The 56527-nt window shown below is 62.6% G+C and carries 55 protein-coding genes (2 of these 55 running past the window's edge); 28 read left to right on the forward strand and 27 right to left on the reverse strand.

The features are described from left to right. Positions 1 to 851 carry the 3' portion of an acyl-CoA dehydrogenase family protein gene (locus ACVZUB_RS00830; RefSeq protein WP_482628072.1) on the forward strand. The gene continues 1348 nt to the left of window position 1, outside the view, so the window shows 851 of its 2199 coding nt (coding positions 1349–2199); the start codon falls outside the window, past its left edge; it ends in the stop codon at positions 849 to 851. A 19-nt stretch (positions 852 to 870) separates the two neighbouring features. Here ACVZUB_RS00830 and ACVZUB_RS00835 read toward each other — a convergent pair whose 3' ends face one another. The 4 genes from ACVZUB_RS00835 to ACVZUB_RS00850 form a co-directional block, all read right to left on the reverse strand. Further along, positions 871 to 2283 carry an amidase gene (locus tag ACVZUB_RS00835; RefSeq protein WP_042453230.1) on the reverse strand — a complete coding sequence of 471 codons (1413 nt, stop codon included), beginning with the start codon at positions 2281 to 2283 and terminating at the stop codon, positions 871 to 873. A 90-nt stretch (positions 2284 to 2373) separates the two neighbouring features. Then, complete coding sequence (locus ACVZUB_RS00840; protein WP_003944172.1) at positions 2374 to 2532, reverse strand: hypothetical protein; 159 nt, start codon at positions 2530 to 2532, stop codon at positions 2374 to 2376. 144 nt (positions 2533 to 2676) lie between these two features. Further along, the gene (locus ACVZUB_RS00845) at positions 2677 to 3327 is read right to left on the reverse strand and encodes a sterol desaturase family protein (RefSeq protein ID WP_482628073.1); all 651 of its coding nucleotides are present in this window, start codon (positions 3325 to 3327) and stop codon (positions 2677 to 2679) included. After that, positions 3324 to 4046: a FadR/GntR family transcriptional regulator gene (locus ACVZUB_RS00850; protein ID WP_482628074.1), complete on the reverse strand. Its 723-nt coding sequence runs from the start codon at positions 4044 to 4046 to the stop codon at positions 3324 to 3326. The genes ACVZUB_RS00845 and ACVZUB_RS00850 overlap by 4 nt, the downstream gene beginning before the upstream one ends. A gap of 156 nt (positions 4047 to 4202) precedes the next feature. On the opposite strand from ACVZUB_RS00850, the gene ACVZUB_RS00855 reads away from it, so the two are divergent. Continuing rightward, on the forward strand, positions 4203 to 5225 hold the full coding sequence (locus ACVZUB_RS00855; protein WP_081557184.1) for an ABC transporter substrate-binding protein: 1023 nt from the start codon (positions 4203 to 4205) through the stop codon (positions 5223 to 5225). Next, positions 5222 to 6235: an ABC transporter substrate-binding protein gene (locus ACVZUB_RS00860; protein WP_075831772.1), complete on the forward strand. Its 1014-nt coding sequence runs from the start codon at positions 5222 to 5224 to the stop codon at positions 6233 to 6235. Before ACVZUB_RS00855 ends, ACVZUB_RS00860 begins: the two co-directional genes overlap by 4 nt. Positions 6236 to 6247: 12 nt before the next feature. On the opposite strand, the gene ACVZUB_RS00865 is transcribed toward ACVZUB_RS00860, so the two are convergent. From ACVZUB_RS00865 to ACVZUB_RS00875, 3 genes are read right to left on the reverse strand one after another with little or no spacing between them, the layout of a single operon-like run. Then, positions 6248 to 7699 carry an amidase gene (locus tag ACVZUB_RS00865; protein WP_075831774.1) on the reverse strand — a complete coding sequence of 484 codons (1452 nt, stop codon included), beginning with the start codon at positions 7697 to 7699 and terminating at the stop codon, positions 6248 to 6250. Between the two features lie 33 nt (positions 7700 to 7732). Continuing rightward, on the reverse strand, positions 7733 to 8995 hold the full coding sequence (locus tag ACVZUB_RS00870; RefSeq protein ID WP_042920611.1) for an amidohydrolase: 1263 nt from the start codon (positions 8993 to 8995) through the stop codon (positions 7733 to 7735). Positions 8996 to 9008: 13 nt separating this feature from the next. Further along, on the reverse strand, positions 9009 to 10217 hold the full coding sequence (locus ACVZUB_RS00875; protein ID WP_073513198.1) for an MFS transporter: 1209 nt from the start codon (positions 10215 to 10217) through the stop codon (positions 9009 to 9011). Between the two features lie 99 nt (positions 10218 to 10316). On the opposite strand from ACVZUB_RS00875, the gene ACVZUB_RS00880 reads away from it, so the two are divergent. Continuing rightward, positions 10317 to 11351, forward strand: a complete 1035-nt coding sequence (locus tag ACVZUB_RS00880; RefSeq protein WP_064442948.1) for an Lrp/AsnC family transcriptional regulator — start codon at positions 10317 to 10319, stop codon at positions 11349 to 11351. A gap of 3 nt (positions 11352 to 11354) precedes the next feature. Here the strand turns inward: ACVZUB_RS00880 and ACVZUB_RS00885 are convergent, their stop codons facing one another. Both ACVZUB_RS00885 and ACVZUB_RS00890 read right to left on the reverse strand, forming a co-directional pair. Then, positions 11355 to 12068 (reverse strand): TMEM165/GDT1 family protein, encoded by a 714-nt coding sequence (locus tag ACVZUB_RS00885; RefSeq protein WP_007735982.1) that lies wholly within the window; start codon positions 12066 to 12068, stop codon positions 11355 to 11357. Between the two features lie 294 nt (positions 12069 to 12362). Beyond that, positions 12363 to 12890, reverse strand: coding sequence for a hypothetical protein (locus ACVZUB_RS00890; protein WP_003944138.1), 528 nt, complete (start codon positions 12888 to 12890; stop codon positions 12363 to 12365). A gap of 165 nt (positions 12891 to 13055) precedes the next feature. Here ACVZUB_RS00890 and ACVZUB_RS00895 point away from each other — a divergent pair, with 165 nt between their 5' ends. The 4 genes from ACVZUB_RS00895 (at position 13056) to ACVZUB_RS00910 (ending at position 17680) form a co-directional block, all read left to right on the forward strand. Next, a complete protein-coding gene (locus ACVZUB_RS00895; protein ID WP_003944160.1) occupies positions 13056 to 14405 on the forward strand; it encodes a DUF1254 domain-containing protein in 1350 nt (449 codons plus the stop codon). A gap of 156 nt (positions 14406 to 14561) precedes the next feature. Then, positions 14562 to 15134, forward strand: coding sequence for an HdeD family acid-resistance protein (locus ACVZUB_RS00900; RefSeq protein ID WP_003944155.1), 573 nt, complete (start codon positions 14562 to 14564; stop codon positions 15132 to 15134). A 4-nt stretch (positions 15135 to 15138) separates the two neighbouring features. After that, positions 15139 to 16287 (forward strand): AI-2E family transporter, encoded by a 1149-nt coding sequence (locus ACVZUB_RS00905; protein WP_042920602.1) that lies wholly within the window; start codon positions 15139 to 15141, stop codon positions 16285 to 16287. A 43-nt stretch (positions 16288 to 16330) separates the two neighbouring features. After that, positions 16331 to 17680: a YhgE/Pip domain-containing protein gene (locus tag ACVZUB_RS00910; protein WP_063315273.1), complete on the forward strand. Its 1350-nt coding sequence runs from the start codon at positions 16331 to 16333 to the stop codon at positions 17678 to 17680. Here the strand turns inward: ACVZUB_RS00910 and ACVZUB_RS00915 are convergent. Next, the gene (locus ACVZUB_RS00915; RefSeq protein WP_003944189.1) at positions 17677 to 18300 is read right to left on the reverse strand and encodes a superoxide dismutase; all 624 of its coding nucleotides are present in this window, start codon (positions 18298 to 18300) and stop codon (positions 17677 to 17679) included. The two genes, ACVZUB_RS00910 and ACVZUB_RS00915, sit on opposite strands and share 4 nt — an antisense overlap. A 260-nt stretch (positions 18301 to 18560) precedes the next feature. Here ACVZUB_RS00915 and ACVZUB_RS00920 point away from each other — a divergent pair, with 260 nt between their 5' ends. The 3 genes from ACVZUB_RS00920 to ACVZUB_RS00930 all read left to right on the forward strand — a co-directional run bounded on the left by ACVZUB_RS00920 (position 18561) and on the right by ACVZUB_RS00930 (position 21099). Continuing rightward, on the forward strand, positions 18561 to 19739 hold the full coding sequence (locus ACVZUB_RS00920) for an acyltransferase family protein (protein WP_047272742.1): 1179 nt from the start codon (positions 18561 to 18563) through the stop codon (positions 19737 to 19739). Beyond that, the gene (msrA, locus tag ACVZUB_RS00925) at positions 19678 to 20391 is read left to right on the forward strand and encodes a peptide-methionine (S)-S-oxide reductase MsrA (RefSeq protein ID WP_020905733.1); all 714 of its coding nucleotides are present in this window, start codon (positions 19678 to 19680) and stop codon (positions 20389 to 20391) included. Before ACVZUB_RS00920 ends, msrA begins: the two co-directional genes overlap by 62 nt. Before the next feature lie 111 nt (positions 20392 to 20502). After that, positions 20503 to 21099: an Rv1733c family protein gene (locus ACVZUB_RS00930; protein ID WP_482628075.1), complete on the forward strand. Its 597-nt coding sequence runs from the start codon at positions 20503 to 20505 to the stop codon at positions 21097 to 21099. Between the two features lie 15 nt (positions 21100 to 21114). Here the strand turns inward: ACVZUB_RS00930 and ACVZUB_RS00935 are convergent, their stop codons facing one another. Then, positions 21115 to 22044 (reverse strand): LLM class F420-dependent oxidoreductase, encoded by a 930-nt coding sequence (locus tag ACVZUB_RS00935; protein ID WP_482628076.1) that lies wholly within the window; start codon positions 22042 to 22044, stop codon positions 21115 to 21117. A 16-nt stretch (positions 22045 to 22060) separates the two neighbouring features. Then, positions 22061 to 23842, reverse strand: a complete 1782-nt coding sequence (locus tag ACVZUB_RS00940; RefSeq protein WP_083057973.1) for a hypothetical protein — start codon at positions 23840 to 23842, stop codon at positions 22061 to 22063. A 415-nt stretch (positions 23843 to 24257) separates the two neighbouring features. Between ACVZUB_RS00940 and ACVZUB_RS00945 the strand changes: the two genes are divergently transcribed. Genes ACVZUB_RS00945 through ACVZUB_RS00960 form a run of 4 tightly spaced genes read left to right on the forward strand, consistent with a single transcriptional unit; the run spans position 24258 to position 27794 of the window. Then, positions 24258 to 25235: a DUF4328 domain-containing protein gene (locus tag ACVZUB_RS00945; RefSeq protein WP_064688001.1), complete on the forward strand. Its 978-nt coding sequence runs from the start codon at positions 24258 to 24260 to the stop codon at positions 25233 to 25235. Next, positions 25232 to 25996 carry a glycerophosphodiester phosphodiesterase gene (locus tag ACVZUB_RS00950; protein WP_003944175.1) on the forward strand — a complete coding sequence of 255 codons (765 nt, stop codon included), beginning with the start codon at positions 25232 to 25234 and terminating at the stop codon, positions 25994 to 25996. Before ACVZUB_RS00945 ends, ACVZUB_RS00950 begins: the two co-directional genes overlap by 4 nt. Before the next feature lie 11 nt (positions 25997 to 26007). Then, positions 26008 to 26922 carry a DUF5926 family protein gene (locus ACVZUB_RS00955; protein ID WP_003944127.1) on the forward strand — a complete coding sequence of 305 codons (915 nt, stop codon included), beginning with the start codon at positions 26008 to 26010 and terminating at the stop codon, positions 26920 to 26922. A gap of 53 nt (positions 26923 to 26975) precedes the next feature. Further along, a complete protein-coding gene (locus ACVZUB_RS00960) occupies positions 26976 to 27794 on the forward strand; it encodes an alpha/beta fold hydrolase (RefSeq protein WP_003944129.1) in 819 nt (272 codons plus the stop codon). Here the strand turns inward: ACVZUB_RS00960 and ACVZUB_RS00965 are convergent. After that, positions 27791 to 28336, reverse strand: a complete 546-nt coding sequence (locus tag ACVZUB_RS00965; protein ID WP_030535839.1) for a ferritin — start codon at positions 28334 to 28336, stop codon at positions 27791 to 27793. The two genes, ACVZUB_RS00960 and ACVZUB_RS00965, sit on opposite strands and share 4 nt — an antisense overlap. Before the next feature lie 154 nt (positions 28337 to 28490). Next, positions 28491 to 29417 carry a cation diffusion facilitator family transporter gene (locus ACVZUB_RS00970; RefSeq protein WP_007735998.1) on the reverse strand — a complete coding sequence of 309 codons (927 nt, stop codon included), beginning with the start codon at positions 29415 to 29417 and terminating at the stop codon, positions 28491 to 28493. Between the two features lie 179 nt (positions 29418 to 29596). On the opposite strand from ACVZUB_RS00970, the gene ACVZUB_RS00975 reads away from it, so the two are divergent. The 3 genes from ACVZUB_RS00975 to ACVZUB_RS00985 are packed head-to-tail and all read left to right on the forward strand — an operon-like array spanning position 29597 to position 31558. Beyond that, complete coding sequence (locus tag ACVZUB_RS00975) at positions 29597 to 30226, forward strand: M23 family metallopeptidase (RefSeq protein WP_064113814.1); 630 nt, start codon at positions 29597 to 29599, stop codon at positions 30224 to 30226. Positions 30227 to 30254: 28 nt separating this feature from the next. After that, on the forward strand, positions 30255 to 30614 hold the full coding sequence (locus ACVZUB_RS00980; RefSeq protein ID WP_063315268.1) for a BlaI/MecI/CopY family transcriptional regulator: 360 nt from the start codon (positions 30255 to 30257) through the stop codon (positions 30612 to 30614). Continuing rightward, entirely contained in the window at positions 30611 to 31558 is a 948-nt protein-coding gene (locus tag ACVZUB_RS00985; protein WP_007736002.1) for a M56 family metallopeptidase, read from the forward strand. The genes ACVZUB_RS00980 and ACVZUB_RS00985 overlap by 4 nt, the downstream gene beginning before the upstream one ends. Here the strand turns inward: ACVZUB_RS00985 and ACVZUB_RS00990 are convergent, their stop codons facing one another. After that, positions 31559 to 32203 (reverse strand): DsbA family protein, encoded by a 645-nt coding sequence (locus ACVZUB_RS00990; RefSeq protein WP_482628077.1) that lies wholly within the window; start codon positions 32201 to 32203, stop codon positions 31559 to 31561. A gap of 126 nt (positions 32204 to 32329) precedes the next feature. Between ACVZUB_RS00990 and ACVZUB_RS00995 the strand changes: the two genes are divergently transcribed. After that, complete coding sequence (locus ACVZUB_RS00995; RefSeq protein WP_064113812.1) at positions 32330 to 33271, forward strand: cytochrome c oxidase assembly protein; 942 nt, start codon at positions 32330 to 32332, stop codon at positions 33269 to 33271. 11 nt (positions 33272 to 33282) lie between these two features. On the opposite strand, the gene ACVZUB_RS01000 is transcribed toward ACVZUB_RS00995, so the two are convergent. The 5 genes from ACVZUB_RS01000 to ACVZUB_RS01020 all read right to left on the reverse strand — a co-directional run bounded on the left by ACVZUB_RS01000 (position 33283) and on the right by ACVZUB_RS01020 (position 37443). Continuing rightward, positions 33283 to 33828, reverse strand: coding sequence for a ferritin (locus ACVZUB_RS01000; protein ID WP_003944176.1), 546 nt, complete (start codon positions 33826 to 33828; stop codon positions 33283 to 33285). Between the two features lie 37 nt (positions 33829 to 33865). Beyond that, positions 33866 to 34336, reverse strand: coding sequence for a hypothetical protein (locus ACVZUB_RS01005; protein ID WP_075831784.1), 471 nt, complete (start codon positions 34334 to 34336; stop codon positions 33866 to 33868). Between the two features lie 99 nt (positions 34337 to 34435). After that, positions 34436 to 35671, reverse strand: coding sequence for an LCP family protein (locus ACVZUB_RS01010; RefSeq protein WP_007736010.1), 1236 nt, complete (start codon positions 35669 to 35671; stop codon positions 34436 to 34438). Between the two features lie 160 nt (positions 35672 to 35831). Further along, complete coding sequence (locus ACVZUB_RS01015; RefSeq protein ID WP_003945405.1) at positions 35832 to 36653, reverse strand: CPBP family intramembrane glutamic endopeptidase; 822 nt, start codon at positions 36651 to 36653, stop codon at positions 35832 to 35834. Positions 36654 to 36663: 10 nt separating this feature from the next. Beyond that, positions 36664 to 37443 (reverse strand): DUF2470 domain-containing protein, encoded by a 780-nt coding sequence (locus ACVZUB_RS01020; protein ID WP_003945406.1) that lies wholly within the window; start codon positions 37441 to 37443, stop codon positions 36664 to 36666. Positions 37444 to 37582: 139 nt separating this feature from the next. On the opposite strand from ACVZUB_RS01020, the gene ACVZUB_RS01025 reads away from it, so the two are divergent. Genes ACVZUB_RS01025 through ACVZUB_RS01035 form a run of 3 tightly spaced genes read left to right on the forward strand, consistent with a single transcriptional unit; the run spans position 37583 to position 39832 of the window. Next, positions 37583 to 38221, forward strand: a complete 639-nt coding sequence (locus ACVZUB_RS01025) for a hypothetical protein (RefSeq protein WP_007736015.1) — start codon at positions 37583 to 37585, stop codon at positions 38219 to 38221. A 31-nt stretch (positions 38222 to 38252) separates the two neighbouring features. Next, the gene (gene pheA / locus ACVZUB_RS01030; RefSeq protein ID WP_482628078.1) at positions 38253 to 39167 is read left to right on the forward strand and encodes a prephenate dehydratase; all 915 of its coding nucleotides are present in this window, start codon (positions 38253 to 38255) and stop codon (positions 39165 to 39167) included. Next, complete coding sequence (locus ACVZUB_RS01035) at positions 39164 to 39832, forward strand: histidine phosphatase family protein (RefSeq protein WP_083057958.1); 669 nt, start codon at positions 39164 to 39166, stop codon at positions 39830 to 39832. The genes pheA and ACVZUB_RS01035 overlap by 4 nt, the downstream gene beginning before the upstream one ends. 9 nt (positions 39833 to 39841) lie before the next feature. Here ACVZUB_RS01035 and ACVZUB_RS01040 read toward each other — a convergent pair whose 3' ends face one another. The 6 genes from ACVZUB_RS01040 to ACVZUB_RS01065 all read right to left on the reverse strand — a co-directional run bounded on the left by ACVZUB_RS01040 (position 39842) and on the right by ACVZUB_RS01065 (position 46011). Beyond that, complete coding sequence (locus ACVZUB_RS01040) at positions 39842 to 41944, reverse strand: acyltransferase family protein (RefSeq protein ID WP_482628079.1); 2103 nt, start codon at positions 41942 to 41944, stop codon at positions 39842 to 39844. Between the two features lie 40 nt (positions 41945 to 41984). Next, on the reverse strand, positions 41985 to 42803 hold the full coding sequence (locus tag ACVZUB_RS01045; RefSeq protein ID WP_275231996.1) for an ESX secretion-associated protein EspG: 819 nt from the start codon (positions 42801 to 42803) through the stop codon (positions 41985 to 41987). Beyond that, positions 42803 to 44056: a PPE domain-containing protein gene (locus tag ACVZUB_RS01050; protein WP_482628080.1), complete on the reverse strand. Its 1254-nt coding sequence runs from the start codon at positions 44054 to 44056 to the stop codon at positions 42803 to 42805. The genes ACVZUB_RS01045 and ACVZUB_RS01050 overlap by 1 nt, the downstream gene beginning before the upstream one ends. Positions 44057 to 44116: 60 nt before the next feature. Then, the gene (locus ACVZUB_RS01055) at positions 44117 to 44416 is read right to left on the reverse strand and encodes a PE family protein (RefSeq protein WP_333836661.1); all 300 of its coding nucleotides are present in this window, start codon (positions 44414 to 44416) and stop codon (positions 44117 to 44119) included. A 134-nt stretch (positions 44417 to 44550) separates the two neighbouring features. Continuing rightward, positions 44551 to 44901 (reverse strand): metallopeptidase family protein, encoded by a 351-nt coding sequence (locus tag ACVZUB_RS01060; RefSeq protein WP_007736028.1) that lies wholly within the window; start codon positions 44899 to 44901, stop codon positions 44551 to 44553. Positions 44902 to 44904: 3 nt separating this feature from the next. After that, complete coding sequence (locus tag ACVZUB_RS01065) at positions 44905 to 46011, reverse strand: septum formation family protein (protein ID WP_003945397.1); 1107 nt, start codon at positions 46009 to 46011, stop codon at positions 44905 to 44907. Between the two features lie 70 nt (positions 46012 to 46081). Here ACVZUB_RS01065 and ACVZUB_RS01070 point away from each other — a divergent pair, with 70 nt between their 5' ends. The 4 genes from ACVZUB_RS01070 to ACVZUB_RS01085 all read left to right on the forward strand — a co-directional run bounded on the left by ACVZUB_RS01070 (position 46082) and on the right by ACVZUB_RS01085 (position 54819). Next, positions 46082 to 46477: an ankyrin repeat domain-containing protein gene (locus ACVZUB_RS01070; protein WP_217018231.1), complete on the forward strand. Its 396-nt coding sequence runs from the start codon at positions 46082 to 46084 to the stop codon at positions 46475 to 46477. A 65-nt stretch (positions 46478 to 46542) separates the two neighbouring features. Further along, the gene (serS, locus tag ACVZUB_RS01075) at positions 46543 to 47796 is read left to right on the forward strand and encodes a serine--tRNA ligase (protein ID WP_007736032.1); all 1254 of its coding nucleotides are present in this window, start codon (positions 46543 to 46545) and stop codon (positions 47794 to 47796) included. Between the two features lie 363 nt (positions 47797 to 48159). After that, positions 48160 to 51375, forward strand: a complete 3216-nt coding sequence (locus ACVZUB_RS01080; protein WP_217018232.1) for a beta strand repeat-containing protein — start codon at positions 48160 to 48162, stop codon at positions 51373 to 51375. 252 nt (positions 51376 to 51627) lie between these two features. Beyond that, complete coding sequence (locus ACVZUB_RS01085; RefSeq protein ID WP_482628081.1) at positions 51628 to 54819, forward strand: beta strand repeat-containing protein; 3192 nt, start codon at positions 51628 to 51630, stop codon at positions 54817 to 54819. Positions 54820 to 54829: 10 nt separating this feature from the next. On the opposite strand, the gene ACVZUB_RS01090 is transcribed toward ACVZUB_RS01085, so the two are convergent. Further along, positions 54830 to 55669, reverse strand: a complete 840-nt coding sequence (locus tag ACVZUB_RS01090) for a hypothetical protein (RefSeq protein ID WP_042921235.1) — start codon at positions 55667 to 55669, stop codon at positions 54830 to 54832. 93 nt (positions 55670 to 55762) lie between these two features. Between ACVZUB_RS01090 and ACVZUB_RS01095 the strand changes: the two genes are divergently transcribed. Next, the gene (locus tag ACVZUB_RS01095; RefSeq protein ID WP_042921233.1) at positions 55763 to 56518 is read left to right on the forward strand and encodes a lysophospholipid acyltransferase family protein; all 756 of its coding nucleotides are present in this window, start codon (positions 55763 to 55765) and stop codon (positions 56516 to 56518) included. 3 nt (positions 56519 to 56521) lie between these two features. Continuing rightward, positions 56522 to 56527, forward strand: partial view of a lysophospholipid acyltransferase family protein gene (locus ACVZUB_RS01100; protein ID WP_054188660.1) — the 5' end (the start) only. Its footprint extends 729 nt past the window's final position; the window shows 6 of its 735 coding nt (coding positions 1–6); the start codon lies at positions 56522 to 56524; its stop codon lies beyond the right edge, outside the window.

Raw genomic sequence — 56527 nt, forward strand, 5'->3', positions numbered from 1 at the left:
AGGCCGTCGTAGCGCATGGTTCGGACAAGCAGAAGCAGGAATTGGCAGTACCGACCCTGCAGGGTGAGCTGGTGTGGTGCCAGCTCTTCAGTGAGCCCGGTGCTGGTTCCGACCTCGCATCACTGTCGACGAAGGCCGAAAAGGTCGACGGCGGTTGGAAGATCACCGGTCAGAAGATCTGGACCACGGTTGCTCAGTTCTCCGACTGGGCGATGCTGATCGCCCGTACGGACGCCGGCAAGCCGAAGCATCAGGGCATCACCTACTTCGTGCTCGATATGTCGACACCGGGCATCACCGTCCGCCCGCTGCGTGAGATGACGGGCTCGGCGCTGTTCAACGAGGTGTTCCTCGACGACGTGTTCATCCCCGACGAGAACGTGGTCGGTGAGGTCAACGACGGGTGGAACGTCGCCCGGACGACGCTGGCCGGCGAGCGCGTCGCACTGAGCCAGAAGATGGAGGCGTACGCCTCGGACTCCGATCTGCTGAAGTTCGCGAAGTCGGCAGACCTGAGCCCGATCGGACGCTACCGTGTCGGCGAGCTGGTTGCCGAGAGCCAGGCCATCGACCTCATCGGCTCCCGCGTTGTGCTCAAGCAACTTTCGGGGATCGACGTGAGTACGACGTCGAGCGTCGGCAAGCTGTTGGCGATGAAGATCAGCCAGTCGATCGCCGAGTTCGTCGTCGCCGAACTGGGTGCTGCCGGAGCGGTCAGCATCCCAGGTCAGCCAAGCGACAAGGCGATGGAGCAGCTCATTTCGGGCCGCGCCACCACCATTTACGGCGGCACAACCGAGGTGCAGCTCAACGTGATCGGTGAGCGCATGCTCGGATTGCCGCGAGACTGAGGGTATTTACCGGCGAGGCTCAGTCCTGGATTCTTCTCCAGGGCTGAGCCTCTTCCAGTTCGAAGGCCAATTCGAGGAGCGTGCGCTCGTCGCCGAGATCGGCGGAGAAATGCGCAGCCAACGGCAAACCATTGCTGGTCTGATGCATCGGTAGCGAAATCGCGGGACCTCCGGAGATGTTGTTCAGTGGCGTGAACGATGTGTACGCGATCAGCTTGTCGAAGAGTTCCTCGAAAGGCTGAGCGGGAGAGAGGTATCCCAGCTCGGGGGTGGTGTGCCCCAGGGCCGGCGAGAGCACGACGTCGTACTTCAAGAACATGGCGCTGTACTGCTGCTGGAGCCGTCGCAGACGATAGAGCACGCGCGGCGTCTTCACCAGGTTCTTCCGGTACAGCGTGTAGAGGCCCTTGGTGAGATTGTCGGTACCGGACTTGTCGAAGTCGGGTCCGAGCATTTGTTTGCCACCGGTGGAGATGGCAAACGACAGAAAGCCCCAGTAAATGCTGAAGTCGTCGATGAATTCGGGGCCGACGGGCAGTGCTGCGTCCTCGACATGATGGCCAAGGCTTGCAAGGAGTTCGGCCGTAGCTTCGACGGACTTGCGCGTCTCGTCGTCCGTCTTGGTGACGGTGACGGAATCGGCGATCACGCCGACGCGCAGGCGGGTTGAGCTGGGTCCTTCGATCAAGCGAACCGGTGCGAGTCGCGGATTGCGGTAGTAGTTCTCAGCCGCAGACATCCATCGTGCAGTGTCGCGAACAGTCCGAGTAACGGCGCCCTGGGCGATCAACCGGATCGGCATCGACTTGTCGGCCGGATCGGCGATGGTGCGTCCGCGAGTGGGTTTGAGTCCGACGAGTCCGCAGGCAGCGGCGGGAATGCGAATCGATCCACCGCCGTCGTTGGCGTGCGCGATCGGGAGTACGCCGGCAGCAACAAGCGCGGCTGCGCCTCCCGAGGAAGCGCCCGACGAGTACGCCGGATTCCACGGGTTGTGCACGGGTTCTTCCGTCATGTATTCGGTGGACGCACTGAACCCGAACTCGGGCAGTCGGGTCTTGCCGATCGAAATGGCCCCGGTGGAGAGGAACTGCTTCGCGAAATCGCTGTCGGCTTTGGCGGGGATCGCGGTGAAGGCGGTACTGCCCTGCTGGGTGGGAAGGCCGGCGCTGTCGGTGTTGTCCTTGATCGCGGTGGGGACACCGGCAAAGACGCCCTTGGCGGGCCGGTTGCTCCTGGCGAGGGCACGATCGAAATCAGTGCAGGCCAGACCGTTCAATTGCCCCTGCACTGCCTCGGCGCGGGCGATTGATGCCTCCATGACTTCCCGTGCGGTCACCTCGCCTGATTCGATCCGGGCGGCGACGCCGGTGGCGTCGAGGTCGCCCAGGGCGTCGTCGGTGAAAGCGTGGATGGGGGTGTTCGCGGTCATGGGGATCCTTGTCAGGCGGAGGCACTCAGGTCGTCCGTCCAGCATATTGGACGGACGACCCCTGAGTGGCGCTATCTGTGGATTGCGGTATCAGCTACCGAAGATCGTCACTGCCTGCTCTGCTGCCTGCGGCGCCTGCTGGAACACTCCCTGTGGGATGAACTGCTGCGGAATGAACTGCTGGGGGCCCAACTGCTGGAAGTTCGTGACCATCGGGTGGATGACGTTGTTGAATACATCGTTGAACATGTGTTGTGTCCTTCGGTTACAGCGTTTTTCGAACTTCTGACTCCATCGACACTAAGCACGGTTCTGACGAGTTTCAACGAAAATTGCTGATACACAGGCAAGTTCAAGTTCATTGCCAGCTGGGGGCCAGGAATCGGTCTTCCTTCACAGCTTGGACGCTGCGCCGTGCAGGTTCTTGGCTGTCGGGGAGGTCTCGACGGATTTGGGGTCGGGATACGTGCCCAGTACGCGATCGGCCGTTCCCGCGGTGGTGACGGTGAACCAGTAGTGTTCGTTCTTGAAGTGATGGTTGCGATGGTTGCGCCAAACCGACCGGTAGAGAGCAGTTTTCGGCTTGTAGTCACTGTGGATGAGGAAATGGGTCCACTCGTAGCCGAGGCCGAGGACGGAAATGCAGGTCAGGAACGTCAGGCCGAGTTCGACGCGGGGAAATGCCAGGAGGGCGACGGCCGTCAGGACAGGAATCACGATCAGGAGTGTCTGCCACGGAATGAAGATGAGTGAGACGGTTCGCGGGGCGAAATGGTGCTCCCGATGGCTGCGCGCCAGGCGTGAATCGAGGGTGATGCCGGCAACGGTCCGCGGCTTCCAATGGAGAACGAACACGTGAATAACCCACTCCACGAAGGGGAATGCGGCAAGCATCACGAGTGGAACCAGTGCGTCGGTGATCTGCCAGTCGCCCAACGAGATGCGCGCCGCTGCGGCGGCCAGCAGCATGGTGCCGATCATCCACGGCGTCGGTGACTTGCGGAACGTCCGTGCGGCATCGGCGAGAGTAAGAGGCTTGCTCATGGTTTCAGTCCTTCCAGGAAGGTGAGAGCGTCGCCGATTGCCGTCGTGCCGGTGTGAAGGAGCTGTGCGGCTGACGCCTCGGCAGTTGGCTCGTCGTGTGAAGTGATGGCGGAGGCCAGTTTTCGATACAGGTCGGTCTGGCCGACTTCGGTGACCATGACGGATGCAAGTGCAGTCATGGCCGGCTCGTATGCAGCCCGAAGGCTGTTGAAGATCAAACGGAAGGCAATGGAATCTGCGCTGTCGACGACGACGTCCCAGAACGCCAGAGCCCGGTCTTGCAACTCCACTGGATCTTCGGTGGCGCCTAGTTGATCAACGGCCGTGTCGAGTTCTCGGGCGGATTCCGCGGAGATGCGACGGGCGGCCAGCACAGCGATCTGCGGTCCCATCAACTCGCGAGTTTCCAGCACGCTGCGCACCACGCTCAGGTCGGGGACGCCGTCGCGCACCAGCAGCTGGGGGAGAAGTTCGGGTCCGGCCTGGCGTCGAAAATCGCGCACCGACGTGGACTCGCCCTGGCGGACCTCGACGAGTCCGGCCTGGGCGAGCTTCTGAATTGCCTCGCGGACTGCGGGCCGCGAGACACCGAATGCCTCGGCGAGTTTGCGCTCGCTGGGTAGTGCCTCACCCGCAGCCAGCTCTCCGGCCAGCACTTTCACCGAAATCTGGTCGAAGACTGCGCCGGAGGCCGAGGTACGTGCAACGGGTTGGAACATGTACCGACCTTAAGCGCTTGCTGGTGAGAGGTCAAGTGGTATTACCAGTTGCGCACTGGCGTGAAAGAGATACCCCTTGGCCAACAAGCTTCACCGTAACGGCGCAGGTGAGAGTAATTTTAGGCGACCCTAATTCGGAATACCGTCAGGAAGCCCATGACACCTCTCCTGTTACCGACGCTAGACACCGACGCAGAGTTCGCTCGCATCACCGCGGCCTTGACCCGACGCGGCTTTCTGGGCGGAAGTGCCGCCGCACTGTCCATGCTCGCCCTTGCCGGATGCAGCAGTGAGGACGGCGGTGGCGGTGCGGAAGGCGAAACTCGGACGGTGCAGACGCATTACGGACCCGTGGATGTTCCCGTTGATCCGCAGCGCATCGTCGCCGTCTCCTACAACACCCCGTGGCAGTTGCAAGCCGTCGGCGCCCGACCCGTCGCGACGCTCGACTACAGCGCGTACATCGACCAGTTCACCCCGACACAGCAGAAGTTCATCGACGGCTTGTCCACGGTGGGGGTTTTCCTCGAGGTCAACCGCGAAGCCGTCGTGGCTGCCGCGCCTGATCTCATTGTCGGCGATGCGTACGAGATCGACGAGGACATGTTCCGCGAGCTCTCGAAAATTGCTCCGACAGCGGTGTATTCGGGCACGAACCGATCGGATTGGCGCGCTGTCGCCGAGGGTGTCGCAGACGCGGTCAACAAGGGTTCGGCACTGACGTCGAATCGTGAGAAGTATCAGGCGATGCAAGAGCGAATCCGCACCGAATACGCCGCGCAGCTTGGCGAGAATCGGTGGGCCCAGGTTGCTATCGGTGGTTCGGAAGGGCACTTCTCCATCTTGTATCCAACCGGAGTGACCGGCGCGATGCTCGCCGACCTGAACGTGACCCGCGGCGAATTCATCCCGGACCTGCGCCCAGCCACCGGCTTCGAAGCCTTCCCGCTCGAACAACTCGAAATGCTGCGGGACGTCACCGTCGTCATCTACCCGAAGCAGCCGAACGGAACTGATTCTGCAGGAATGAAATCCGTCTTCGCCAGCCCGCTGTGGAGCCGCATTCCGGCAGCAGCTTCGGGCCGGGTATTCGGAATCAGCACTCAGGTCACCGACTACGGCACTGCAATCAACTGGCTCAACGAACTCGAAACCGGCGCCTTGGAGGCACTTTCATGACATCACTTCTATTGCCCACCGCTGACACCGATGCCGAATTCGCTCGCATCACCGCAGCACTTACCCGACGCGGTTTCCTCGGAGCCGGTGCCTTGGCGGGGATCGGATTGCTCACGGCCTGCGGAACCAGCTCCGGTGAATCGGCCGAGGGTTCGATGCGCACCATCAACACGGCTCTGGGGCAGGTGGAAGTGCCCACCAACCCGCAACGGGTGGTCAGCGCCGATTACTACACAGGCCCCGCGATGTTCGACGCCGGGTTCACACCGGTCGGATTGCCGGTCGACTACGAGAACGCCGACGGCGTCCCGGAACCCTATGCGACCGCTCTGCGGTCTCTCCCGAAGGTGGGACGCTGGTACGAGCCCAACGCCGAGGCGATAGCGGCTTTGTCTCCCGACCTGATCGTGATGACCAACCTGCTGTCGGAGAACAACCCGGATCTTTACGAGCAGATCCGGTCGATCGCACCGACCGCGGTTTTTGCCGAAGACGGGCAGTACGCATGGAAGGAGCGCGCCTTCGGAGTCGCGGACGCGCTGAACCAGAGCGCGAAGGTTCAAGAGTTGGCAGATCGGTACGAGGCGCGGATCGCCAAGTTCCGCAGCGACAACGCTGATGTGCTGAGCAAGGTTAAGGTCGTCTACACCACGTACTTCGAGGAGAGTGGTTTCTCGCTGTACTCGCCGACCAAGTATCAGACGACGGTCATCAGCGAGGCCGGGTTCCAGTTCAACGACCGCTCACTCGCAATTCCCGCCGGCAGCAACGAGTGGTTCCCGAAGGAGCAGTTAGAGCTACTCGACGAGGCCGACGTCATCATCACCAACAGTGGCAAGGGTCCCATCAACGAGAAGTTGGCGAACGACACCATCTTCCAGCGTCTGCGCGCCGTCAAGAACGATCAGGTGTACTCGTTCGACTACGAGGGCGTCGCGTCCTTCGGTTGGGCCCTGACATTCCTCGAGCAGTTCCAGCCGATCGCTGAGGAGATCAGAGCCAAGCTCTGATCTCCTCAGCAATCAAGAGGACGCCGGCGTCACCACATTCAGCTTCGGTTGATGCTGGTCGGTGTATGCCCACGGGCGGATCTTCTCCAGTGCTTTGCCGATCCGGAACACGGTCGGTTCGTCGTACGTATGGCCGACGATCTGGACGCCCGTGGGAACGCCGTTGTGTGCGTGTCCACTCGGCACCGCCAATACGGGGCACCGATTGGCGACGTTGAACGGCAATGTGAGAAGTGCTTCGGCGGTGTTATTCACGTGCTGACCCGCCACAGTGAGGCCGTCGAGCAAAGACTCGCCTGCCGGGAAGGCGATGGTGCCCGAAGTCGGGCAGATCAGCGCATCGAAGGGAGCCATCGCCTCGGCGAGCTCTCGTTGCATTTGGGTTTCCTTGCGAAGGCCGTCCAGAAATGACATTTCCGCAGCGCCCTTCGACGTGATCGCGACGTTGTCGAGCGTGTAGTCGGCAAGAAGATCACCGTGGACGCGAGCAACTTCCGCGACGGATGCACCCATGATCGTTCCGAAATGGACTTTCACCGCTGCTGCCATCGAATCACGAGTCCACGGCAACTCGATCTCCTCGACGATCGCGCCGGCATCGACCAACGACTGTGCGAGAGCCCGGGTGTTCACCTCGATGTCAGGCTCGATGGGGAAGTCACCGAGCCGCAGGCACAGGGCAATTCGCATTCCCTCGACCGACGGGTACTCGTGTGGCAGCGTGATCGCCGGCCTCAGGGAAGAATGGTCACGCGGATCCGGCCCGATCAGAACGTTGGCCAAAAGAATTGCGTCGTCGACAGTTCGGGCCATCGGACCGTCGCCACGGTAGGAATCCATGGACAGCGGGGCGACCCCGGCGATACGCCCGTACGAGGCCTTGAGACCGACGGTGCCGGTAAAGCCTGCCGGGCCTCGCGTCGACCCGCCGATGTCGGATGCTGTTGCCAGAGTAGTAGTTCCGGCGGCCAGTGCGGCGCCGGCTCCTCCGGATGAACCTCCGGGGCTGTAATCGAGGTTCCAGGGATTGCGGGTCACGCCCCACAAAGGAGAGTGTGTGAATGCCGCGACGCAGAATTCCGGTGTCGTCGTGCGTGCGTGAATCAGACCGCCTGCTGCCAGAACTCGGTCGATCACCGGTGCGTTCTCGCGGGCGATGTTGCCGCGCCCCGCCAGAGAGCCTTCGGTCAGCGACTTTCCGGCAATGGCATGTTTTTCCTTGGCAGCTACCGGAATTCCCTCCAGTGGCCGCGGGTCGGGTCCTTGGCCGCGATACCGGCTCTCGGCATCCCGGGCGCCTGCGAGTGCCTCGTCGAACATCTCTTCGGTGAAGGCATTGATGTGAGGTTCGAACTTCTGAGTTCGGTCGATGATTGCCTGTAGCAGTTCGACCGGAGACAATTCCCGCGCGCGAAAGTGAGCAATGGCTTCGGTGGCGCTGAGGTAGTGCAGTTCGTCTGACATGACGTTATCTCCCTGGGACAGTATGCGTGGGAATCACGCGCTCCGCGCAAGGGCTCCCAGCGCGGCCGCGGTCATGGCTGTGACACCTTCGGGTAGGGCCGCGGCGGGATCTGGGGCGAAGCGCGGTGAATGATTCGACGGCGTGCCGGGTGGTATCCGTCCCTCAGCGAGCGCGGCAAGGGCGGTTCCGTCGAAACTTTGAAGTGCCGTTCCGCCGAAATGCCAGAATACGGAGGGGCATTGGGCGGCAGTGCCGAAGATGCCGAAGTCCTCGCTACCCGAAAGTGGTTGTGACAGAGTATGCATTCCCAAGCCGGCCTGTCGCAGGTCGGACATCACCGTGGACGTGGCGTCCGGAGTGTTGACCGTGGCTGGAAAGCCGTTGTACGCATGAACGTCCGGCGCGTCGGTGGCGCCTGCCCCGTCAGCTTCTGCGCGAGCGATCCTGCCCACCGATTCGAGCATGTGATCTCGCGACGATGCACTGAAAGTTCGCAGGCTGAGTAGCAGTTCGGCGTCGTCGGCAATGATGTTCGCAGCTGTGCCGGCGTGCAAGGCTCCCACCGTGAGCACAGGTGCTGTCGGGGTTGCCGCTTCATGAGCCACCAGACTTTGAATGCGCAGCGCGAAAGACGCTGCCATCAACAAAGGGTCGATGCATGCGTACGGTGAGGACGCGTGTCCACCACGGCCGTGAAAGACCACTCGTATCGTGTCGGATGCTGCCATCAAGATGTCGGGTTTGCTGACCAACATCCCCGCCGGAGTCGGGCCCACGTGCTGTCCCAGACAGAGGTCCGGTCGCGGGAAGCGGTCGAAGATTCCGTCGTCGACCATCGCACGAGCGCCGGAGCCGGTCTCCTCGGCAGGCTGGAAGACCGCGACAACAGTCCCGGTGATCGATGTCGGATCCGCGGAAAGTGCGGCGCACGTGGCAAGTAGCGCGGTTACGTGGACATCGTGGCCACACGCATGCATGACTCCATCAGTTCTGGAGGCGTAGGACAGCCCGGTGTCTTCTGCCACCGGCAACGCGTCCATGTCGGCGCGTAGCAGGATCACCGGACCGCTGCTCCCTTCGAGAACACCGACGACACCCGTACCGCCGACCCCGACCGTGACGTCCCAGCCTCCGATTCGCCGAAGTTCCTCGGCAACAATTGCGGCGGTGCGAGTTTCGTCGCCGGACAACTCGGGGTGTGCGTGTAGGTCCCGGTAGAGCTCGAACCAGTGCGGCTCGACGGTTCGCAACCGCGACGGGTCTCCGAACTCGAGATTCGAAAGCAGTTGATTCATGGTTGATCTTCTTTCAGTTGGCGGTTTTCAGTTGCACCAGGTTCAGCATCTTTTCTCGGGTTTGTGGTGCTGCCATGACCGCGACGATCGCCACGACGGGCCCGAGTGCGAGCGATACGAACGCCGCTGACCAGGAGAGGTGGTCCACGATGAATCCGAATACAAGCGGTGCGACTATTCCGGCGACCATGCCGCCGAAAATGATCATCGACGACGCGGCCCCGACCACCGAAGAAGGCAGAGCCCGCAGGGGCAGTGCAAAACACGGCATGAAAGCGAAAGAGGCAGCGGCAGATCCAAGGGTGACGAGAACGACGAACAAGGCCGTGTTGGAGGCGAAAGGAACTGAAACGAGCATCACGATGCACGCGAGCATGGACGGCACTACGACGATGCGGCTGTTGCCTGCCAGTCGATCCGAGATTCGGCCGCCGATGACGGTGGTCACGGCGGCCACCACGGTTGCCGGGATGAGAAGGAGGCTTGCACTCGAGAGGGCGATTCCACGTTCGTCATGGAGGTACGACGGCACCCAGGACGACATCCCCCAGATCACGAAGTCGTAGCCGAAGAACATCAAGGCGAAGAGCCACATCGCGCGGGAGCGAAGTACGGTGCGCATGTTGTCCCAGGAAGAATCCGGACCGTGGTCGATCTCCGCCGGAAGTGCGGGAGGGAGCCACAACTTGATGCTGACGAGCGAGAGTACGCCGAGCGCCGCGACGGCCAGAAACATCCCACGCCAGCCGATCAACGGGAGGAGCGCTGCCGCGACAACGATGGCGAGCAGCGTGCCGACGGCATTGGAGCTGTTCATCCAGCCGGTGGCAGTGGCACGTTGCTCCGGGATGCTCCGCTCGGCAACGAGCTTTACTGCAGCTGCCGGAAACACGCCCTGCGCGAGACCGAAGAGAAAGCGAACAACCAGAAGCGTCCCGAACGACCAGGCAAGGGCAGTGAGGCCGGTGAAGACACTCCACGCCACCAACCCGATCAGAGCCATCCGGACTGCGCCGTATCGATCGGCGAGCAGTCCACCAGGCAGTTGGGCCAGCGTGTATGCAATGAAGAACGTGGAGATGATCAATCCACGCTGGGAGTAGTCGAGATCGAACTCCTCACCGAGCAAGGGGAGAGCGAGGTTGATCGCCAGCCGATCTATGTAGTCGATCGCGTACGCGACGAACAGCAACGCGACCGTGACTTTGGTGGAGCGAAGCACTGGGCCTCCAAGTGGTGAACCTGTGAAGTGATTCACACATCTTTGGCAAACAGGCAGGGATCACCGACCAGAATGCAGTAATCCGGCAATACTGGCCTGATGAAGCCGGAATCCGACACATTCGTGATCGCGGAATCTGATCTGGAGATCATCAATGCACTTCAGCTCAACCCCCGCGCGTCGTGGACGCAGTTGTCGTCAGTGCTCGACATGGATTCGACGACGATCGCCCGCCGGTGGCGTCGCCTCGTCTCGAACGGTCATTCGTGGGTCAACGCGGTCGCAATCGGTCGAACCCACATATTCGGCTATCTCCTGATCAGGACCACACAGGATTCCGTTGCCGACGTGGGGGAGCTGTTACGTCAACTCTCCTGTGCCTATCTGTTGGCCAGGACGGAAGGCGAGTACGAATATTTCGTCGGAGTCGTGGCCGCCGACCACAAGAGTCTGGACGCCTTGGTGTGTGAGCACCTTGCCGCCGATCCTGGAATTCTGTCGATCAGAAGCCGGGTCGGGGTGAAGGTGTACCGGGACGGGTTCAGCTGGGAGCCGGGCGCTCTGGGGCAAGCGGGTCGGGCTCAGCTGGCAACGGCATCGACAAAGGGCGCTGCGGTGCCGGCAGATCCGACAGAGTTCCGCGAGTCCGACGGTGCCCTGTTGGAGGCGCTCGGCCGTGACGGACGTGCCAGCTATGCGCGTCTCGCCGCGATTTGTGGAACGAACGAGACTGCGATTCGACGGCGCTTGGCCCAGCTGACTGCATCGCGACAGTTGATTTTCCGCTGCGATGTCTCGCAACAGGCTGTCGGTTCACCGTTCGAAGTGATCTTCGATGTCGCTGTGGACGGTTCCACCGACGAACTCGGCAATCTTGTGTCGAGTTGGCCGGAGATCAGATTGTTGGTGGCGACTACCGGAACAGCGAACATGTTGATCAGCGTGTGGCTGAGCAGCCTCGCGCAGAGTCTTGTCGTGGAGGATCGCCTCCGTCGAATCGGTAGTGTGCGGATCCTCGATCGACGTGTCTCGTTGTACCCGATGAAGCGATTCGGACAGCTGCTCGGACCAAGCGGAGTGGCAGAAGGTCATGTGCCGGTCGCGATTTGGGGTGCCGGCGACCTTCTTCGCTGAGCGTCAGTCGATCGGCGTCCGATTGTCGTCGACGAGATGCGTAGCGGAGTCGGTCGCACGGGAGCGCTTCCAGATCATCCGAGCCAGTGCGCCCAGCACGGACACGGCCAGGACAACGCCACCGCCGATGATGCCGGCCGACGAGTCCGGGAAGATGCCCTCGAGCAGCAGCCAGATACCGAAGACGAAGAACAGCACCGCGGCGCCGATCTTGATGAATCCGTCCGGAAGGTGCTTGCCCAGCACCGAGCCGACGATGATGGCGAGAGCGTCGGCCGCCACCATGCCTACCGTCGACCCGATCCAGACGCCGATCCAGTCGTTGTCGGTGGCAAGGGTGATGGTGGCGAGCATGGTCTTGTCGCCGAGTTCTGCCAGGAAGAAGGCCGAGGCGACGGCGATGAAGGCGGATCGCGTGACGCGACCGGCCTTGTTCTGCTCGTCGTCGGTGAGATCGTCACCGCGCAAGGTCCAGAGGCCGAAGATCAGGAAAGCGATACCGCCGACGATGGAAATCGCCGCGGTGGGGAGGGCGACGCCCAGGTAGTGGCCGACGGCGACCGAGACGAGGTGAACAAGGGTGGTGGCGACGGTGATTCCGCCGAGGACGACCCACCAGCGATAGCGCAAGGCAAACGTCATTGCCATCAGTTGCGACTTGTCACCGAGTTCTGCGACGAAAATGACGCCGAAACTCAAAAGTATTGCGGCAAGCAAGATTTACTCCTCCGGTCGGTGTAGGTCGGAGGAAAAATGCGAGCCTCCGGCCTGGGCAGGCGCAGTGGGTGCGCTTGTCCGGCCGAAGGTCTCGCCCACCGAGGCCACAGGACCTTCGGTTCGCCAGGCCGGGTGCTTCGCGATCCGCACCAGGCGGAGCGCGTCGAACCAGTATGTCGACACGGGCGATTGGGGGCTACTCCCCTTCGTTGCTGCCCACGTTAGCGCGCCTGAAACGAATTGGCAAAGCGCACAGCAAGTTTGGGAGTCCGAACTTATCGCTTACCGGGGCCGTCACGAGGCGAGGAGCATGGCCAAAACAGCGGTGTCGGGATCGCTGATCGGATCGATGCCGACACGACTGATCATGGAGACGACTGTGCCGTCCGGCTCAGCCTCGACCCACGCCGCACGATGCTCCAAACCCAGATAGGGAAGGCCTGGCAGCAGTACGCACCCCGACGCGCTGCCCTCGCATTCCGGCAGGCTGGGCGTGGTTTCCGACGGTGGGTGCAGCATGATCAGCGCCGGTGGCTGATGGTCGGAGAAACGGCCGGGTGTCAAGGCGAAATCGCCGAGTACCGGACCTTCGGCGACCACCAGACCGACGGTGCCCGGCTGCGGATCTTCGGGAACGTCTTCACGGACCCCGAAGACCGTCGTGGTCGGCAACAAACCTGGCATCGAGGCCACGCGGACAGCCAATGCGAGAAGCTGCGCCCACTCCTGGGTGGTGTCCGGCCAACGACCGGAAATGACGAACCCCTGCAAAGACCCAGCGGCTTGGAACGGAGAAATGCCTATTGCTTCGTTTCTGTTCATTTCTGTTCCTCCCTCGGTGCTGGGGCAAATCTCGGGCAGACGCGCATGCGTCGGTCCGGCACACCTCGTTGGGTAATCGAAATATGCACCCATTCGGTACTGGCACACAAGAGAGGGAGAGTGCCAGCCAGGTTTGCGCTGGTGAGGGCGGTGGTATGCGCAGACATGACTCTGTCGAAGAACCGTTCTCGGCTGGAAGACCTGGCAACGCAGGCGTGGATCTTCGGATATCCCCTGTTGATTGCTGCGGTATCGCGGGATGTCATGACGGCGGTGCCTTCGCCGGTGGCGATGAAAGCCCCGCTCAACCAGTTCGCATACGCGCGTACGACGCCGGATGCGACCTTCACCGATGTCGTCTCACCCAACGCGGACACTCTCTACTCGTCGGGGTGGCTGGACGTCTCGACGGAACCGCAGGTGCTCTCACTGCCGGACTTCGGCACCCGGTACTGGCTGGTCCCCATCCTCGACGCGTGGAGCGACGTGTTCACGGTTCCGGGATCTCGGACAGTCGGGCGGACCGGGGGACCGTACCTGGTGGCCGGGCCGAATTGGAAAGGCAACGTGCCCAAGGGTTTGACGCTGCTGCGGTCTCCGACGGCGATGAACTGGATAGTCGCCCGCTACGCGACGTCGGGGGGAACGGACCTGGCAGAAGTGCACAGCCTGCAGGACCGGACGCGACTCACTCCTCTGTCGGAGTGGACGGGTGACCCGCAGGACTACACGCCTGGTGAAATGCCGGTGAACCCTGCCGTCGACACGCGGACGCCGCCGGTGGACCAGGTGGCCGCCATGGACGGCGAGGCATTCTTCACCAGACTCGACGCACTTCTCGACGACAATCCTCCGCGTCCGGAGGACACCGAGATGATGAAACAACTGTCCGACATAGGAATCGGCTCCTCCTTGCCCTGGAGGTCGCGTCCGCAGGAGGTACGTGATGCCCTCGATAGAGCTGCGCGAACCGGTATGGACGTGCTGAGCGAGATCGCCGAAGAGGCCGAGGGCAGTCCGAAGAACGGCTGGACGATGCACCGCGGCTTGGGGCACTACGGAACCCATTACGCTCAGCGGGCTCTGATCGTCTGGCTCGGTTTCGGGGCCAATCTCGACGCTGATGCCGTGTACCCGCATGCCACGACGGACGTCGACGGGAAGCCGCTGACCGGGGCGAAGAAGTACGTCCTGCACTTCGAGAAGGACGAGCTGCCACCGGTCGAGGGCTTCTGGTCGCTCACGATGATGAACGAGCGGCAGTTCTTCGTGGACAACCCGATCGACCGATACGCGATTGGCGATCGAAGCGATCTGGTGTTTGCCGACGACGGTTCCCTCGACATCTATCTTCAGCACGAATCCCCTGGTGGTGAGAAGGAGCGGAACTGGCTGCCGGCTCCGTCCGGCGACTTCAACGTCTTTCTGCGCCTGTACTGGCCGAAGGCTGCAGTGCTGTCGGGATCGTGGACTGCGCCCGGTATTCGAGAAGCAAGTATTCGAGAAGCAGGCTGAAAGTCCCCTCGCTTCGTACCCGAAGAGCACAACTCGGTATCAGCCGCGCGTTTCGATGGGCGGAAAGGTCACAAGAGTCATACGATCTGTCGGTATTGCCCTGTTTGAAGAGCTGTTGAATCGGTCAGAGACACCCGCTTGTTTCGGAGGCTACTGATGGTCACGCAGAATCCGTTCGTGCAGTACGGCAAAGAGATCTGGTGGATGATCCTGATCCGCGGAATCTTCGGCGTGATCTTCGGAATCATCGCGCTCGTGTGGCCGGGAATTACCGTGGTGGCCTTGGTTTTCCTGTTCGGTATCTACTCCATCGCCGACGGTTTGATCACGATAGTTCGCGCCATCCGGGACCGCGAGCATCTGAGCTCGTGGGGTTGGTGGGTGTTCACGGGCGTCGTCTCGGTCGGAGCCGGCATCGTCGCGCTGGTCTGGCCGGGCATCACTGCGCTGGTGCTGCTGTACATAATTGCCTTCTACGCCATCATGTTCGGAATCTTCGGAATTGTCGGCGCCTTCAAGATGAAGGCGCTGCCCGGATCCAGTTGGGGATGGTTGCTCGCCGCATCGGTGCTTGCTGTCATCTTCGGCATCATTCTTCTCATCGCGCCCGGCGAAGGCATCATCAGCCTCATCTGGTTGTTGGGTTGGTACGCAATCCTGTTCGGCCTCTTCATGATCGTGGGAGCATTCCAGATCAGGAGCCGGGCAAAGGAAGCCGGTGTTCTCTAAGCCGGTGTTCTCTAAGAAGGGAAAGCCGGCCGTCGAGGCTCCCACTCCGATCCCCACGCTGTCCGGTAGCGAGAACTGGTCGATCCCGCGCGGTTTGATCGTCCTGCTCGGTATTGCCGCCACCGTGGTCGCCGTCGGCGGAATGAAGGTGTTCGGCGGCATCCTCGGACCGGTATTCCTGGCCCTGGTGCTGACGATTGCCGTTCAGCCCATTCAGGATTGGTCACAGCGCCGAGGGTGGCCCAAGTGGGTCGGGATGCTCGGCTCACTGGTCACCGTGTACTTGATCCTGCTCGGGTTGGCGGCGTCGTTGATCGTGTCGACGGCTCAGTTGGCGACGATCCTGCCGCAGTACTCCGAGGAGATGACCAACCTCCTCAACGAGGGCCGCGACAAGTTGGCCGACTTCGGAGTGAGCACCGAACAGATCCAAAGCACGCTCAGCAGTGTCGATCTCACGAAGGTTGTGGGCGTACTCGAAAGCGGGCTGGAGGGCCTGCTCGGCATCCTGTCGGATCTGGTGTTCATTCTCGCGTTGTTGTTGTTCATGGCCTTCGACGGCATGAGCATCCGCTCGCGGTTGCATGTGTTGTCCGAGCAACGTCCCGAAATCTCCTACGCGCTCTCCACCTTTGCCGCCGGAACTCGCAAATACCTGGTGGTCTCGACGGTCTTCGGTCTCATCGTGGCGGTACTCGACGGTGGCGCGCTGTGGCTCATGGGCATTCAGCTGCCCGTCCTGTGGGCGTTGCTGTCCTTCATCACCAACTACATCCCCAACATCGGGTTCGTCATCGGCGTGATTCCACCGGCGCTCCTGGGACTGTTGCAGGGCGGGCCGTGGCTGATGCTGTGGGTGATCGTCGTCTACTCCGTCATCAACTTCGTGATCCAGTCCATCATCCAACCCAAGTTCGTCGGCGACGCCGTCGGACTGTCGGTGACGATGACGTTCCTCTCACTTGTCTTCTGGTCGTGGGTTCTCGGGGCGCTCGGAGCGCTGCTGGCGATCCCGCTCTCGTTGTTGGTGAAGGCCGTCCTGCTCGACATCGACCCAGCCACGCGCTGGGCCGACATCCTGATCAGTGGGCCTCGGGACATGCCGAAGGAGGAACCCGAGGAGTCTGAGAAGCCGGCCACGCCCGCAGACTAGGGCTCTCAGTGTTTCTACAAGTTGTTGCTTTATCGTCTCGCCCATGAGCGCCGAGAACACCACAGAAAACTCCCATCGCCGGCCGTCACGACTCGGTCGACGGCTGGCAGTCGGTGGTGTGGCCGCGATCGTCGCGGCTGCGGTGGCGGGGATCGGGTTCGTGATCTTCGCGGGCGGTGCCGACACCTCGAACACCGTCGCGATCGTGAACGCCGACGCGGGAACCACGCTCGACGGCAAGGAACTTCGGGCCGGCGACACGCTGGTGGACACGTTGGGCAAGAACGAAGACTTCGACTTCCAGGTGGTCGACAACCCCGGCGGGAACTACTTCGCGACGTTGACCGTGCCGGAGGACTTCAGCGAAACCGTCGCGTCGATGTTCGGCATGGATCCACGGCAGGCGAGCGTCGACCTCGAGGTGAAGGGCTCGGATTCGGAGAAGTCGGCCGAGTTGACTCGGGCCGTGTCGGCGCAGGTCGGCGCGGACGGCATCAAGGGTCTGCTGGCTCAGACGTCGGCCGCCAGACGCTCGATCGATCAAAACCTCACCACCGCACAGATTCTGGTCGCCGGAACCAACGAGGCCGGAAAGTCGATCGATCAGGTGAAAGCAGGCGCAGGCACTCTGCTGCCGTACCTCGAGACCGCACGGTCCGGGGCGTTGGAGCTGATGAGCGTCGCGGATCAGGTGTCCGGTGTTGTCGATCAGGCGTCGGGGTCGGCGGAAGAGCTGGCCACGCGCGCGGACTCACTGGGCCTGACGCTGGGGGAGGCGTCTTCCTCGACCGCGGAACTGAAGACACGAATCGACGCGCTGCAGACTGCGCTGAACGGCCTTCCGATCCCGCCTGACGTGACAGCGCAACTGGCCGGTGTGAGTTCGGATCTCGGTGCGCTGAATGCGCAATTGGGCACCGTTCCGGCGCTGTTGGGTGGCTCGGTCGGGCCCGATACGGAGCTCGGGGATCTAGTCCGCACCGCTGTCGGGCAGCTGCAAGGCGCGAGCGATCAACTGAGCAGTGCTGCCGGACAATTGAACGACGGCCTCATTCCCATCGCTGATCAGGCGCCGCAGATGCTCGGTGACGTGACCGATCAGATCACCCAGGGATTCACGACGCTGCAAGGAATCGCCAAGTCACTGGTCACGGGCCTCGACGGCGCAAAATCCGGTATTCCCGCGATGACCACCCCGCAGCAGGTTCAGCTGACCTCGGTGCTGTCGGATCCGGTGGCCGTGAATCAGACCACCGCGAGCAGCGGTGACTCCGGAACTCGCACACTGGCATTGGTCTTCGGAGCCACGACGGTCCTGCTCGGTGGTGCTCTGCTGACACGAACGGCGGCGCCCCTGGTAAGGCGCCGCCGTTCGCAAGAAGCGCGTGACTAGACGATCAGACCTGCGGTCTGGGTACGTGCACGGTCGAAGCGAGCCGAAACGTCGTTCCAGTTGACGATGTTCCAGAATGCCTTGACGTAGTCGCCCTTGACGTTCTGGTAGTCGAGGTAGAAAGCGTGCTCCCACATGTCGAGGAGCAGCAGCGGCGTGAGGCCGATGGAGATGTTGCCCTGCTGATCGTAGAGCTGGACGATGATCAGACGCTGTCCGATCGAGTCCCACGCGAGGATGGACCAGCCGGAGCCCTGGATGGCGTTGGCGTTCGCGGAGAAGTGAGCGCGGAAGAGATCGAACGAACCGAAGTTGTCGTCGATCGCTGCGGCGAGTTCACCTTCGGGCTTGTCGCCACCGTCAGCGCTGAGGTTGTTCCAGAAAACGGTGTGGTTGGTGTGGCCACCGAGGTGGAACGCCAGGTTCTTCTCGAGCAGGTTGGCCTGCGCTGCGATGGTGTCGTTCTCACGAGCCTCGGCCAGCTTCTCGAGTGCAGCGTTGGCACCGGCAACGTAAGCCGCGTGGTGCTTGTCGTGATGCAGCTCCATGATCTTGCCCGAGATGTGCGGCTCGAGGGCTGCGTAGTCGTAGGGGAGTTCCGGCAGCGTGTAAACAGACACGAGGGTCCCTTCTTTGCGGGCTGGTGAGCCCTGGTGCTTTAGAGTGCGTCGATCACCGGTCACGGCGTGACGTCACTCGCGTATGTGCAAATCATTCTTCGGGTTTCCACCCAATAACATTCGTACACCGTCCGCAACAGTCCGGCTCAGGTAGTAATCACCAAAGAATAAAGTTTGGGAAACCGAACTTGCCCCGATCTAAGGGTAAGCTAATATGCGCAAATTCGTCGTAAAGGTGAACGGAACCTTAAACTTGCGCGATGCCCGCACCAGTTTTCCTCCCGGAATCACCAGAGGCGGCCGCGCCTCGGGTGAATCTTCCGGGCGCTGACCTGCTGCGAGCCCTGGCGGTTGCCGCCGTGATCTACTCCCACATCTCTTTCTACGTCATCGACGATCTCGGCTCGGGTTGGTGGGTGATCGACGTCGTCTACGGCGTTTTGATCGAGCCTGCCGAACTCAACCAGCACCTCTCTTTTGTCGGCGTCGCAGTATTCATGATGCTTACCGGTGCTCTGGTGACGCGATCCGCGATTCGCGACGGCCCCGGAAAGTTCTTGACCAACCGATTCAGTCGACTGCTGCCCGCATTCTGGGTGGCGACCGCGATTGCCATTCTTCTGGTCCGCCTCGGAATCAACGGAATGTTCAGCGGTCAGGAAGGTATTTCCGATACCGAAGCGTTGATGAGCTTTTTTCTCGGCGGATTCTTTCTCAAGCCCGAGGTAGCAGTTCTGGGAGTGACCTGGACACTCACCGTTCAATTCCTCTTTTATCTCGCATGTGTAGCGGCTCGCCCGATACTGCGGCTGCGACCGATCGTCATGCCGCTCGCCGGTGGTGCGCTGTGCTCGCTGGTGCTGCTCTACAACGTCTACGCGCCGCTGCCGTACACCGTGCCGATGCTGTCCAAGATCGCCGCGACGCTGCCGGCCGTCTTCCTCGGCCAGATCATGTACCTCGCGTGGGCGAAGCTCGCTCCCGGCCGCTGGCTGATCGCGGCCGTCCTCGTCCAGATGCACGTCATCATCGTGGCGACCCAGTTCCGCGTCTACTGGGCCGGTGAGCACTATCTGTGGACCATTTCGGTAGTCGCCGCAGCGGTAGTTCTCATCGGCCGCTACGACGGCGTCCCGACGCGCTGGCCGGTCGTGAAGTGGCTCTCGACGCGTAGTTACGTCATCTATCTCGTGCACACCCTGATCCTGTACCGCGTCGTCGAGAACACTGTTTTGTACGTCGGACCGACGCTGGCGTTTGCGCTCTTCCTTCTGGCCACGGCCGCGGTAGCAGAAATCGGCTACCGGTGGGTGGAGCTGCCCGGCGCCCGCGCGATCACGGCGTGGCGAAACAGTCGCTCGCGCGTAGCATCGAAGCATGAGCTGGTACGACGACATTCTGGGACGAGCGTCCGCAAAATCCACGCTGATCGCGCCTGAGGACGCACTCCCGGGCCGAGAGCAGAAAATGCCGGTTCCGACCGCGCACTACGTCAACGGGCATCCGTTGACGCCGCCGTTTCCGGCCGAACTGCAGACCGTCGTCGTAGGGATGGGTTGTTTCTGGGGCGCCGAGAAGGAGTTCTGGCAGCTTCCCGGCGTGTACACGACCGCTGCGGGTTATGCGGGCGGCTTCACGCCCAACCCGACGTACGAAGAGACGTGCTCCGGACGTACGGGTCACACCGAAGTCGTGCTGGTGGTCTTCGATCCCGCAGTGATCTCCTACGAGCAGATCCTGGCGCACTTCTGGGAGAACCACGATCCGACGCAGGGGATGCGTCAGGGTAACGACCAGGGCTCGCAGTACCGTTCGGCGATCTTCACGACGTCCGCGGAGCAGGAAGAAATCGCTCATGCGTCGGCCGTCGCTTTCGGTGAACGGCTTGCCGAAGCCGGATATGGAGCGATCACCACCGAAATCGGCCCGCTGCGCGACTTCTTCTACGCGGAGGATTACCACCAGCAGTATCTGGCGAAGAATCCCGGCGGTTACTGCCCGGTGCATGCCACGGGCGTCAGTTGCCCGGTCGGATTGCTCCGTCAGGATCAGGTTCCGGCGCAGACGGACATCCTTCCGCCGAGCGAATAACTGGACAGGTGTTGGAGGACACATGTGATTCAGCTCGTTAACACTTGCAACTAGATCGAAACAAAGGGAATCTCGATGTAAGAGTGTGTCGTCGAGAGAACTGAGCTCACAATGTCAGGTAGTACGCGAGGAACTGCGTCGCTGCTCCGACGCACCATTCATGTAGGCCACGATCCGATGGTTCGCCGCAGTGATCGGATCGAAGGGTTCATGTCCTTCGGTCTGATCATTTTCGCGATTCTTCTGCTGCCTCTCGCGGTATGGGCAGGGGCTGCGACTGCTTCGAGCCAGAACGCACTGATCGCCAAACAATCCGCCGAATTACACAGTATTTCGGCGACGACGACAGCAGATTCGACGCAGACCACCGCCTCGACAGCCGATTACATTGCGCCGACCACCGAAATGGCCAGCGCGCAGTGGAACTGGAACGGCCAGGTTCACTCGGGTGATGTCACTGTCGACTCGGCGACGCCCGCCGGCACCGAGGTCCCCATCTACGTCAATGATCAGGGCGACAAGACCGTAGCTCCGATCACTCAGAGCGCTGCCGACGTCGCAGCCGTGGTGACCGGGGTTTTCACCTGGTTCAGCGTGATGTCGCTGCTGGTCATCGCTTTCATGCTGGTGCGCGTCTTTCTCGACCGTTCCCGCTCGGCCCAGTGGGACCGAGACCTACGCGCGTTCCTCGACGCGAACGCGCTGTAGATCCCGGCCCATTCTTTACTGCAGTTGGGGCATGACCTCGCTTGCGACGAGTTCGAGATGATCCAGATCGGCGAGATCGAGAGTCTGCAGATACACGCGCTGTGAACCGGCCTCGGCGAAAGTGCCGATCTTGTCGACCAGCTCCGAAGGTGTTCCGGCCAGACCGTTCTCACGTAGCTCGTCGACGTCGCGTCCGATAGCCTCGGCGCGCTTCTTGATCCCCGCCTCGTCGCGGCCGCAGCACAGGACGAGAGCGTTGGAGTACACCAATTCGTTCGGATCGCGCTCGTGCTCGACGCAAGCCTGACGAACCCGCGCAAAGATGTCCTTCGTTTCCTCGAGGGACTTGAACGGGATGTTGAACTCGTTTGCGAACCGAGCGGCGAGCGCCGGAGTCTTCTTCTTGCCCGTGCCACCGATCAGGATCGGCGGACCGTCGACCTGGTGCGGTTTGGGAAGCGCGGGAGAGTTCTTGATCTGCACGTGCTTACCGTCGTAGTCGAACGTGTCGCCGACCGTCGTACGCCACAGACCGGTCACGACGTCGAGAGTTTCCTCGAGCAATTCGAAGCGATCCTTGAGCGCCGGGAACGGGATGCCGTACGCCTGGTGCTCTTCCTCGTACCAGCCGGCGCCGATGCCGAGGTCTACGCGGCCACCACTCATCTGATCGACCTGTGCGACCGAGATGGCCAGCGGTCCGGCGTGACGGAACGTAGCCGACGTCACCAGAGTGCCGAGGCGGATGGTGGATGTTTCGCGGGCGATTCCGGCGAGCGTGATCCACGCGTCGGTGGGCCCGGGAAGGCCGTCGGAATTCATGGCGAGATAGTGGTCCGAGCGGAAAAATGCGCCGTAGCCGAGTTTTTCGGCGGTCTGGGCAACAGTCAGTAGTTGTTCGTAGGTAGCGCCCTGCTGGGGTTCGGTGAATATACGCAGCTCCATGACTTCCACTCTGCCACTATTTTGCGGAGGTCGGGACGACGGCACCGACTTGTCCGGCGCCGAAACACAGGGTCGGTCCCGGTGTTGTCGGCGTGATCTTCACACTGTTTCCGTGGCCGACCAGGCGCACGAACACCGAGTGCAAACCTTGGGTGACGGGTACGGATACTGCGTCGCCGGACTCCAACGCAACATCGATCGTTCCGTCGGCGCTGGCGAGGTAATTGAGCTGAACCGTCCATTCCCAGCCGGCCAGGGGGCCGTCGAGGGGGAGCTCGGTCGGGCCTTCGGCACGGGTGCCGCAGTTCGGCGCCGTTCCTTCGGGAATCCTTCTCGTCCAGGTCACTTCGGCATCGACGATCTGACCGCTGTCGTCGATGGTGCGCAGAATCGGAGTGCTGGAAGAGAATTCGGGGCGATCAGGCAGCGGCGCGAGAACGTTGCTTGCCAAATTGTTCGGAAAGGCGACGGGAAGGAGCACTTCGATCGCGACGGGTTGCTCGAGCAGTGGAGCATCCTGATTCTGTGACAACGACATTCGCGCGTTCGCGAGGTAGTCGCGGGTCGGGTTCTCGCGCCAGATGTCGACGAACGTGACGGTCGAGACGAGCGAACTGATCACGAAGAGCACTGACAGGCCGGCGGCGACTGCGACGGGTATACGGGCCGGACGTCGCCGAGGCGCAGCGAGAATCAAAGCGGCGGCGAGGGCGAACACCGTCGCCGAATCCGTGAAGTAACGCAAGGTCTGCGCCAACTCGTACGTGGTGTCGGCGTCGGATCGGGTAGCGGTCATCGCCACCACTGAGGCCAGGAAGTACAGCGCCGCGGCGACCCAGATCCAGGCAGCGCCGCGTCGGGCACGCACTGTCATCACGGCCGTCGTCAGCAGCGCGGCCCAGGCTGCGACCACCAAAAGCGTCGGCGGATCGGCCCAGGCGGGGCTGGGGATCCACCGCTCCCAGCGCCAGGGGCCGCCGAGAAGAGTGGGAAGCATCCCCAAAGACGTTCCGTGATGCAGCAGTTCGGTGGACATCGAACGGCCGTATCCGGTGATCGGAGATTCGACAGTTGTCAGATACACCGGAATCCAGATCGCGAGCACGGCGGCGCAGGCCGTCCACAGGAGTCGGCACTTCGTGATCGCACTTCGTATCGGCGTTTCTTCACCTTGTGTGCGCAAGTGCAGCACCAGAAAAGCGAGTGCCACGAACGGAACGAGCACTGCTTTCTCGAAGAACAGCAAGGAGATGACAAAAACCGCGGTGCCCGAGAACACGTAGCGCACCTGCCCGGTGCGGTACAGCTTGATCGCGTCGCCGCATGCCCAGGCCAGCGCGATCTGGAGCGGCAACGCATTGAGCGCGGCTGCCCACCACGAGAACGCCGGAAGTGTCAGCGGGACGAACAGATACAGGAGCAGCGGAATCAACAGTGCCGGTCGCCGGCCGAGGACCAACCGAAGAGTGCGCAGAAGCGCCAACGACGCGGCGGCCTGACCGATGACGAGCAGCGTTGCCGACAGCGCCCAGTTGTACGGCGCGATACGGGCGATCAACCCGGTGAAGAAGAAGGCCGCGGGCATGAAGTGACCGTCGTGGTCGTAGAGCAGGAGTTCGCTCGAGAAGAGTGGGAAGCGTCCTCCGCGGCCCATCAGGATGAGGTCGTCCCAGTAGAAGTAATTGCTCGCGGCAACCCAGACGCGAATGACGAGCTGACATCCGATCAACACGAACGCGAGCTGCGTGACCCGTCTCGGGGTGAACGTCAGAGTTGGCTCGGGCTGTGGAGAAGTCATCGACGGTCATGCTTCCAGGTGTGTCAAAAACCGACTTCTCATAAAAAGGGGATACCGGTCTTTTCTGTCTTTTCGGGAGCAATTTCTGAATGGATTGTGAACTTTGCCGGGATAAATGACGTCGACGCCCGAAAGTTCACTGACCTGCGGTGTCAAATTCATCCTCGAGCCTGTGCATCGTTCGCTAACACCTGTCAGCAAATTCTCAGGGTCTTGCCCGTGACCTGTGGATAAAGCCCGATTCATTCATCCAGAACTGTGGATGAACCTGTGGAAACTGTGGATAACTCGAGTTTTTAAGTGGCGGAGGTCACATTATTCGAACAATGCAGGTGAACGCGGTGGAGGTTCGATCACAAATCGGGAGTGAATCCATTTGCTGCCGTTACCGATACGGCGTGACAGAATCGAAGTTGTGAGTGTCGTTCAGGTCTGCGCCCGGTGCGCCGCACGCTGGCCTGTCGTCGGCGGCCCGACGCAGTGGTGCCCGCGCTGCAGCGGCGTCCTGCTGATCCCCACCCGCACCGAGATCTACCAACCGCCCAACCGCCGTGGCTTCCGCTGGATCGCGCGCTCCCCGTCCGACCCCCGCGGCGTGGGGGACGCACCAGTGCGTCGTAGCTTCTCCACTCCGCGCTACGACGCTGTCCCGCAGTGGGGACTCCAGGACGTCGTCGACACCTCACCGGTGCCGCCCTCGCGAGCGGACCGGATGGCCGACCGAGTCGGGCCGTTGCTGACGCTCGCAACGATCCTCTACGGACTGGCGGTGTTCGCCGAACTGGGCAGATACGCGATCCTGGTCCGCAACCGCACCAGGCTGATCCCGCAGCCGCTGCTCACGGTCTCCGACGCCGCCGTGTACTTCACTCAGTTGGGTGGACTGCTGATCTCGGTCTTCGCGGCAATCGCCGCTGTGTGCTGGCTGCTTCGTCGGCGTCGTGAACACTTCGCAGGTGCCCGGGAATCCGATCCACGCACAGCGTCGGAAGTTGTCGTCGGCTGCGCTGTGCCGATCCTCAACCTGGTGATGCCGGCCGTTTATCTCTTCGAGTTGGTCCGCCGCGATCCGCGCGGAACCCTGCTGGTCAAGATCTGGTGGGGCTTCTGGGCATTCAGCGCTCTGCTGCTGGTGGTCAACGCGTACTGGCGATCACGCCCGGGGATTCAGGCAATGGCCGACGGGGTTCTGCTGAACGCTTTCATCGCACTGATCGCTGCCGTCACCGCGGCGTTGACGCTCGTCGTGATCCGCCGGATCGAGCGCAAGAGCTGGCGCGGTGAACCGGAATCGGAAACCCGCTGGGTGCCAGTGCCGCGCTCGGTGCTGGAAGAAAAGACGGTGCTGGAAGAGAAGACGGTGCTGGACGAGAAGGAGACCGCTGCCCTGTGAGCCCAGATCGTCGAGGTCCACTCGTCGTTGCGCACCGAGGTGCGTCGGCTGCGCGGCCGGAGCACACCCTCGCCGCCTACGAACTGGCCCTCGAGGAGGGTGCCGACGGGCTCGAATGCGACGTCCGGCTCACCCGCGACGGACACCTGGTCTGCGTTCACGACCGCAAGGTCGACCGCACCTCCAGCGGGACGGGGATCGTCAGCGAGATGACGCTCGATTCGCTGAACGCTCTGGACTACGGGTCGACGAGCGAACCGGCCGAACTGCTGACTCTCTCCGATCTCATCACCCTCGCTCTGGATTTTGCGCGCCCGGTGAAGCTGTTCATCGAGACCAAGCACCCCGTGAGGTTCGGCGGATTGGTCGAAGCCAAACTCCTGGCGGAACTGCACCGCTTCGGGATCGCGTCGCCGCCGTCGGCCGATCATTCGCGCGCTGTCGTCATGTCTTTCTCGGCGAGTGCGGTGTGGCGAGTGCGTCGTTCGGCACCGCTGCTGCCGACGGTCCTGCTCGGTGACGCGTCGCGGTACCTCGGCGGCGGTGCGTCGACGGCTGTGGGCGCTACGGCGATCGGGCCGTCGATCAAGGCGCTGCGCGAACATCCCGATCTGGTCGATCGGGCCGCCGCTGCGGGTCGCGCGACGTACTGCTGGACCGTCGACGACAAGGCGGATGTGGACCTGTGTCGTGAGCTCGGGGTCAGTTGGGTTGCCACCAACCATCCCGGGCGCACGAAGCAATGGCTGGGCAGCGTGTAGATTTTGCCCTCGTGGCCAAGAAGAGCAAAAGAAACAGTGGACCGAAGCAGGGCAGCGCACGCGCAGAGAAGCTGGCGGCACGCCAAGCAGAGCGTGAAGCCGCTGCCGGCGTAGTCAGCCGCCCGTTCGAGGGCCTTGCCGCCGAGTGCGATCTGGTCGCGCTGCGCGAATTCGTTCCGTCCGCCACGGCTCCGTTGCCGGTCATCGGCTCCGACCGTCCCGTCACGTTGGCAACGGTCCTCCCCGGCGCTGTTGCCGCACTCGTCCGCGACGAGGGCGAGACGGCCACAGGATTTGTCGGTGTCCAGGTTCAGGCGCACTCGGCCGACCTCGGCGCAGACCTCGCCGCTTCGGTGAACTGGATCAAGGACGCGGCCCCCGGCGACGCGCTTTCTGCCGCGAACCCCGATTCCGAGACCCCCGCAGTCACCGCTGTCGTCGATCCCTCGGCACTGCTCGACATCACCGTGCACCAGAACTTCAACTGGTGGATCCCCGAGGGCGTCGAAACCGATCCCGAGGTTGCCGCCACCGTGCAGCACGCCAACTCGGCGATCATGCCCTCTGCACGCCTCGAAGGCGACGGCCTCGTTGCCGCGTGGTGGGTCGACGCCGGCGAGAAGGCGCACCTGCGTTGGGTTCGTCCCGAGAGCGAAGACGACCTGATGCTCGCGCTGGCGCGCGTGCACGCGACCGGTGGACTGCATCTGGGTGAGGGCTCGCGCTACGCAGGCTCGTTCCGCACCCACGGCCTGTTGGTTCCCGTCTTCGACCTCGACCGCGAAAAGCATGCAAACGAGTGGGTAGCGGCAACCGTCGAGCTCGGTGAGCGTCTTGCCGAGGCTCTGGCCGTCGATGCTCCGCTGACCTCGGCCGAGCTTCGCTCGCGCGACGGACTTCGTGGTCGTCAGGTCACGCTGCGCTGATTTTTTCGCCCGAACTATAGGCGTTACGCGAAGTTACGGTTAATGTTGGTGACATGACCTTGTCGCATGACATCTCCGGTAGTGGTCCCACGCTTGTGCTCGTCCATGGCATCGTCCATCGACGGCAGGCGTGGGATTCGCTTTTGGACCAGCTGACGCCGTACCGCCGCGTCGTCACCGTCGACCTGCCGGGTCACGGAGAGTCGCTGCTGCCCGAACTCGGTCCGGACGTCATGGGACAGCTGATCGACGATGTCAGTGAGTTCGTCAAGGAAGTGACGCCGGCGGGGGAGCGTGCCCACGTCGCGGGAAACTCCCTCGGCGGCTGGATTGCCCTCTCGCTGGCAGCGCGCGGAGATGTCGCGTCGGCGACAGCTCTTTCGCCGGCCGGGTTCTTTGTCAATCACCTCGATCAGGTGCGAGCGATCAACACGTTCCGTGCACTGCGCGGCACAGCCAAGCTCATGGGTGACGGATTGCCACGCGCATTGCGGTACAAGCTGATTCGCTATCCGGCGCTCGCCGCGTTCTTCGCTCATCCGAGTCATGTCGGTTATGCAGCGGCGTTGGCCGACTGCCGTTCGCTCGTGTCGAACGAACTCGTCGATCTCGGTCTCGAGATGGACTTCGTGCTGCCGCCCATCGTGGATCCCACTGTGCCGGTGACGGTTGCGTGGGGTCGACGCGATCTCATCCTGCCCGTGTATCAGGCGCAGCGCGTGAAAAAGCCGTTCCCGCAGGCAAAGTTGATGGTTCTGCCCGGCCTTGGGCACGTACCGATGACAGATGCCCCCGAGCTGATCAGTTCGATCCTGCTGGCAGGAAGCGAACCGTTCGGCTCGAGGGCAAAATCCGTGAGTGCTGCAGGCTAGATGGTTCCGCCGGCTGCGCTCGGTGCACCGGTGGTGTCACCGACGGTGCTCATCTCGCGGGACACGAAGTCTTCGAGGTCGAACAGGTTGGCGCCTGCGCGGTCCGCGATGGTGAGAAGTGTTGTCATGCTTGCAACTTCCTCGACCTGCTCCTTGAGGAACCACTGCATGAACTGCTCGCCGAGGTAGTCGCCTTCTTCGCGGGCAGTGCTCGCGAGCTGGACGATTTGCTCGGTGACCGTCTTCTCCTGCGTCAGCGCGAGAGCGATGGGCTCGCGGGCATCCTTGAAGTCGGCCTTCGCGGCGTCGACGCCGGTGAGTTCGACATTGATGTCGCGATCGAGGAAATACTGAACGATCATCATGGCGTGGTTACGCTCTTCCACAGCCTGCTTGTAGAAGTGCTTTGCCAGCTGTGGCAGATCCGCATTGTCGAAGTAAACCGCTGTCGCGATGTACTGATGCGAAGCGTTGAACTCGTTGCGAATCTGGTCTCGGAGTAGTGCGTGGAATTTGGTCATGTGAGTCTCCCCAGAAGTCATGAATTCCAAGATAGTGCAGGTCAGAGGCCCTGTCATCCCAGTATGACCTTATTGTGGTAAGCGTTCCCAAACTAAAGAAGACCTAATTTTTCTTCGAATTCGGTGAGGTTATCGAGCCCGGTGAATTCGAATGTTTCATTTAGGAATGTCCATTTCACCAGGCGAGTTCCGCGCATTTACCGTCGCTTCCCTGTAGTTCCACCTGTACGGTGGCGTGCCCCAGTTCGAATACCTCGGCAAGCAAGGTTCGGGTTGCTGCGAGCACCGTTGTGGGATCGGCGTCACTGACCGCGGTGACGTGAACGGAAGCAACTTCCATCCCCGAGGTGAGTGTCCAGACGTGCAGATCGTGCGCGTCGACGACTCCCGGCAGAGCGTTGATCTTCTCGATGATCGAGGTGACGTCGATGCGGTCGGGAGCCTGCTGGAGGAGGATGCGAACGGCGTGGCGGCCCAGGTTGAAGGCACGTGGCAAGACGAAGAGGCCGATCGCGACGCCGATGACGGGGTCGGCGTAGCGCCAACCGAACGCAAGCGTGACCAAGCCGCTGACCAGGACGCCGATGGACCCGACCATGTCCGCCATGACTTCGAGGTAGGCGCCGCGGATGTTGATGCTTTCCTTCGCGCCGCTGCGCAGCATGAGGAAGGCGATGACGTTCATCGCCAGACCGACGACGGCGACTGTCGCGACGGGAAGGCCGGGAACCTCGGGCGGATCCGTGAAGCGGCTGGCGGCCTCGTAAAGCACCCACCCGGCGACTGCGAAGAGCAGGATCGCATTGGCCAGTGCCGCAAACACTTCCGTGCGGTACATGCCGAAAGTACGGTCGGGGCGCCGGGCGGCACGCTGTGCGACGAGGATCGCGGCGAGCGCCATGAAGATGCCGAAGATGTCTGTGAACACGTGCGCCGAGTCCGAGAGCAGGGCCAGTGACGAGGTGAAGAGGCCGACCGTCACCTGCAGCACGAAGGTCACCAACCCGAGGCCGGCGGCGATCCACAGTTTGTTGACATGCTTGCCGCTGTTGCTGGTCGCAGCCTCGGCGGGGGAGATTCCGTGCCCGTGTCCGTGTGACATCGAAGGTCCTTTCGTCGACGCCAGCCTAGACACATATGCATATATGCGCAATAGTGCATGTCTTAAAAACTATGAAACATAGTTGTAAGGTGGCGGCGTAGACCTTCATTTGTCATCGACGCGAGGACCGAGAAGTGGGAAGACATCGAAAATCCGAGCCGATCAGACCCGGCGGGCGCATGGCCGCGGTTTCCGTGGCGACGGGTGCAATCCTCGCGTCCGGCACTTCCATCGGGCACGCGTCGCCGCCGTCGGTTGTAGTCGAGGATGCATCTGCGGTGTCGGCGCCGGAGATCCTCGACCTTGTCCGGTCGACGGATCTTGCCGGAATAGCCGAACAACTCGGCAAGACGCGACAGCTCGAATCCGAGCGAGCGGCGCTGGCGTACGAGGCCGAAAAGCCACAGGTGATGGCCCCCGTCAGCGGGACGATGACGTCCAACTTCGGTCCACGGTGGGGAACCACCCACTACGGTCTCGACATCGCGAACGCGATCGGAACGCCCATCGTGTCGGCGACCGACGGTGTGGTGCTCGAATCCGGTCCCGCCGCGGGATTCGGGCTCTGGGTCCGCATCCAGCAGGACGACGGGACCGTCGGCGTCTACGGACACATCAACGAGGCGCTCGTGGTTGCGGGTCAGAAGGTGCGGGCGGGTGAGTTGATCGCGACCGTGGGCAATCGTGGACAATCGACAGGACCACACCTGCACTACGAGGTGTGGCAATCTGACGGACAGAAGACCGATCCGCTCGTGTACCTGAATTCCCGGGGCGTGTCGTTCGGGGAGAAGACCACGGGCGACTGAAGTTCTGTCACGACGCGATGGAGGAGCAATGCAGGGGCTGGGCGGACTCGAAGCCGAGGTCATGGATGTGCTCTGGCAGTCCGACGACGCGCTCTCGGTCAAGGATCTGGTCGAGATCCTGGGTGAGCGTCGACAACTTGCGTACACCACGATCCTGACCGTCGTGACGCATCTCTTCGACAAGGGCTGGGTGAGTCGTGAGAAGAAGAGTCGCGCCTACTTCTATCGGCCGAGTCGCAGCCGTGAAGAGGCCACATCCAGAGCACTGCGCGAATTGTTGGACAGCAGTTCCGATTCCGCTGCCGTGCTGTTGCACTTCGCCAAGACCATGACAGATGCCGAGAACGAGGCCCTGCGCCGGGGTCTTTCCGGGGAAGGTGTGCAATGACATTGGCGTTGCCGATGTTTCTCGGTGCGATGCTCGTGGGATTCCTGGTTCCGAGAGTGTTGCGAGCCGTTTCCTCGGCGTTGTCACCGGCGGTGCTGCTCGCGGCGTGGCTCGGCAGCATGGCGTCGGCTCTGTATCTCGCTCTCTCCGCGGTCTTGGTTCTGGTGTGGCCGAGCCACGCGCCGGTCGAGGGGCTGGTCGACGGTATCGCTCGGTGTTTCAGCGCCTTCGCGCACGGCACGAGTTCATGGGTGGGTGAACTGATCACCGGCACAGCCGTTGCTGTGGTGGGTGTGATCGCCGTTCGGATCGTGCTGGCCGGCCGCAAGCAGGCACGTGAGCACGCGAGGGTCCGAGATTTCCATCGTGATGTTCTCTCGATCGTCGCGCGCCGCGACAACTCGGAGTCCGACGTGTTGTGGCTGGATCATCCGCTGCCTATGGCGTACAGCGTCGCCGGAAAGCCTGGATTTGTTGTTGCGACGCAAGGCTTGTCATCCGCTCTCAGTGGAGGCGAGCGGGATGCTGTCCTCGCGCACGAGCGTGCACACTTGAGCGGCGGTCATCACCGAATTGTCGGTGCGTGCGAAGTCTTGGCCGCTGTTCTTCCGCGAGTGCCGTTGTTCGCGGCGGCACCCGCTGCCGTCGGCGCGATCGTCGAACTGTCGGCGGACAGACACGCCGCTCGCGTCACCAGCCCGGCTGCGGTGCGTTCCGCCCTTGCCGTGGTGTCGAAATCGCCGCTTCCTCAGCCGGACTGGAGCTTGAGCGATCGCGGCAGCGCGACCGCGGTGCGATTGAGTTCCCTGGTCGACGGCGACGTGGCGTCGCCTCGGCGACTGACCTGCGCGGTGGCGGCCTGTGTGCCGGCCGCTGTCACGACGGCCGTTGCCGCAGCCGTGACGGTGGCCGTCTCCGCGGGGATCTGCGCTGTTCTGACCTGATCATTCTCCCAAGGCCGAATCGATCTGGGCTTTCAACTGCTCGTAGCTCGGCATCTGGTCCAGCTTCACGTCGTTGAGGAACAGCGTCGGAGTACCTTGGACGCCGAGGCGTCGGCCTTCTTCGAAGTCGCGCTCGACCCGCTCGCGGACGCCGCGGCTGCCGAGGTCGGATTCGAATCGGGCCATGTCAAGTCCGAGATCTTGTGCGTAGGAACGGAACAGCGCCTCCTGTGATTCGGCGGATTCACCCCATTGCGACTGCGTCTCGTACATTCGCTTGTACATCTCGACGAATTTGCCCTGGCGAGATGCGGATTCGACGACCTGCGCCGCGAGAGTGCTGTTGGTGTGACTCGGAATCGGAAAGTATCTGATGCCGAACGTGATTCGATCCTCGTACTCCGCTCTGATCCGCTCCGTCGTCGGGCACAGCGCGAGGCAGGCTTCGCATTCGAAGTCGAGGAACTCGACCAGGTTCACCTTGCCGTCGGCGGCCGAGGTCAATCGGTACGCGTCGTCGGTGAGGACGGCGGTGGATTGTGCTGCCCGATCGGCGTTCTCGTTGTCTGCCCGAATCGGATCGACGGTGATGAACGTGATCAGTGCTACCGCGAACACCGTGATCAGGGCGGCGGATATCTTCATGCTTCTGGACACTGCTGTGCACCTGTACCTTCCGTCGAATTCCTAAATACTATCCAACATAGTAGTTAGGTGTAGAGTCGACGGTACCCGCATTGAGACGAAGGAGGACCCGCCGGTGAAGCGTTCGTGAATGACACGCCGCCGCCGTCGATCGGGCAGATGCTGGAGTGGGATACCTCATCCCTCCCGCTTCTTCCTGCCCTGGGAGTTGTTCTTGCACTCTGGTATTGGACTGGCGCTCAGCGAGTTCGCGCGAGTGGGCGACCATGGCCGTGGTATCGGACAGCGTGTTTCCTCGGTGGGTGCCTGCTGCTGATCGCGGTAACCGGACTGAAGGTCGAGAGCTACGGCTACGAACTCTTCAGCGTCTGGATGTTCCAACACCTGACGCTCTCGATGGCGATCCCGCCGCTCTGGGTACTGGGCTCGCCGGGACTGCTGCTACTACGTTCGACGCCGCACCGAGGAATAGGAAAAGGCATTCTCGCGCTTGCCCTCTCGGCATTGCGTAGCCCACCGGCGCGGTGGATGCTGCACCCCGGGTTCACGATCCCGGTATTTCTGTTCAGCTACTACGGGATCTACCTGTCGCCGATCTTCGACACCGTCTCGGCGTTACCGGCTGGACACGTCTTTCTCGAAATCTTCTTTCTCGCCAGCGGTCTGCTCTTCATCATGCCGGTGCTCGCCACCGGCCCACTGCCGGTGCGACAGAGCTACCTCGGCCGGTGTTTCGACCTGTTCGTGGAGATGCCGCTGCACGTGTTCATCGGCGTCGTACTCATGATGGCGACAAAGCCGCTGCTGACCACGTTCGTGGATCCGCCTCCCGAGTGGGGCGTGGACGTGATGCAGGATCAGCAGCTGGCGGGCGCCCTCGCGTGGTCGTACGGAGAGCCCGTCGCGCTGGTGGTGGTCGTGATCTTCGCGATGCGCTGGAACCGCGACGACAAACGGATGAATGCCGACCTGGACCGCCGCGCCGAGATCGACGGCGACAGTGATCTTGAGGCGTACAACAATTTCCTCAGATCACTGAACGCCGCCGAGCGGCCTGAGACTCGGTAGGCCGGTGGCCCTCAGACGCCGCCGCCGGCGGGCGTCGGCGCCATTGCATCGGCAGCGGCCGGGGTGTTCATCTCGCGTGCGACAAACGTTTCGAGGTGGAACAGGTTGTCGCCGGCGCGGTCGACGATGGTGAGAAGTGTTGTCATGCTTGCCACTTCCTCGACCTGTTCCTTGAGGAACCACTGCATGAACTGCTCGCCCAGGTAGTCGCCGGTATCGCGCGCGGTGCGTGCCAGCTGCGTGATCTGCTCCGTGACCGTCTTCTCCTGCTCGAGTGCCAACTCGACCGGAGCCCGGACACTGTCGAACTTCGTCACGACGTCGTCGATGCCCGGAACGTCCACGTCGAGGTCGTTGTCGAGCAGGTACTGGATCATCATCATCGCGTGACCGCGTTCCTCGGTGGCCTGGCTGTAGAAGCGCGCGGCCATCTGCGGAAGATCGTGTGCATCGAAGTACACCGCTACCGCGATGTACTGCTGCGATGCAGTGAACTCGTTACGGATCTGCTGACGCAGCAGAGTGGTGAATTCGCTCGAGTTCTTCGCCTGTGTCATCCCAACAGGTTACTGGGTCGTCGCCGCTGAGAGGGAGCTACTTCTTGTCGAGCTGATCGATGACGAAGCCCACAGTTTCCGGTCGGTACCCGTAGACGAACGAGTCCTTTTCGCCGACGTACCAATCGCCGCACTGAAAAGAACTGCCCTTCTCGACCCCCGTCGGCCACCACTGTGCGGACAACGATGCGGGACGAGTTTCGACGGTGGGTCGTGCGATGCAGCTGTTGTGATCTATCTCCGCGATGTTCGCAGTCATTCGCAGGATGCGTTCGTTGCCGGTGGTGCGGATGACCTCGTCGATACCCGTTGCGCCGGCGGGAACCCAACTCGGCAGTGTGTCGATTCCGTTGGATGCTTGTGCAAAAGAGAAGGTTTCGGTTTTCTTGTACGCCTTGGAGTCGTCGAACTTCTCGAAGGTTCCGGAGCAGGACGTCACGAGTGCAGCAGCTCCGACGGCGGCGGCAACGACGGCGAGAGTGCGGAATCGGTGGTGTGTTGTGTTCATACCTTCACGGTATTTTTCGGCCGCCGATTCCGCGTCCTGCCGGAAAGCGATTTGTTCGCCGGGCTTGTCCTCCCGCGGTACTACCGGAACTCAGGGCGATTACCCCGTGGTGATCAGATCCTGTGGAATCTGCTGATCGTTGGCCAGGGCGTCGAAGAACTGCGAAGCGCGCGCCTTGTCCCACAACAACACGTTGCCCGAACCGTCCACGTCCTCGAAACCGGCGACCGGAACCGTCGTGGTGGTCATCCCGCCGCGAAGCGCCCAGGCGAGTGAGGCCAGATTCCAGATGTGATCGCCTTCGTCGACCTGTAGAGATTTGGCGGTATCGGAGACGAGTGGCCACAACCGGAACGGATTGAGGAACGTGGTCGGACTCGTCGCCTTCGACAGCAACGCCGACATGAACTGGCGCTGGTTGTTCATGCGGTCGAGGTCGGCGAGCGCCGTCGCGCGAGTTCGCACGAACCCGAGTGCGTCCGAACCCTTCAAGTCCTGGCATCCGGCGGGGAGGTTGATCCCGGCCAGCGGATCGTCGATCGGCTGTGCCAGGCACACGTTGACGCCACCGACGGCGTCGACGATGCCGGCGAACCCGCTGAATCCGATCTCGGCGTAGTGGTCGATGCGAAGCCCCGTTGCCTCTTCGACGGTCTGCACCAGCAATGGAGCGCCACCGAAGGCGAAGGCGGCGTTGATCTTGTCCGACCCGTAGCCGGGAATCGGAACGTACGAATCGCGAGGGATGCTGACCATGGTCGTCTTCCCACTTTTGGGGACGTGGACCAAGATGACCGTGTCAGTGCGCTTGGGGCCGGTGTCACCGCCCGTCGCAAGGGCTTGCTCCTGCTCTGGGGTGAGCCCCTCACGACTGTCGGACCCGACGATCAGCCAGTTCGTGCCCGGAGTATCGGCGACGCGTCCCGCGTAGTCGGGCAGCGCGTCGATTCGATTGAGCGAACTGTCGACGTAGTAGATCGCGCCGGCCAGCGCGAGCAGCAAGACCAACAACGTGATGCCGATACGTTTACCCCAGCTACGACGCTTGCGGGGGCGTCGCTGCTTCGGAGGTTCTGGAGGGCGCGGCGGGGCGTTCGGCGGGGTTCGGCGCGGCGGTGCGGGCGCGTACTTCGCCTGGCGCTGCGGATCCTGACGCGGCGGCCCCTGCCTGCGCGGGTCGTCCTGAAACGGTTGCGGGCGCTGGGTCGGCGCCCAGTCCTCACGCCTGGGCTGCTGCGGCGCTTGTGGTGGAACTTGTGACCAGGCCTGATTGGCCGGATTCTGCTGCTGCGGGCGTCCGTCGCGCCGAATGACCGTCGGCCCTTCCGGCGGCATCGGTGGACGCCGCTGCGGGGGTGGGCCCTGACGGGGTGGATTCTGGCGTGGAGGGTTCTGCCTCGGAGGCATCGGTCCACGCGGAGGTGGCCCTGGCGGCTGGCGCCGCGGAGGGCGCTGAGGATATTCGGAGTCGCCGGTCACCAGTTCACGGTACCGGTCACGGCAGCCAGGAGACGTGATCGCGCAGGAGGGCGTAACCGATGAACGCCACCATGTCGATGAGAGCGTGGGCGATGACCAGCGGCCAGAGTTTCCCGGTGCGCTGCCAGTACCGGCCGAACACGAGCCCCATGATCACGTTTCCGACGCCGCCACCGAATCCCTGATAGAGGTGGTAACTGCCGCGCAGGAGTGACGACGCGAGCAGTGATTTGTTCTCGCTCCAACCCAGCGTTCGGAGGCGAGTGATCAGGTAGGCGACGACCAGCACCTCTTCGGCACCGGAGTTCGCGATCGCGGACAGTACGAGGATCGGCACCCGCCACCAGTGATCGTCGAGCGCACTGGCCTGGACGGTGAGGTTGATGCTCAGTGCCTGAGCCACGAGATAGAACAGCAGACCGGGGAGACCGATCACAGCGGCGAGGCCGAATCCCGGTGCTATGTCGCGCCCGAATCGAGGCTTGGGGGTCAGTCCCGCAGCACGTGGACCGATCCCCGAACGCCACAGTAGATAGAGTCCCAGCGCTGCCCACGCGAGAAGCTTTGCGACGCCCAGCAATTGGCGCGCCAGGTCGATCCAGTCGATGGCGGCCCGCGACGGGTTGAGTGCAACCGTCTGATCCGAGAGCGCAACCGGCGTCGCCAAGGATTCGGCGAGCGAGAGGATCCCGGACAATCCGCTGAGTCCGAAGGTGACCAGCAGGACGATCGTGATCTCGATCCAGACTCCGCGTCTGGCGGCCGGATCGAGGGCCGGGCCGGCCGGGACGGGAGTCGGCGGCCGTAACCAGGTGCGGACGGTTTCGCGGGCATTCACCCGCGCAACGCTAGCCGTTTGATGCGCCGCCCGATCGGAGGCCGTTGAGGAAAGGGCACCCGACCAGCATGCGGATGGCGCGGCTCAGCGCGGGAGCGTCGTCGACGGGGTTGGCGAACGGCATCCACACGTCGCGGTCACCGGTGTGATCCTCGACCCGCAGGCGAAGTCCGTAGCGGTCGATGCCGAGTGGGCGAACGCGTCCGGTGCGCATGTACGGGGGAAGCTTGCGCACGAGCAGGTCCACGAGGTCGCGGTGGTCTTCGTCGAGATGCTGCAGCCATGCGGTCTCCATTTCCCAGAAGGGATCGGGGCTGGCGTTCAGCAGTTCGTCCACGGCGACGGGTTCTGCCCCCGTTGAATCAGCGACTACAGCCGAGGCCAGGCTCAAGCGAAGGAGGACCGAGGTGTGGCCGATGTCGAGGAGCCCCGGGTGTGGATGTTCGGATGCGACGTCGTCGGCGAGAACGCGTGCCTCGTAGTCGGGCACGGCGTGCAACGAGCCGCGAAGCCACACGAGGGAGCGCACGGGCTCACGCAGCCGCAGTGGTGCGTGATCGGTGATCTCGAGGACGGCAGGCAGGCCGCCGCCGCCGGAGTTCCAGGCCAGAGCCGCAGCAGCGGAGGCATGTGGGACTGCAACGACGACGTCACCGTTCGAACGCAGGTGATGCACCGACGTGACGGTGGGATCGCTGCCTTCGATGGCGAGAACTGCGTCTTGTGCGCGCACACAGGCGCTGCGGACGCGTTCGGCGGTGGACGGGCCGGTGCTGGTCTTCGTTGCCATGCTGCCCCCTTGGCGGGTGTTCTCTCGAACTCCATCGGATGATGAGGTAACCCTAACCTAAGGCGCTTCGGTGTGAATCGCAAGACTTTTGCGCAACTCGCGTGGAATCCGCCGCCTGCGCCGGGGTTACGGTTTGTCTGTGGCCATTCCTCTCTCACTCGGGCTGCCCGCCCCGAGAAACTCGCGCGGACTCCTCGAAGCACTCTTTCTCCCGGTTGTTCCGGCGTCGGTTCTGATCGGTGGCGAAGCAGCAGGCCGGGTTGTCGTCCGTCTCGATATCGATCCGGAAGAACTGCGTGCGGACACGGAAGCGTCGTACGAGGCCGTCCGTTTCGACGTCGACGTCACCACCGACCAGATCGACGACGCGATCGCGCTGCGCCTGCCCGCGCCGCTCGCTGTGTATGTCGACGGCGGCGAAGAGGATCTGACACCCGCCGAAGCGGCGCTGCGTCTGTGCGAAGGTGGCCGGATCCCCGGACTCGCCGCCGGTCTTACGCCCACCGAAGTGGCTGATTTCCTGGCGGTACTCGCGCACGAGTCCGTCGGTTTCGTAGCCCGCGCGGCCGACGGCGACGAGGTGATCGCCCTGCTGTGTGGCACCGTCGCTGCACTGCGCGGCGACGACGTGCGCGCCGCGATGGTCGATCCGAAGCCGGAAAAACTTGCCGCGCTGATCCCCGAAGCCGCGTCGGCCATGCGTGAGGTGCTGCTCACGATCGAGGTCGCGGATCTGCCTGCAGTGGAAACGGCTTTGCGTGCCGCGGGTTTGCAGTGACCGGCGTGGGTCGGTGCGTAATCTTTTAGGCGTGCCAAGAATCGCGTATTTCGGTCCGTCGGGAACCTTCACGGAGATAGCTCTCGCCCAGTTGGAGGCTGAGGGCGCGTTCGGCGAAACCGTCGAGCGAGTACCGGCCGGCAGTCCGCCGGCGACTCTCGACATGGTTCGCGACGGTTCCGTGGACGGAGCCGTGGTTCCCTTCGAGAACTCGGTGGAAGGCGGCGTAGCTCCGACGCTCGATTCACTCGCTCTCGGTTCGCCGCTGCAGATCGTCGCCGAAACCGATCTGGACGTGAGTTTCTCCATCCTGGTTCGGGCCGGGACCACCGCCGATCAGGTCCGAACGATCGGCGCGTACCCGCATGCGGGCGCGCAGGTCCGCGGATGGATCGCCGAGAACCTGCCCCAGGCCGAGGTGGTGTTGGCCTCGTCCAACGCCGGTGCGGCCCTGGATGTGCAGGCCGGAACCGTCGACGCCGGTGTGTCCACGGCTTTGGCCGGTCAGATGCTCGGACTCGAGAGCCTGGCGGACAACGTCGCCGATGTAGGCGGCGCCCGCACACGTTTCGTGTTGGTCACCAAGCCGGCCCCGGTTCCGGCGCGGACCGGTGCCGATCGCACCGCGCTGGTGCTTCACCTCCACAACGCTCCCGGCTCCCTGGTGCGTGCACTCTCCGAATTCGCCGCTCGCGGTATCGATCTGACTCGGATCGAATCACGGCCGATGCGAACGGAATTGGGCACGTACCGGTTCTTCGTGGACTGCGTCGGACACGTCGAGGACTCGCTGGTGGCCGAGGCGATGCGTGCGCTGCATCGTAAATCCGGAGTCCGCTTCCTGGGGTCGTGGGCGACAGCGAATTCGACCGGGCCACAACCTCCTTCGGACGAAGAAGCGATTCGGTGGATCGACGAACTCAAGCATGGAGGGGGAGAACGATGACCGGAAGGCTCATCCTCGTTCGGCACGGTCAGACGGAGGCGAATGTCGCCAAACGTCTCGACACCGCCCTGCCAGGAGCAAAGCTCACGCCGGAAGGGTTGGCGCAGGCCGAGACGTTGGGCATCGGCCTGGCTTCGGCGCCTCCGCTGGCGCTCGTATCGTCCTTGGCTTTGCGTGCTCGGCAGACAGCAGGTTTCGTGGAGCAGGCCGCCGGTGTCTCTCTGGACGTGCGGGACGGATTGCACGAGGTGCAGGCCGGTGACCTCGAAGATCGTACCGACGAGGCCGCGCACCGACTGTTCATGGAGACGTTCCATCACTGGCACACCGGCAACCTCGGCGCTCGCATCCCCGGTGGTGAAACGGGATACGACGTCCTGGAGCGGTACGTCCCCGTCGTCAATGCGTTGCGCGAAGAATTTCTCGAAGGCTCACGAGACGTCGGCGACATCGTCGTGGTCAGTCATGGTGCAGCGATCCGTCTTGTCGCAGCCCAGCTTGCCGGTGTCCCCGGTCTGTTCGCAGCCAACAACCACTTGGCCAACACCGAGACCGTCGAACTGTTGCCTTCGGTCGACGGCGGTTGGGAGTGCCTGCGCTGGGGAACCGTCAACCCGCCGTTCGAGCATCGACTCATCCCCGGTGCCGACGACGTGATGGGCTGACGGCCGGCGTCACCACCAACCGGTCTGGACGCTCAGTTGGCGCCCTAGTTCAGCGGACAGCGTTCTCACGTAGCTGGCTGTCAGGTGGTGGGAATCGTGATACACCAACACATTTCCCTCCACGACGCGGCACAGCTCCGGTCCGCACACGCCGTCGCTGAGGTCGAGTAGACGGACGTTGGTCAGATCGCCGATTGCCGACGGCGCCGGATTGACGTCGCTGAGCATTTCGGACCGTGGCATCGCGCAGTGATCGGGTGACGTGGTTGTCGCCAGACAGTCGATCGCGCGGTAGGCGACGCCGTCGTGGTGCAGCCAGGGGGTATCGCGGATGGCGAGTACGTCGATACCGTCGCGCTCCAGTTCCTCCCACACGTGTACGTAAGACTCGGGCGTCACGTCGCCAGGGCCGTCGGAACTCGGCCTGGTTGCCGTCGTGAACACGAAATCGGGTGAGGCGTCGGCCAACTCGGTCAGTACTCCACGCGACCAGTCGACGCAATCCGGATAGTCGTTGTCCGACAACGTCTGCATGGAGTCGATGGTGAGCGGGCAGCCCATCTTCAGATACGTGTCGACGCGGAACCCGTGACTCTTGCCGAGTTCGTCGAGCGCAGTGAGCCAGTGCTCGGAGTGCGAACCACCCGCGAGCGCGATGGTTCTGTCTGCATCGGCGTCGCCGTAGGTGCAGTGGACGACGTCCCGCTCGAGAAAATCGGCGATACAGCCGTCGAGCGTACTGGCCGGAAGGTCCAGTGGCGCATCGAAGATCGAGGGAACCATCGACGCCTTGGGTACTTCGGCACCGTCGGTGAGCGCGAGTGCGCCGGGATGGGTCGGGAGGTCGAGGGTGTCGACCGCCCGCTGGCCCGTCGTCTGGCTGCTCGCGTACGACTGCCAGGCGACCGAAGCGGCGAGGACCACGGCAGCGGTGACGACGCATACCAGGACGGTGTACCGGCGCGAGCGGCCTCCACGTTCCACCGGGACCTCGATCAGGCGTCGGAGTGCAAGCGCCCCGGCGACGGAGAGGGCGATGATCAGTGCCCCACCGAGCAGGCCGGCTTCGGGGCGTCCGGTGATCACGAGTGCAAACACCAGAATCGGCCAGTGAATCAGGTACAGCGCGAATGCGAACGAGCCGAGCCACGTCAGTGCCGGATGGGCGAGCGCCTTCGACGTCCAAGGCGTGTCGTCGCCGACTCCGGACAGGATCAGCGCAAGAGTGGCCAGCACCGGCACCAGCGCCCACGGGCCGGGGAACTGCTGGGCGCCGTCGAGCACTATGCCGCACAACAGGATCGACGAAAGACCCGCCCAGCCGATCGTCGCTCTGACCGAGAACGGCAGGGATGCGATCTGCCGACTGCGTGTGCTGGTCATCAGAACGGCCAGCAGACCACCGAGTGCCAATTCCCACAACCTGGCACCGGAGTCGTAGTACGCCCAGGCTTGGTGACGTGAAGATTTGGCGAGTGCGTAGAGAAAAGATCCTGCGGTCAGAACCAGAAGGGTGACCGCGAGTGACGGGCGGAAATAGTTGGGATTCACGCGTGAAGCCACATAAGCGATCACGGAGACCAGTGCGATGGCCAGGAGATAGAACTGACCTTGTACGGCCATCGACCACAGGTGCTGCAGGGGAGTGACCGAGCCGTCGGCGGCCAGGTAGTCGCTTGCGGTGCTGGCGAGCTGCCAGTTCTGGAAGAACCCGAGCACCGCGATCAGTTGATCGCCCAGATCGGCCCAGCGTGTGCGTGGCAGCAGCAACGCGGTCCCCAGTGCGGTCAAAATGCTGACCACCGCGATCAGGGGGAACAGCCGCAGAAACACCCGCCGCAGTGCCGGGACCGGGTTGAGCGAACCCCCGGCTTCGGCGCGTCGAACCAGTGAGCCGACGAAGAAGTATCCGGACAGAACCAGGAAGACGTCCACCCCGCCCGATACCCGTCCGAACCACACGTGGAACACGACCACCAAACCGATGGCGAGGCCACGCAGTCCGTTCAGGTCTTGTCGGTGCGGTGTTGTTGCCCGTTCTTCGTTCGGCCGGTCGATCGTGGCGACCGAGCCTTGTTCGCCCGGTGACGACGGTTGACGCGAGAACTGCATGCTGAAGTAAGGCTCCGGGCGTTGAAGGGACGCCCCGAGGTTACCCGGAAGTCTCCGGCGCCGATTCCTCGAGTTCAGTTACCAGAGCGTTCACGGCTTGTCGGAGGCGATGGGATGTTCCGGAACTGATGGACGTCCATTCGGTGCCGTCGGCGGCCCGAGTGGTCGAACCGACCAGCCGACCCGACAAGGTGTCGTACACAGTCACTGCGCCGGTCATGAGCGTCGTCGCTCCCAAACTGTGTGGTATTCCGACCAATTCGGCGAAGGCGGTGCATGTGACGATTGCGCTACCCAGTTGGCGCGCGTCGTCTTCGGGTATCCCGGCGTTGATCAAGGCCGAGCTCACGCTGTCTGCATCCGGGCCGACGCCGAATGCCAGGCTGAGCATCTCGGTCGGTGCGTTGATCACGGCAATCGGCATTGCTTCGGCGCTGCCGAGCGCGGTGACAACGGGTGCAGTCGGTTCGGCGGTGACGCTGCGCAATGCGAACGAAGAACCGGTTGAAGTTGCTTCGACACAAAGGAACTCGCCCTGCGCGACGCAGAGGCGTGAAATCCCTCCACCGACATGCCGACGCAGCGCCAACTCCCACTTGGGGTGGGTCAGGACGCGCAGGCGGGCACTGAGGTCGTGATGGATCTCCCCGCCGGGGAGGAGATCGCGCTCGGAGAGTGAATCTGCCGCGGACTGCATCGCCGTACGGTGAGCGCTCGCACTGCCGTGAACCGTCGCGCCACCGAGAACCACGGGAAGCGCATCGAGTCCGAGTCGCTCACGTACATAGTCGATTTCGTCCTGTGACAGGGCGACGACAGGTAAATTCCACCCCTCAGGTGAGGTGCCGAGATCCACCATCAATACTCTGCAGTTTCGAGTGCGCCACCGATCACGGACGGGATGACTGTTCGGCCGTCGGCGAAGTGCTCGAAGTGCTTCAGGTAATCGGGTGTGTCGTGCTCGGTCTCGTCTTCAGATTGGGCCGCATGACGGCCGCCGGCGATCGGCGCAGATCCGCCTGCGGTTCGGGCCGGATCCACCTTGACGGTATCCGCGGTGCCCTGAACCGGCGAGGTCACGGGGTTCTGGCGCGTGGCGCGCTGGCCGGTGGAGGGATCAGGAAGAGCGTGCCGACCGGTGCTGCTGCTCGACGACGAGCCCGCGATTGCTCCGGCTCCGGTAGTCGCGGAAGCTGCGCTGACCTGTGCCGGTGCCCGGCTTGCCGACGGGGTGCCGAACAGTGATGGTGTGGAAGCGCCGAGTCTTGCGCCGCCGAGTCCCGCGCCGCCCAGTCCGGTGAGTCCTGCTCCTGCCGTCGCGAGAGCTGATGCGGCAGTGGTGGCGCCTGTGACTGCGGTGGTGGTGGCGCTGGCTGCGGTGGCAACTCCACCGGAGATAGCACCGGCCTGTGAGGCAGCGGCGGCAAATACCGGGTTGGAAACTACGGATGCGACAGCAGCGGTGGCGGCGCGCACGGGATCCGCGATTGCGTCAGCGAGCGTGGATGCCGCTTGCACGACGGACTGTCGTGCGGCGCTGCCTGGGCTTTCGGCCGAAGCGGATGCCCCAGCTGTGGGTTCCGCGATGGACGGTGGTGAGTCGAAGTTCTGCTGCACGGCCAGATGGGCCGTTGCGGCGTCGTACGTTTCCATTGTCACCGCCGCTCGAATTTTGAGAGCTTCTTCGGCAGCCTCGGCTGCAGCGGCTCCGCCTACCAGCGCCCCGCCGATGGAATACGCGGCGACCTTGGCCGCTTGAACTGCTGCAATCTCGGCCAGGGACGGCATGGCGAGGGTGGCAACCGTGTACGAACCGGACTGCACCTGGGCCTTACCTGCAGTTTCTCCCGCGAGCAACGCGGCAGCAGCAGCCCATTCCTGAAACGGCGCGAACTTGCTCAATGCGGCATCCGCTGCTTCTCCGGACCACCCGGTGCGAAGGTCCGCCATCACGCGAGAGATTGATGCAGCGGTGTCGGTCAGTCCGGACGACACGGTGGACCAGGCCCCGGCCGCCACGCCGAGAGGGACCGGCCCGGCTCCGGCGACCAGTGCTGCGGAGTTGAGTGCTGCGCCCCGTGGATACCAGATGACGCCGGTGATGCCGACCATTGTTCTTCCCCCCAGGAAGTGTGACTGTGTTGCCGAGTTACCGAGCTCGATTTCTGTCGATCAGATCGGTGCGGCTGCCAGGCTGGACTTGGTGAGCTGGTCTTCGAGCTCGTAGGCAACTGCATTCTTGCGCAGAGCTGCCGCAGCCGCGGTGAGCTCCTCGATTGCCCGATCGGTGGACGAGGCAAGGCTGCCCGAGATGGTGTTGAAGTAATTTGCCGCGCTACCGGACACTTCTTCGGATCCCGCTGGGAGAACGCGTAGCGTCGGCTGCGCAGTAGAGACGATTCCGCGCAATCGCGTCGCCGCAGACTCGAGTTCCATTGCGGCGGCAACTAGGGCTTGAGGGTCGACGTGCATAGTGCCGAACTCCTTCCTGACCAGGGCGGATAAGTGGTCGGGAGGCCGTGCGCACAGCCGTCGATATCCCCCCGCACATACTTTGATGCCTACCGCCCGCTTTTGGTTCCCCCCGAAATCGGACGACTTTGCCCTCAGCCCCAGCCGAGTTCGTGCAATCTGTCTTCTTCGATGCCGAAGTAGTGCGCGATCTCGTGGATGACGGTCACGGCAACCTCGTGAACAACCTCGTCCTCGGATGCGCAGATGTCGAGTATCGAATCGCGGAAAATAGTGACCGTGTCCGGCAGGTACCCACCGTAATGAGAATCTCGCTCGGTCAGAGCGACGCCCTGATACAAACCGAGCAGCCCCGGTTCTTCTTCGTCACGTGCTTCGACAAGCACCACGACATTGTCGATTGCCTTGGCAAGTTCGGGCGGAATCAGATCGAGCGCCTCGCCGACCAGTTCCTCGAACCGGTCGGGCGTCATAGTTACCGTCATGGCTTACGACGGCGGAGCTGCGCCGGGCAACGGCGTCGGCAACGACCGACCTTCCGGTGCAGCGGGTGGCGGGACCGGAGCGGCGCCGTTGATCAGGATGTCGCCCTTGGCGCTTCCGGTGATCGCGGCAAACCCGCCGGTTTCGACCTCTTTGCCGATCGAACAATTGACTCGGCGGCTGCCGGCCAACCAGCTTTCCAGTGAAATGTTGTCCCAGAACAGTGTCAGCGTCTTGTCGCGAAGCGCGTCTGCGGAACCAAGGTACTCGTTGGACGCCTGAGTGCAGACGCCCTCGAGATAGCGGTCCTGATCTTCGACCGACGGCATTGCGCCCGGGAATTGAGTGCCGAGGTCTATCACCGAAATAACCTCGTATGCATGCGGTTTCGCGCAATCGACCGGATCGGTCGGGAGGTTCTGGTTGATGCCGATGCACGTGCCGACGTCCCACACGTTCGACTGGTCCTGGTCCGCCACGCGGCCTACGAACGGTTGTAGCTCGCCGGTCGTGGTCGAGAACTGCAACCCGCAACGCAGTGCGCGCTCGCCCGAAGCCCAACCCGATTCGCTCGGGAACATCAAGCCGACGCTGAACTTGCCCTTGGGATCGAATTTCGAATCGAGGTAGGACATGACGATGGGTGTGCAGTGCTCGTCGCGTAGTTCGGCGAATCGAAGGGCGCCCGGGTACCGGGAACCGGGGCCGAACTCGGCGCCCGGGAACACCGAGAGGTCGAGTGGTCCGGCTACCTCGAAGCGGTGTTCAGTTCCGCACTGAACCTTCGACATGTCCGTGCGGTCTCCGCCCGACTCGGTCGCAGGCGTCCAGTTGAGGCAGTCGCCGGCCGCAGCCGCGGTGAAGGCGTCGTCGCGAGTCGATCCCGTCGCTGCGGGACCGCCACCACTGACACTGACCGAGGACGAGTCGTCCTTGTTCAATCCACCGGAAATCGCGATCGTTGCGATCGCGGCGACCACCGCACCTACCGCCACAGCAGCCAGGACCCGACGGGTGCGACTCGCGGAGACAGTTTTCTTCGCCGGCGTCCCCTGGGGATCGGCCGGATCTGGCGACTTCTCGATCTTGTCTTCGGACATCGATTCCATCATGCCTGTTGCCGTGGCGATATCGAACCTTCACTACAAAACTCACAATCGCGTCTGTGAGTATTTTGTAGTCATGAGCGAAAACACCCCACTCGATCCCGAGGCTGTCGAGCTGGCGGGCCGGCTCTTCGACATGGCACGAACCGGTGATGCAGCCGGGCTGGCGTCGTACGTCGATGCCGGAGTTCCCGTCAATCTGACCAACGAGAGTGGCGACACGCTCGTCATGTTGGCGGCGTACCACGGTCACGCTGACGCCGTCGTTGCCCTGATCGAGCGCGGTGCCGACGTCAACCGACCCAACGACAAGAACCAGACGCCCCTTGCCGGGGCGGTCTTCAAGGGCGAGGATGCGGTGGTGAAAGCGCTGGTGAGCGGGGGAGCCGACCCGAAAGGTGGACACCCGACGGCGGTCGACGCGGCTCGGATGTTCGGACGCGAGGACTACCTGCGTCTGCTCGAATCGTGATCTCTCCCTCTCCGACGTGGACGTGACCGTCGGAGAGCTGCAGTGAGTGGGTAAAGTTCAAAGTCGTGATTGACCTCAAGTTTCTCCGTGAGAACCCCGAAATCGTCCGCGAGTCGCAGCGCACCCGTGGAGAAGATCCAGGACTGGTCGACGCTCTGCTCGAAGCCGACGCGTCCCGACGCGCTGCCGTTCTGACCGGAGACAACCTCCGTGCAGAGCAGAAGGCCTTCGGCAAGAAGGTCGGACAGGCATCTCCGGAGGAGCGTCCCGCACTGCTCGAAGGTTCCAAGGAACTGGCGGCAAAGGTCAAGGAAGCCGAGGCCGCGCAGCACGAGGCGCAGGCCGCGCTCGACGCCGCACACCGCGCGATTTCCAACGTCGTACAAGAAGGTGCGCCGGCGGGCGGCGAGGACGACTACATCGTTCTCGAACACGTCGGTGAGATTCCGAAGTTCGACTTCGAGCCGAAGGATCACCTCGAGCTGGGCGAGTCGCTCGGCCTGATCGACATGGAACGCGGCGCCAAGGTTTCGGGTTCGCGCTTCTACTTCATGACCGGCTACGGGGCCATGCTCCAGCTCGGACTGCTGCAGTTGGCTGCGCAGAAGGCGATCGCCAACGGATTCACGATGATGATTCCGCCGGTGCTCGTACGTCCGGAAATCATGGCGGGTACCGGCTTCCTCGGTGCTCACTCGGACGAGATCTACCACTTGCAAGATGACGACCTGTACCTCGTCGGAACTTCCGAGGTACCCATGGCCGGCTACCACTCGGGCGAGATCCTCGAACTGAACGAAGGCCCGAAGCGCTACGCCGGTTGGTCCTCGTGCTTCCGCCGCGAGGCCGGAAGCTACGGCAAGGACACCCGCGGCATCATCCGTGTCCATCAGTTCGACAAGGTCGAGATGTTCACGTACTGCCGTCCCGAGGACGCCGACGCCGAACACCAGCGTCTCCTAGGGTGGGAGCGAGACATGTTGGCGGCCATCGACGTTCCGTACCGCGTGATCGACGTCGCCGGCGGAGACCTCGGTTCTTCGGCTGCGCGTAAGTTCGACTGCGAGGCATGGGTCCCGACGCAGGGCACCTACCGCGAGCTGACATCGACGTCCAACTGCACGACGTTCCAGGCCCGCCGCCTCGGAGTTCGGTACCGCGACGAGAACGGCAAGCCGCAGACGGCCGCCACTCTCAACGGCACCTTGGCTACGACGCGCTGGATCGTGTCGATTCTCGAGAACCATCAGCAGGCCGACGGCTCGGTGCGAGTGCCCGAGGCATTGGTGCCGTTTGTCGGCACGGATGTGCTTCGCTGACACGCTGAACCAACACAATCAGGGCCGCGACGGACTCCGTCGCGGCCCTTTTCGTACTTTCGTACTGGTAGGTTTGGAACTTTTTCTGAACTGACGAAATATCAACTTTTTCCCGCCGATTGGCGCGGTGACCACCAAAAGCGTTGTCGATGGGCCGCTTTGGCGATAGTTTTGCGTTCAATCGAGTTTCCATACCCTGCTTTTCCATCCCGCGTCTGGTGATACGAGGGTGAGTCCGGGGTGAATTGGACAAGTGTCTTGCCAAAAGTAGTACACGTACTAGTTTTTTCGTTATGTTGTGACGGCGCGCACACATTTTGTCCGAATCCACTGCTCATGTTTGCCCTTCCGAAGGAAGTGCCCATGCCCCAAATCTCTCAGTTGCGGCGATTCGCCGTGCCCATAACCGGAACCGCCATGGTCGCCGGAATGCTGCTGGTCGGCACGCCCGCGTCAGCTGCTATCTCGACCACCGGTTTCAAAACAGCGTGCGTTGCCGGATCGATTATCGGAGACGTCCACAAGGTCACCGACAACCTCATCACGGTCGACGCCCCGGCTTCTGTCCAGCCCGGCGAGACTTTCACCTACCGAATTCAGCCGAGCGGAACGTCATATCCGGACAAGGACTCCGGAGCGACTACTACGAACTTGTCACGTCTGAAAATCGACTACGCCATCCCGAGCAATGCGACGTACGTTTCCGCTACCGTCGTCGCAGGTACCTCCATCGGACTCGACAATGTCGCACCGAATGTTCTCAGAGTCAACGATTCTGGCAATGTCGACGGCAGCGGCGGGATCCTGCGGTTGTCAGGAAACAACCAGGTGATCGGCAACAGTCCGACGACGAGCACGAACTCGGAGGGTGGAATTCGAGTACCGAAGTCCAAGAAGAACCTCGATGGCTCGACAAACGGCAACGGAGACACCTGGTTCCGACTTCCCGCAGTCGACGTAACAATGGTCGCTGGTGCGACGGGAGTGATCCAGCCGAAGGTGAGGACCGCGGGTGCGGCCGGCAACCTCGGTGCCAGCGAAAACTTCAGCACTCAGCTCGCAAAGGCGAGTTTCCTTGGTACACAGTGGGCTCCGACCCGGTGCTCGCCTCGCGAGAACAAGGACACCACGCCTCTCAACGCTGGTGCAGGTCCACTCGCGACGATCAGCATTGCTTCGGCTCCGGTGGATGTCGAGACCACGACGTCACTCTCGGTTCCGGCTACTGCCGTCACGGGTACGGCGGTTGATCTGACGGCGACGGTGGCTCCGAATACTGCTGTCGGTACGGTGCAGTTCAAGTCGAACGGCACTGCGATCGGTTCTCCGGTGACGGTGACTGGTGGTGTTGCGACTCTGTCGCACGCGTTCGATGTTGCTGGTGCGCAGAGTGTTACGGCTGACTTCACTGCTGGTGCAGGGTTTGTGAGTTCGTCGGCGCCGGCTCAGACGGTGACCGTTTCTGATCCGGCTCCGGTGGATGTCGAGACGACGACGTCACTCTCGGTTCCGGCTACTGCCGTCACGGGTACGGCGGTTGATCTGACGGCGACGGTTGCTCCGAATACTGCTGTCGGTACGGTGCAGTTCAAGTCGAACGGCACTGCGATCGGTTCTCCGGTGACGGTGACTGGTGGTGTTGCGACTCTGTCGCACGCGTTCGATGTTGCTGGTGCGCAGAGTGTTACGGCTGACTTCACTGCTGGTGCAGGGTTTGTGAGTTCGTCCGCGTCGGCTCAGACGGTGACCGTTTCTGATCCGGCTCCGGTGGATGTGGAGACCACGACGTCACTCTCGGTTCCGGCGACGGCGATCACGGGTACTGCGGTTGATCTGACCGCTACCGTGGCTCCGAATACTGCTGTCGGTACGGTGCAGTTCAAGTCGAACGGCACGGTGATCGGTTCGCCGGTCACGGTTTCCGGTGGAACCGCGACGCTGTCGCACGCGTTCGATACTGCTGGTGCACAGAGTGTTACGGCTGAGTTCACCGCTGGTGCAGGGTTTGTGAGTTCGTCGGCATCGGCTCAGACGGTGACCGTTTCTGATCCGGCTCCGGTGGATGTGGAAACGACGACGTCGTTGTCGGTTCCGGCGACGGCGATCACGGGTACTGCGGTTGATCTGACCGCGACGGTTGCTCCGAACAACGCTGTCGGTACGGTGCAGTTCAAGTCGAACGGCACGGTGATCGGTTCGCCGGTCACGGTTTCCGGTGGAACCGCGACGCTGTCGCATTCGTTCGATGTTGCTGGCGCTCAGAGTGTTACGGCTGACTTCACCGCTGGTGCAGGGTTTGTGAGTTCGTCGGCGCCTGCTCAGACGGTGACCGTTTCTGATCCGGCTCCGGTGGATGTGGAAACGACGACGTCGTTGTCGGTTCCGGCGACGGCGATCACGGGTACTGCGGTTGATCTGACCGCGACGGTTGCTCCGAACAACGCTGTCGGTACGGTGCAGTTCAAGTCGAACGGCACGGTGATCGGTTCGCCGGTCACGGTTTCCGGTGGAACCGCGACGCTGTCGCATTCGTTCGATGTTGCTGGCGCTCAGAGTGTTACGGCTGACTTCACCGCTGGTGCAGGGTTTGTGAGTTCGTCGGCGCCTGCTCAGACGGTGACCGTTTCTGATCCGGCTCCGGTGGATGTGGAGACGACGACGTCGTTGTCGGTTCCGGCGACGGCGATCACGGGTACTGCGGTTGATCTGACCGCGACGGTTGCTCCGAACAATGCTGTCGGTACGGTGCAGTTCAAGTCGAACGGCACGGCCATTGGTTCACCGGTGACAGTCACGTCGGGTGTTGCGACGCTCTCGCATTCGTTCGATGTTGCTGGTGCACAAAGTGTTACCGCTGACTTCACCGCTGGTGCTGGGTTTGTGAGTTCGTCGGCGCCTGCTCAGACGGTGACGGTGTCGGATCCGGCTCCGGTCGACAAGGCGACAAAGACGGTGCTGAGTGTTCAGGGTGAAGCCAAGGTCGGACTGCCTGTTGATCTCTTCGCGACAGTGTCCGAAGATCCCTCGGACGCCCTGGTGCCGTCCGGCGGAACGGTCCAGTTCAAGATCGGTGGAGTCGATCTGGGCGCCCCGGTCGCGGTTGTTGACGGAGTTGCCAAGCTCCCGCACGTCTTCGGAGCAGAAGGCACCTTTGCAGTCTCGGCTGTATTCAGTGGATCCGGTGTGTTCACGTCGTCCACTGCGGAGTCTGTCGACGTCAATGTCACGGTTCCGACCCCGTCGGATGTCGAAAGCTCTACGTCGTTGACGGCTCCGTCCTCGGCAAAGGTCGGCACGGCGGTGCAGCTGAAGGCTGTGGTCAGTTCTTCCGGCGCGACGTCGGGAACCGTCCAGTTCTTCGACGGAACGACTCCGATCGGAACTGCCGTTGATGTTGTCGGTGGGCAGGCCGTGCTGAGCCACACCTTCACCACGACCGGCAACCATTCGATCACCGCGGTCTACAGCGGAGCCCAGGGCGTCACGGGTTCCACGTCGACTGCATCGGTTGTGAACGTCGGTAACGGGGGTGGTGGCTCCGGTTCGCTCGGTTCGCTGTCGCTGCCGTTCGGTTCATGATTCTCCGATGATGTGATGCCCCCTTGCGCCCATAGGTGCAAGGGGGCATTGCTCTTCGGGAATCGCTGATCGGTCGTTAGCTGAACTATTGGCAATTCGTGAATATTTGTCTGAAATAACTGATACAAGTACTACTTTTGACGGGTACTGTACGAGCGTCCAGCTCCATTCCGATTTCCGCTCTGTTCGAGTGACCTCCTTCCGTGCGGTTCCCGATCCACGTCTGTTGCTAGCTGAGGAGAGTTCGTGTTGGTGAGAAGAAGTTCCGCGGTCGTGGTGGCGGCGTTGGTCGGTGGCGTGCTGGTGGCAGGTGGCGTTGCTTCGGCAGCTCCGACGTCATCTCCCGCGGTGGAGAACTCGATCGGGTTCAAACTGGGTTGCGATGGTTACGAGCACCCTGGCTTGGGCAGCATCTCCGACGAATTCCACTCCACGGGCGTGACCATCTCGGCTCCGGAGAAGGTCGCGGCGGGGTCGACGTTCACCTACCGAGTCCAGCCAGGTGCGATGACTGTTCCCACGAGTGGTCATGCGGGGCGTTCGGCGATCAGGTGGACACGGATGAAGTACGACTTCGACATTCCTACGGGGGTGTCGTTGGTCGATGCTCAGGTAGTGGCGGGTACGTCGTCGAATTTGTCGGGTGCGGCGCCCTCGGTAATTCGAATCAACGACGGTGGTTCGCCGGATGCTGCGGGCACTCACTTGCGTATTTCGGGGAACAATCAGACTGCTGACTCCAATGGCGGTGGTGGAAACGGTCCGAGTGCAAGTAAGAACGATGATGGCGGAATCGGCGCGGAGGCTGGAAAGACTTTCCGGTTGCCGGCGATCGATGTGACGGTGATTGCGGGTGGTGCGGGTAGCACTGTGCAGCCGAAGTTAAGGGTGACGGATGGCAATTCGGGATCCTTTGATTCTCCGAAAAATGCCTTCACCTTCTTGCAGCGCGAGAAGGACGTCTTCACCGTCGCATACTGGGAGAGGTACAACTGCTCTCCGCATGACTCACGCAGCGCGGGATTGAATGCGGGTGGTCAGGCATTGGCCACCGTCAACATCGTCTCGCAGGTGGCGACCACGACCGCAGTGACGTCCGGCGCGTCGGCAACGATCGGTCAATCGACGGATTTGATTGCGCAGGTCTCCCCGGCGCCGACAGGCGGCACCGTTCAGTTCAAGGATGGCGGAACTGACATCGGCGCCCCGGTGGCCGTCGTCAATGGCGTTGCCACACTGCCACATACATTCACCGCGGCAGGCGATCACTCCATCACCGCTGTATACGACGGTGTTCTCGAGTTTCTGACATCCACGTCACCAGCACGCACAGTGAGCGTGGCCGCTGCCGATGTACAGACGACTGCGTCGTTGACAGTGCCGAGTAGTGCCGTCGAGCAGACCTCGGTCGCGCTGACCGCAAACATCTCACCGGCAGCTAACGGTGGAACGGTCCAGTTCAAGGACGGTGGCATCGACATCGGCGGACCCATCGCGGTGACTGGCGGAGCGGCGACCCTGGATCACACGTTCACCACGACGGGATCACACTCGATCACTGCGGTCTACTCAGGTACTGCAGGTTTTGGTGGTTCGACCGCGCAAGCTCAGACCATCGAGATCTCGAGCTCAGCGCTGAGTACGACTACAACGCTTCAAGTTCCGGCTACGACGGTCACGGGTACGGCTGTTGATTTGACCGCTACCGTGGCTCCGAACAATGCGGTGGGTTCGGTGCAGTTCAAGTCGAACGGCACGGCGATCGGTTCACCGGTTGCAGTTGCGTCAGGTGTCGCGATGCTGTCGCATGCATTCGATACTGCTGGTGCACAAAGTGTTACGGCTGACTTCACTGCCGGTGCAGGGTTCGTGAGTTCGTCGGCGCCTGCTCAGACGGTGACGGTGTCTGATCCGGCTCCGGTGGATGTGGTGACGACGACGTCGCTCTCGGTTCCCGCGACGGCGGTTACGGGTACGGCTGTTGATCTGACGGCGACTGTTGCTCCGAACAATGCTGTCGGTACGGTGCAGTTCAAGTCGAACGGCACTGCAATCGGTTCCCCGGTTGCAGTTGCGTCGGGTGTTGCGACATTGAGCCATACGTTCGATACTGCTGGTGCTCAGAGTGTTACGGCTGACTTCACTGCCGGTGCAGGGTTCGTGAGTTCGTCGGCGTCGGCTCAGACGGTGACGGTCTCTGATCCGGCTCCGGTGGATGTGGTGACGACGACGTCGCTGTCGATTCCCGCGACGGCGGTTACGGGTACGGCCGTAGATCTGACCGCTACCGTCGCTCCGAACAGCGCTGTCGGCACGGTGCAGTTCAAGTCGAACGGCACTTCAATCGGTTCACCGGTCACAGTCTCCGCGGGTGTTGCGACGCTGTCGCATGCGTTCGATGCTGCTGGTGCACAAAGTGTTACGGCCGATTTCACCGCCGGTGCTGGCTTTGTGAGTTCGTCGGCGCCGGCTCAGACGGTGACCGTTTCTGATCCGGCTCCGGTGGATGTGGTGACGACGACGTCGCTGTCGGTTCCGGCTACGGCGGTTACGGGTACGGCGGTTGATCTGACGGCGACGGTTGCTCCGAGCAACGCTGTGGGTTCGGTGCAGTTCAAGTCGAACGGTGCGGCGATCGGTTCCCCGGTCACGGTGTCCGGTGGTACCGCGACCCTCTCACATTCCTTCGATGCCGCTGGCGCGCAGAGCATTACCGCGGATTTCACCGCTGGTGCCGGATTCAAGAACTCGGTTGCGAGTGCGAAGTCAGTTCAGGTCAGTGTTGCCGACCAGGAATCCGTCGTCGAACTGAATATTCCGACCGACGCCAAAACTGGTGTGGCGACCGACTTGTGGGCAACCGTCCGAACGTCGTCGGATGATGCTGTCGGCGTCGGAACCGTGCAGTTCTACGACGGTGGGGTCGCGATCGGCGGTCCTGAAGCGGTTACGGCCGGCGCTGCCGGCCTGACGCATTCGTTTACCTCTGCGGGTGCGCACAGCATCACTGCGGTCTATTCGGGAGGAGCCGGTGTAGTCGGATCCTCGGCCCAGGCGCGGACGGTGAATGTAACGGACCCTGCGCCTTCGGATGTCACCACGGAGACTGTGGTGACGGTGCCTGGTGATGCCGTGGTGAACAAGTCGGTGACCCTGTCGGCGACTGTCAGTTCGGTGCAGAACGGTGGAACGGTGCAGTTCATGGATGGGGATACTCCGATCGGTGACGCTGTGGCAGTGGTCAACGGGATCGCGGCGCTGAACCACACCTTCACCACAACTGGCACGCATTCGATTTCGGCAATCTACAGTGGCGCAGCCGGATTCACAGGCTCCACCTCGGCGGCCCACGCAATTCAGGTCAAGGCTGCAACCGGTGGTGGCACGGGCAGCCTCGGTTCAGGCAGCGCTGGCTCGAGCGATTTCCTTCCCTTCGGTTCCTGACCGAAGCAGTTCAGGTCGCGGCCCCGAGGCAATATCCCTCGGGGCCGATCGACAGGGTGAACTGCATCGAGCGCGAGTTACCGGTTCCGTCGCTGACGGGCAGGGTGACACGGACGTAGTCGCCGCGAACCGGAGTGACTGTTGCAGCGTCGGCGTCGAAAGACTTGATACCGGCCAGCTGATTCGGATCGAGCTTGAGAGGCGGCTGGCCGGTGGCGCCGGTGCCGTCCGGATCCCACGGGCTGTTGCCGGGGCAGATCAGTGGATAGAACGTCTCGACGTCGCGGGTATTGACCGGCCGTCCCGTGGCGCGTGAGAGAAACCTGACGACGGCGTGGGAAGCGTCGGCCGCGGTGTAGAAGTTTGATTGCCCCGCAGGGAAGACGAACGGGCACGCATAGCCGGAAGCGATCTCCGAGCGCTTGGCGGCGACGGAGAGTCCGCCGCCGCTCCAGGTGACCGCGTACTGGCCGTCGACGCCTGGTGCGGCGATGGCCGTCAAGATGGCGGGAACATCCGAGTATCGGTCGGCGATCGTTGTGGGCGGCATCGTCCAGCATGCGTTCGTGAGCGCGTCCACGTCCAAGGACACCAGGTCCGTTGCCCAAGCTGCCAAGGCCGGCGCAGCAGCCGGATTGCCGGGCACGTCACCAACCGGAGGTGGCGCGACCGGCGCAGCGGGCGCAATTGTCGTCGTGGGTGCGAGAGTGGTTGTCGTCGTGGTTTCAGTCGTCGGCGGAGACGGTTCGTCCGTCAGGATTCCCGTCCGTCCGTCGTCCTCACATGCGGTTATCGCCAACGTCATGGCGAGTGCGACTGCCCCCACTGCCGCTCGTCCTGCCGACTTCATTCGTTCGTACGCCCCTTTTGCGACATTCTGACCAACATCCACCCCAGAACTGCTGCGGGTCAGATCACGGATTCCCGTCTACGCTAGCGAACTGTGGATCCCGTTTACAGAACAGTCATCGGCATCGCCCGTACCGTCTTCGCTTTCGAGGGCCTGAAGTTCTCCGTCAAGGGAGAGCAGAACATCCCGGCGTCCGGTGGCGCCGTGATCGCGATCAACCACACCGGGTACATGGACTTCACGTATGCGGGACTGCCGGCACGGACCCCGAAGCGCTACATCCGGTTCATGGCCAAGAAAGAGGTCTTCGACAACAAGATCTCCGGACCGATCATGCGGGCCCTCAAGCACATCCCGGTCGACCGCGGCGCGGGCGCCGACTCCTACAAGGCGGCCGTAGATTTCCTGAAGCGCGGCGAATTGGTGGGCGTGTACCCCGAAGCCACGATCAGTCGGAGCTTCGAGATCAAGGAATTCAAGTCCGGCGCCGCCCGCATGGCGATCGAGGCGGGCGTCCCGATCGTTCCCGTCGTCATCTGGGGCGCTCAGCGCGTGTGGACGAAGGGTTATCCGAAGCGTTTGGGCCGCACCAACACTCCCATCTCCATTGCCGTCGGCGAGCCGATTGCACCTTTCGAGCCGGCGAGTGAGCTGACGGCGAAGCTGCGGTCGACGATGCAGGAGTTGCTGCTCGATCTGCAGAAGAGCTACGACCATCCCGCCGGCGAGTACTGGGTGCCGGCCCGCCTCGGTGGCAGCGCGCCGACGCTCGAGCAGGCCGACAAGATGGATGCCGATGAGGCCGAGGCGAAAGCCAAGGCTCGCGAGGCGCGGAAGTCCGAAGGCTGACCCATGCCC

The organism is Rhodococcus sp. OS5 (assembly GCF_056837585.1).

Bases quoted from the DNA above. Each gene is read 5' to 3' on its own strand.
- ACVZUB_RS01050 (WP_482628080.1), bottom strand. From the start codon at position 44,056: ATGGTCGGCATCACCGGCGTCATCTGGTATCCACGGGGCGCAGCACTC.
- ACVZUB_RS01060 (WP_007736028.1), bottom strand. From the start codon at position 44,901: ATGACGGTAACTATGACGCCCGACCGGTTCGAGGAACTGGTCGGCGAG.
- msrA (WP_020905733.1), top strand. From the start codon at position 19,678: ATGAGCTGGTACGACGACATTCTGGGACGAGCGTCCGCAAAATCCACG.
- ACVZUB_RS00940 (WP_083057973.1), bottom strand. From the start codon at position 23,842: ATGACTTCTCCACAGCCCGAGCCAACTCTGACGTTCACCCCGAGACGG.
- ACVZUB_RS00860 (WP_075831772.1), top strand. From the start codon at position 5,222: ATGACATCACTTCTATTGCCCACCGCTGACACCGATGCCGAATTCGCT.
- ACVZUB_RS00865 (WP_075831774.1), bottom strand. From the start codon at position 7,699: ATGTCAGACGAACTGCACTACCTCAGCGCCACCGAAGCCATTGCTCAC.
- ACVZUB_RS00855 (WP_081557184.1), top strand. From the start codon at position 4,203: ATGACACCTCTCCTGTTACCGACGCTAGACACCGACGCAGAGTTCGCT.
- ACVZUB_RS00985 (WP_007736002.1), top strand. From the start codon at position 30,611: ATGACATTGGCGTTGCCGATGTTTCTCGGTGCGATGCTCGTGGGATTC.
- ACVZUB_RS00880 (WP_064442948.1), top strand. From the start codon at position 10,317: ATGAAGCCGGAATCCGACACATTCGTGATCGCGGAATCTGATCTGGAG.
- ACVZUB_RS00835 (WP_042453230.1), bottom strand. From the start codon at position 2,283: ATGACCGCGAACACCCCCATCCACGCTTTCACCGACGACGCCCTGGGC.
- ACVZUB_RS01035 (WP_083057958.1), top strand. From the start codon at position 39,164: ATGACCGGAAGGCTCATCCTCGTTCGGCACGGTCAGACGGAGGCGAAT.
- ACVZUB_RS01055 (WP_333836661.1), bottom strand. From the start codon at position 44,416: ATGCACGTCGACCCTCAAGCCCTAGTTGCCGCCGCAATGGAACTCGAG.
- ACVZUB_RS00935 (WP_482628076.1), bottom strand. From the start codon at position 22,044: ATGGAGCTGCGTATATTCACCGAACCCCAGCAGGGCGCTACCTACGAA.
- ACVZUB_RS00980 (WP_063315268.1), top strand. From the start codon at position 30,255: ATGCAGGGGCTGGGCGGACTCGAAGCCGAGGTCATGGATGTGCTCTGG.
- ACVZUB_RS00970 (WP_007735998.1), bottom strand. From the start codon at position 29,417: ATGTCACACGGACACGGGCACGGAATCTCCCCCGCCGAGGCTGCGACC.
- ACVZUB_RS00975 (WP_064113814.1), top strand. From the start codon at position 29,597: ATGGCCGCGGTTTCCGTGGCGACGGGTGCAATCCTCGCGTCCGGCACT.
- ACVZUB_RS00890 (WP_003944138.1), bottom strand. From the start codon at position 12,890: ATGAACAGAAACGAAGCAATAGGCATTTCTCCGTTCCAAGCCGCTGGG.
- ACVZUB_RS00910 (WP_063315273.1), top strand. From the start codon at position 16,331: ATGAGCGCCGAGAACACCACAGAAAACTCCCATCGCCGGCCGTCACGA.
- ACVZUB_RS00850 (WP_482628074.1), bottom strand. From the start codon at position 4,046: ATGTTCCAACCCGTTGCACGTACCTCGGCCTCCGGCGCAGTCTTCGAC.
- ACVZUB_RS00900 (WP_003944155.1), top strand. From the start codon at position 14,562: ATGGTCACGCAGAATCCGTTCGTGCAGTACGGCAAAGAGATCTGGTGG.
- ACVZUB_RS01045 (WP_275231996.1), bottom strand. From the start codon at position 42,803: ATGGTGGATCTCGGCACCTCACCTGAGGGGTGGAATTTACCTGTCGTC.
- ACVZUB_RS00845 (WP_482628073.1), bottom strand. From the start codon at position 3,327: ATGAGCAAGCCTCTTACTCTCGCCGATGCCGCACGGACGTTCCGCAAG.
- ACVZUB_RS00870 (WP_042920611.1), bottom strand. From the start codon at position 8,995: ATGAATCAACTGCTTTCGAATCTCGAGTTCGGAGACCCGTCGCGGTTG.
- ACVZUB_RS01000 (WP_003944176.1), bottom strand. From the start codon at position 33,828: ATGACACAGGCGAAGAACTCGAGCGAATTCACCACTCTGCTGCGTCAG.
- ACVZUB_RS00960 (WP_003944129.1), top strand. From the start codon at position 26,976: ATGACCTTGTCGCATGACATCTCCGGTAGTGGTCCCACGCTTGTGCTC.
- ACVZUB_RS00965 (WP_030535839.1), bottom strand. From the start codon at position 28,336: ATGACTTCTGGGGAGACTCACATGACCAAATTCCACGCACTACTCCGA.
- ACVZUB_RS01005 (WP_075831784.1), bottom strand. From the start codon at position 34,336: ATGAACACAACACACCACCGATTCCGCACTCTCGCCGTCGTTGCCGCC.
- ACVZUB_RS01040 (WP_482628079.1), bottom strand. From the start codon at position 41,944: ATGCAGTTCTCGCGTCAACCGTCGTCACCGGGCGAACAAGGCTCGGTC.
- ACVZUB_RS00990 (WP_482628077.1), bottom strand. From the start codon at position 32,203: ATGAAGATATCCGCCGCCCTGATCACGGTGTTCGCGGTAGCACTGATC.
- ACVZUB_RS01065 (WP_003945397.1), bottom strand. From the start codon at position 46,011: ATGATGGAATCGATGTCCGAAGACAAGATCGAGAAGTCGCCAGATCCG.
- ACVZUB_RS00930 (WP_482628075.1), top strand. From the start codon at position 20,503: ATGTCAGGTAGTACGCGAGGAACTGCGTCGCTGCTCCGACGCACCATT.
- ACVZUB_RS00895 (WP_003944160.1), top strand. From the start codon at position 13,056: ATGACTCTGTCGAAGAACCGTTCTCGGCTGGAAGACCTGGCAACGCAG.
- ACVZUB_RS01020 (WP_003945406.1), bottom strand. From the start codon at position 37,443: ATGGCAACGAAGACCAGCACCGGCCCGTCCACCGCCGAACGCGTCCGC.
- ACVZUB_RS01080 (WP_217018232.1), top strand. From the start codon at position 48,160: ATGCCCCAAATCTCTCAGTTGCGGCGATTCGCCGTGCCCATAACCGGA.
- ACVZUB_RS01010 (WP_007736010.1), bottom strand. From the start codon at position 35,671: ATGCCGCCGGAAGGGCCGACGGTCATTCGGCGCGACGGACGCCCGCAG.
- ACVZUB_RS00920 (WP_047272742.1), top strand. From the start codon at position 18,561: ATGCCCGCACCAGTTTTCCTCCCGGAATCACCAGAGGCGGCCGCGCCT.
- ACVZUB_RS00840 (WP_003944172.1), bottom strand. From the start codon at position 2,532: ATGTTCAACGATGTATTCAACAACGTCATCCACCCGATGGTCACGAAC.
- ACVZUB_RS01090 (WP_042921235.1), bottom strand. From the start codon at position 55,669: ATGAAGTCGGCAGGACGAGCGGCAGTGGGGGCAGTCGCACTCGCCATG.
- ACVZUB_RS01070 (WP_217018231.1), top strand. From the start codon at position 46,082: ATGAGCGAAAACACCCCACTCGATCCCGAGGCTGTCGAGCTGGCGGGC.